The following is a 55793-nucleotide window of genomic DNA, read 5'->3' on the forward strand; positions in this document are numbered from 1 at the left end:
GTTTGTGAAGATTGCGGCGGCGGATTGTGAAGTTTGTTTACGTTGTGCCGCGCCGCACCCCGCCAGGCTTCAGGCGGTCTTCCAGGTAACCACGAAACGCGCGCCGCCCAAGGGGCTGTCGCTTGCCTGCACGGTCCCGTTGTGCCAGCGAGCCACCCGGCTCACGATGGCCAGGCCCAACCCCGCCCCACCCGTCCCGCGGTCGCGGCTTTCGTCCAGACGGATGAAAGGTTCGAAGATCCGCTCGCGGTCGGCAGGCGGGATGCCGGGGCCGTCGTCGTCCACGATCAGCACGTACTCGCGCGCGCCCGGGCTGATCAAGCTGACCTGGACCTGCCGGCCGGCGTGCCGGATGGCGTTCTGCAGCAGGTTGAGCAAGGCGCGCGTCATGTAGCGTTGGTGCAAGTGCACCTCGGGCACCTGGCACAGTGCCACTTCGCAGCGCACGCCCGACACGCCGGCCTCGAAGCCGGCATGCTGCACCACCGAATCCAGCCAGCCGCGCGCGTCCTGCGACTGCAGCGCCACGCCGTCGCCCTTGTGTTCCAGGCGCGCGTACATCAGCAATTCCGAGGCCATGGCGTCCAGTTCGGCCACGTCGCTCTTCATTTCCTCGACCAGGCGCTTGCGTGCGGCTGGGTCGTCCTCGCGGTCCATCATGTCCAGTTCGAACGACAGGCGCGCGATCGGCGTGCGCAGCTCGTGCGACACGGCATTGGTCAGGTCGCGCTGGTTGCCCACCAGCGCGCTGATGCGGTCTGACATCTGGTTGAAGGTGTCGCCCAGGTTGCGGATGCTGGAATGGCGCGACAGGCGCGCCCGGGCTTGCAGGTCGCCCTGGCCCATGCGCAGGGCGGCGGTCTTCAGGGCCTCCAGGTCGCGCCAGATGGGCAGCGCCCACACCAGCATGAAGGCGCACAGCAACAGGCCCAGGGCGGAATACACCGCGGCCATCAGCCAGGGGCCGATGTCCGGCTCGGGCGGCAGCTTGACCTCCAGCCATTGCCTGCCCGGACCGGGAATCGCCGCCACAAAGGTCTGCTGCTTGTCGCGCACGAAGAAACTGCCGGACTCCACCATGGCGCGCTCGTCCTCGGTGGCGCCGTAGCTTTCGGCGTCGACCACCTTGAGCGCCAGGCCGTAGTACGGCGCCAGCGCGTCGCGCACGTGCGCCTCGCGCTCGGATGGCGGCACGCGGCTCAGTTCCTGCACCAGGCTGTGGATCTGGCCCCGCACCGCTTCGCGCGCGTAGGCGTCGCTGACGGGTTCGAAGAAGTAGTTGGCGGATCGGTCCACGACTTCGTTGGAAATGACGAAGCCCACCGCCAGCACCACGAACAGCCGCAGGACAAACTTAAGCATCACCGCCCTCGTGCGCCTTGGGCGAGAACAGATAGCCCTTGCCCCACACGGTCTTGATGCGCGCCGGATCGCGCGGGTCGTCATCCAGCTTGCGCCGCAGCTTGCTGACGCAGACGTCGACGCTGCGGTCCAGTCCGTTGAATTCGATGCCGCGCACCGCATTGAGCAAGTCGTCGCGGGTCAGCACCTGGCCGGCCTGGCTGGCCAGCGCCCAGAGCATCTCGAACTCCATTGTGGTCAGGTCCACTTCGGAACCGGCATGCACCACGGCGCGCGTACGCCGGTCTATGACCAGCGGACCGAACTCCAGGCGCTCCGGCGGCTCGTCCAGCTGGCTGTGCCGGCGCAGCAGCGCCCGCACCCGCGCCAGCAGCACGCGCGGCTCCACGGGCTTGATGACGTAGTCGTCCGCGCCCGACTCCAGGCCCAGGATCTGGTCCAGGTCGTCCTCGCGGGCCGTCAGCATGAGGATGGGGGCTGATGAAAACGCGCGCAGATCACGGCAGACCTGCAGGCCGTCACGGCCGGGCAGCATCAGGTCCAGAATGGTAATGGCCGGGTCATGCCTGCGGAATGCCTCCACCGCGTGATCGCCGCGGTAGGCCTGGGCAACATGGAAACCGTGCTGCTCCAGGAACTGCGCGATCAGGCGCGATAGTTTCGGATCGTCTTCGACTAACAAGGCCTTGGTCATGGTGTCCAGACAGAAAAAGTGAGGTCGATGGCGCCGCATTCTACGCAAATGCGGCGGGCGCGCGTTCGACCGGAACGCGCCGAGCCGGTTCCCGGGCCGTCGGAAGAACAAAAAAACCGGGCCGGAAGACTGTCGCTTCCGGCCCGGTTTCCTGCGGAACCGCCAGGGGGGCCGCCGGTCTCGCGGGCCGGCGGCCCGCGCCTGGACTTACTTGTAGACGGTCTTGGAACCGTCCTTGTGCCAGGTGAACACGTCGAACTGGAAGTTCGTCAGGTCACCCTGCTTGTTCCAGGACACCTTGCCGATCGGCGTATCGAAGGAATTGGCGTGCAGGTACTTGGCGACCTTGGTCGGGTCGTCGCTGCCAGCGCCCTTGATGCCGTCCGCGATGACCTGGGTGGCCGTGTAGGCGGTCATCTGGAAGGCGCCGCTGGCGTTGCGCTTCTTGGCTTCGAAGGCCTTGACGATGTCGGCGTTGGCGGCGTTCTGGGTGAAGTCGGCCGGCAGCGTCAACAGCATGCCTTCGACGGCGTCGCCGGCGATGGCGTTGATGTCGGGGTTGCCCGTGCCTTCCGGGCCCATCCACTTGGCCTTCACGCCCTGTTCAGCCGCCTGGCGCAGCAGCAGGCCCATTTCAGGGTGGTAGCCGCCGTAATAGACAAAGTCCACGCCCTGGCTCTTCAGCTTGGTGATGACGGCCGAGTAGTCGCTGTCGCCGGCGTTGATGCCTTCGAACACGGCGACGGCCACGCCGCCCTTCTCCAGGTCGTTCTTGACCGCGGTGGCGATGCCCTGGCCGTAGGACTGCTTGTCATGCAGCACGGCGACCTTCTTGGGCTTGATCTTGTCCAGGATGAACTTGGCGGCGGCAGGACCTTGCTGGTCGTCGCGGCCGATGGTGCGGAAGATGAACTCGTAGTTCTTGCCGTCGGTCAGGGCCGGCGACGTGGCGGACGGCGTGACCATGACCACGCCTTCATTGTTGTAGACGTCGGCGGCGGCGATGGTGGCGCCCGAGCAGACGTGGCCGACGACGAAACCGATCTTGCTGTTGACCACGCGGTTGGCGGCGACCGGGCCTTGCTTGGGTTCGCAGCCGTCGTCGATCACGACGGTTTCCAGCTTCTTGCCGTTGATGCCGCCGGCGGCGTTGATGCGCTCGACTGCGGTATCGACCCCTTCACGGACCATATCGCCATACTGCGTGACCGCGCCGGTGGTGGGGCCGACGACGCCGATCTTGATGGTTTGCGCTTGCGCTCCCGAGGCAAACGCCAGACCGGCTGCGACGCCCAGCGCTGCAATGACCGGGGTCAGACGAAATACTGGCTTCATGTGTGGACTCCTCTAATGATTTGTAATCGTTAGTTTTTGCACCGGGTCGGACGCCGGATCATCTCCAGGCCAAGCATGCCTGCTGGACTGCCCTTTGCAGGGGTTTCGGCCCTGGTCACGCCCGGTTGCATTGCGATTGCACGGCAAGCATACACTGAAAAATTGCCCTTCTAAGACCAGTTTTCGACCACTTTGATACCCGTCCGATTATTGCGCTGCGGCATTGTTCGGGGTGCGCCCTTATGCCCGCTGGCGTATATGCAAAAGACGATTTATTCGTTTGCGTTACTAAGGCCGCGCGGCATCATGGCCGCCATGAGACTCCAACCGATCATCGTCCCCGGATGGAAAAACTCCGGACCGCAACACTGGCAATCGCGCTGGATGGCCCTGCTGCCGCATGCGCGCCGCGTCGAGCAACGCGACTGGGAACATCCGGCTCCCGGCGAATGGATCGCGGCGCTGGCGACCGAGGTGAACGAGGCCCGCAGCCCCGTGCTCCTGATCGCGCACAGCCTGGGTTGCCTGATCAGCGCCGCCCTGCCGGTGCCGCTGCGCGCCAAGGTCGCGGGCGCGCTGCTGGTGGCGCCTGCCGACGTGGAACGCGAAAATGCTCCCGCCTGTTTGAGAAGCTTCGGACCTGTGCCACGGCATTCCCTGCCCTTCCAAAGCGTGGTGGTGGCGAGCGACGACGATCCCTATTGCCAGCTGGAACGCGCCCGCGCGTTTGCGCGCGATTGGGGCAGCCGGCTGGTGGTCGTGCCGGGCGCTGGCCACATCAACGCCGAGAGCGGCCTGGACGACTGGCCGCAGGGCCTGAAGCTCCTGGGCGCGCTGCGCCGGCGCGCGGTGTGGCGGGTGACGCCGCCGCCCGAGCGGATCGCGCCCATACCGGCACGGCCGCTGTCGCATCAGGCCTGACTCATTTCCGATGCTGAAAAAAACGGAGCCGCGAGGCTCCGTTTTTCATGTGGCGTCGGCCGCTATCACTGCAGCAGGCTGCGCAGCATCCAGGCGTTCTTTTCGTGCACGTCCAGGCGCTGCGTCAGCAGGTCGGCCGTGGGCTGGTCGTTGGCGGCATCGGCCTTCTCGAAAGCGGCGCGCGCCGTCTTGGCGACGGATTCGTTGGCGGTCACCAGCAGACGCACCATTTCCAGGGCTTCCGGCACCGAGTCCGGCTCGGCGATCGAGGACAGCTTGCTGAATTCGCGGTAGGTGCCCGGCGCGTAGTGGCCCAGCGCGCGAATGCGCTCGGCGATGCTGTCCAGCGCGTTCCACTCTTCCGTGTACTGGGTCATGAACATCAGGTGCAGCGTGTTGAACATCGGCCCCGTGACGTTCCAGTGGAAATTGTGCGTCATCAGGTACAGCGTGTACGAGTCGGCCAGCAGCTTGGACAGTTCGCCGGCGACTGCGGCGCGGTCCTTGTCCGAGATACCGATGTTGATGCGCGGAACGCTGGAGGTCTTCTTGGGGGACTTGGCCATTGCTAGCTCCTAGGGATGAATGTGCGAAACAAGGATAACACTGCAAATACGGCGAAATGCCGCAATATCCGCCGCTTTTATCAATCAGTCCTGCGACCTTTTGACGCGGCGCAAACCGCGCGCGCGAAGCCGCCTGAAAGCGGCCCGGGAATCAATCCTGCACTGCCGCGACCTCGTCGGTCAGCATCTTCACGCCGGGCAGCTCGCAGGCATAGACCGCTTGCGCCAGCGCCTCGATGGCGGCCAGCCGCGGGAAACTGCGGCGCCAGGCCAACACCACGCGGCGCTCCGGCACGTGGCCATCAAATGGCAGATAGCGCAGCAGGCTGTTGGAAGGCGGCTGCTCCGGCACCGCGGTCACGGGCAGCACGGTCACGCCGATGCCGGCCGCGACCATGTGGCGGATGGTCTCGAGCGAGGAGCCTTCGAAGGTGCGCTGGATGCCGTCGCTGGCCGCCGAAAAGCGCGACAGCTCGGGACAGACTTCGAGCACCTGGTCGCGGAAGCAGTGGCCGCTGCCCAGCAGCAGCATGGTCTGCTGCTTCAGGTCCTGCGCGTCGATCGCCTGGCGCCGGGCGAGCTCGTGGTCATTGGGCACGGCCACCACAAAGGGCTCGTCGTACAAGGGTTGCATGACCAGGCCGGCCTCCGGCAGCGGCAAAGCCATGATGGCGCAATCGATCTCGCCCTGGCGCAGCAGCTCGACCAGGCGCACCGTGAAATTCTCCTGCAGCAGCAGCGGCATCTGCGGGGTGCGGCGGATCTGCTCCGGCACCAGCCGCGGCAACAGGTACGGACCTATGGTGTGGATGACGCCGACGCGCAAGGGGCCGGCCAACGGGTCGTGCCCCTGGCGCGCGATCTCCTTGATGCTGGCGCTTTCTTCCAGCACCTTCTGCGCCTGCGCCACGATGCGCTGGCCGATGGGGGTGACGCCGACCTCGGCGCCGCCACGCTCGAACAGCGTCACGCCCAATTCGTCCTCGAGCTTGCGTATCGCTACCGAGAGCGTGGGCTGGCTGACGAAACAGGCCTCGGCCGCCCGGCCGAAATGCCGTTCGCGCGCAACGGCGACGATGTACTTGAGTTCGGTGAGAGTCATGGTGGACTACGCCCCCGGGGGTTATGCCCCAGCCTTGCGGCTGGCGCTTGCTAGATTAAGGTTGGCGGCTGGCTGCATGGTCAGGTGCGCAGGAAATCCTCGCGCCCGCGCATCCAGCGCGCCAGGTGCGCCTCGACCGCGGCCGGATGTTCGGCGCGCAGCCAGACCGCGGCATCGCGCGCGTCTTCGGCAATGGCCGCGTCCGTTTCCAGGTCGGCGAAGCGCAGCAGCGCCATGCCGGACTGGCGCGTACCCAGGAACTCTCCCGGACCGCGCTGTTCCAGGTCACGGCGGGCGATTTCAAAACCGTCCGAGGTCTCGAACATGGCCCGCAGGCGTTCGCGCGCCACTTGCGACAGCGGCGTCTGATAGAGCAGCACGCAGACCGATTCGGCGGTGCCGCGCCCTACCCGGCCGCGCAGCTGATGCAGTTGCGCCAGTCCGAAACGCTCGGCGTGTTCGATCACCATGAGCGAGGCGTTCGGCACGTCCACGCCCACTTCGATCACAGTGGTGGCGACCAGCAGGTCGACTTCGCCATCGCGGAAGGCCTGCATCACGGCGGCCTTTTCGGCTTGCGGCAGCCGGCCGTGCACCAGCCCGATGCGCAGGTCCGGCAGGTCGACCCGCATGCCTTCGTAGGTGTCCACGGCGGTCTGGAGTTCCAGGGCCTCGCTTTCCTCGACCAGCGGACAGACCCAGTAGGCCTGCTGCCCGCCGCGCGCGGCCTGGGCAATGTGGGCGATGACTTCCTCGCGCCTTGCGTCCGACACCAGCTTGGTCAGCACGGGACTGCGCCCCGGCGGCAGCTCGTCGATGACGGACACGTCCAGATCGGCGAAGAAGGTCATGGCCAGCGTGCGCGGGATCGGCGTCGCGCTCATGTTGAGCTGGTGCGGCACATTGCGCCCGCGCACGGTTTCGCCCTTGCGCGTCAGCGCCAGGCGCTGTCCGACGCCGAAGCGGTGCTGCTCGTCCACGATGGACAAGCCCAGGCGATGGAATTCGACGTGATCCTGGATCAGCGCCTGCGTGCCCACGACCAACTGCACGCTGCCGTCAGCGGCGGCGGCCGCCGCTTCACGGCGCGCCTTGGCGGGCAGGCTGCCGCTCAGCCAGGCCACATTCACGCCCAATGGCTGCAGCCACGACACCAGTTTGCGGAAGTGTTGCTCGGCCAGAATTTCGGTGGGCGCCATCAGCGCCACCTGCGCGCCGCTGGCGATGGCCTGGGCGGCGGCGATGGCCGCCACGACCGTCTTGCCGCTGCCCACATCGCCCTGCAACAAGCGATGCATGGGATACGGCTTGGCCAGATCGGCGGAGATTTCCTGAACCACGCGCTCCTGCGCGCCAGTCAGTTTGAACGGCAAGGTTTCGTACAGCCTGGCGACCAGGCCGCCGGCCTCGTTGCGCACGGGCAGCGACTCGGCTTCCTTTATGCGGCGCGCGGCCCGCGCGGCCGCCAGCGACAATTGCTGCGCGAGCAGCTCATCGAACTTGATGCGCCGCCAGGCGGGATGCACGCGGTCCAGCAAGGCCTGCTCGGACTCGCCCTGCGCAGGCGTATGCAGCGCGCGGATGGCTGGCTCGAACGGCGGCAGGTCATAGCGCGCCCGCGCCTCGTCGGGCAAGGTGTCGGACAGGTCGGCGCGGTCCAGCGCCTGCGCGATGGCGCGGCGCAACGTCAGTTGCGGCAGCCCTTCGGTGCTGGGATAGACCGGCGTGAGCGCCGTGGGCAGCGGCGCATCGGCATTGGTCATGCGCGGATGCACCATCTCGCGCCCGAACAGGCCCCCGCGGACCTCGCCGCGCGCACGCAGGCGCTTGCCCACGGTGACTTGCTTCTGCTGGCTGGGGTAGAAGTTCAGCCAGCGCAATTGCAGTTCGCCGCTGTCGTCCGCCAGCGTAGCGGTCAGCTGGCGCCGGGGCCGGTAGAGGACCTCGGATTTGGTGATCTCGCCCTCGACCTGCCCGGCAAAACCGGGCCGCAGGGCGCTGATCGGCATGATGCGGGTTTCGTCCTCGTAGCGCAGCGGCAGGTGCAGCACGAAGTCCTCGGGCAGCACCAGACCCAGGTTACGGAGCTTGCGCTCCGTATCCGTCATTGCACGGCCGGCGCCTTTGTTGTCGGCGCCGGATCGCTTGGAAGCCGCGGCTGCGGCCGGCATGAAGAAACGAACCCCTGGATCGAAAAGTCCGGACGGGCCTTACAGGACCAGGATGGCTTCGACTTCGAACTGCGCGCCCTTGGGCAGGCTGGCCACGCCGATGGTCGAGCGCGCCGGGAACGGCTGGGGAATGATCTCGGCCATGATGGCGTTGGCGGCCGTGAACTTGCCCAGGTCGGTCAGGAACAGTGTCAGCTTGACCACATTGTCCAACGTGCCGCCGGCAGCCTTGATGACTTCCTGCATGTTGGCGAAAGCCTGACGCACCTGCGCATCGAAGTTCTCGGAGACCAGATCGCCAGTGCCCGGCTCCAGGCCGATCTGGCCCGAGAGGTAGACAGTCTTGGTGCCGCTTACGGCAACCGCTTGCGAGTAAGGGCCTACCGCGGCGGGCGCGGTGTCGGTATGGATGATTTGCTTGCTCATGGGCGGAATCCTTCGAAAGTCGGATAGAAACTACAACTATCGAAGTTTATCCAGCAATAGACATTTGCGAAAGTGGCTGAATGCCCTAGGGTGGCTGCACGACGGAACCAGAAGTACTTGCCGCAGGGCCGGACAAGCCAAGCCCAGTGCAGCTTCGTTATAATCATCAAGCTATCCCGCAGCATTTCAAACGAGGCGTTTCCCTTGAAGAACACCAGCCTGCAAGCCAAGTTGGATTACTGGGCAAAGGTGCGCCGCTCCAACTACGCGGCCAGCATGCGCCTGGAAGGCTACCCGGCCACGCCCGCCGACGCCAAGCGCGAACTGCCCTCGCGCGAAACGGTGTTGCGCGCCTATCGCAAGCCCGCCTGACATTGGACAAGTACGGCACCGGACAGGATCCGTACTGCTACCCCGGCAGCTTCACGCTGCGCAACCGGCTGGACATCCGGGACGATGCGCTGCTCGCGCAGGCTGAGCAAGATCTTTCCGAGATCGCCGCCAGCCAGATCGATTTTTCCCTGCCTCCCTACGACCTCGCGTACCTGAAGCGACTCCATCGCACGCTCTTTCAGGATCTCTACGACTGGGCGGGCGAGTTGCGCACCATCGATATCTCAAAAGGCGGCACGCGCTTCTGCAATACAAGCAGGATCGAACCCGAGGCCGACAAGATTTTCGCGGCCCTGGCGCGGGCCAACTGGTTCAAGGAGCTGCCGCGCTCCGCGCTGATCGCCGAGGCAGCCGTCGCCTACGGCGACTTGAACATGATCCACCCCTTCCGTGAAGGCAACGGGCGCGCTCAACGTCTCCTGTTCGAACACCTCATCATCAATGCCGGCTACGAGATCAGTTGGTGGTCAGTGGAGCAACGGGAATGGGTCGACGCCAACGTCGCCGCCGTGATCTGCGACTACGCGCCGCTGGAAGCGGTGTTCCAACGCTGCGTCGGCCAGCCGATAGCCGGCTAATCCAAACCAGGCAATCCCGGGCTATCGATATCCCCCCGATGCTCCCGCAACAGGTCGTACAGGGCCTGCGCTGCGACCGATAGCGTGCGGCCCTTGCGCCGCACCAGGTAGAGCGGACGGGTCAGGGCCTTGCCGGCCAGCGGCATGATGCGCAGGTCGGCGCCGCCGAAATGGAACAGCGTCATCGCCGGCACCACCGAGATGCCCAGCCCCGCGCGCACCAACCCCGTTGCCGTGGCCAGGTGCTCGACCTCGAACACCGGCGCCGGTGCGTCGGCCCCCAAGGCCGCGTCCAGATGCTTGCGCACGCTGCTGCCGCGCGCAAGCTGGATCATGGGATAGCGCAGGATGTCGCGCAGCCGGGCGCGGCCCGCGCCTGCCAGCGGATGATCGGCGCGACAGACCAGAAAATAACGGTCCGCATGCAGGAACTCGCTTTCCAGGTCGTTCATGTCCGGCCGTCGCGAGGCCACCGCAAAATCCACCTGCCCTGCCTGCACCAGGTCCAGGCAGGGATCCAGCAGGGCATCGCGCAGGTCCACCGTGATGCCTGGATAGGACTCGCGAAAACGCGCCAGCAGCCCCGGCAGCCAGCCGGCGGCAAGCGAGGGCAAAGCCGCGAGCGCCACCCGTCCGCGACGCCTGGCGGCGTGGTCGCGCAGATCCTCCATGACCAGGTCCATGTCGGCCAGCAGCCTGCGCGCCGTCGCGTCCAGCACTTGCCCCTCGACCGTCAGCTCCACATGGCGCGTGTTGCGGTCGAACAGGCGCATGCCCGCGCTGTCCTCCAGTTGGCGGATCAGGGCGCTGAAGGCCGGCTGCGTCAGGTGGCAGCGTTGGGCCGCCCGGGTGAAGTGTTTTTCGTCGGCCAGGGCCACGAACGCGCGCAATTGCCGGGCAGACAGATTCATGGCTTTTCTCTATGAATTGATCCGATCTTTCTATTTTACTGATGAGCCGAGCGTGCCTATAGTGGGCCTCAGACACCTAGACCCCTGCCCTGATTCCGTATGTCCCTAGCCCCCCTCCACATAGGCTGCGCCTCCGGGTTCTCCGGCGACCGCAGCGACGGCGCCGCCGCCGTCGTGCGCACGCTGATCGCCCGCGGCGGCGGCGTGCTGATTTACGAAACGCTGGCCGAGCGCACGCTGGCGCTGGCCCAGTTGGCCCGCAACGAAGACCCGGAGCGCGGCTACGAGCCCTTGCTGGACGAACTGGTCGGCCCGGTGCTGGCCGACTGTCTGCACCACGGGATCCGCATCGTCGGCAACTTCGGCGCGGCCAACCCTGCCGCCGCGGCCCGGCGCGTTGCCGCGCTGGCCCGGCAGCAAGGCCTGCCCGCGCCGCGCATCGCAGTGGTATATGGCGACGCGCTTTCCAGCGATGCGCAACGCGAACTGCTGCGCCAGCGCCTTGGCGGCGCGCTGGATGGGCGCGACGTGGTCAGTGCCACCGCCTACCTCGGCGCCGCCGAGATCGCAGAGGCGCTGCGGGCCGGCGCGCAGATAGTGGTCGCGGGCCGCGTGTCGGACCCGTCGCTCACGCTGGGCCCGGCGCTGGCCCATTTCGGCTGGGCCATGGACGATTGGCAGCGGCTGGGCCGTGCCACCATGGCCGGCCATATGCTGGAGTGCGGTCTGCAGGTCACCGGCGGCTACTTCTGCGTGCCCGGCTTGAAGGATGTGCCAGACGTGCACGCCGCCGGCTTTCCCATCGCCGAGATCGATGCGGATGGCGAATTCGTGATCGGCAAGGCCGACGGTACCGGCGGCATGGTCGATGCGCGCACAGTCAAGGAACAGCTGCTGTACGAAGTGCACGATCCCGCGCGCTACCTGACGCCGGACGTCGTCGCCGACCTGAGCCGTGCCGAGGTGGCCGAACTGGGCGGCGATCGGGTGGCGGTGCGCGGCATCACCGGCCACGCGCGTCCCGCCGAACTCAAGGTCAACGTCTGCTACCGCGGCGGCTGGCTGGCCGAAGCCGAGATCTCCTATGCCGGGGTGCAGGCCGAAGCACGCGCCCGTCTGGCCGCCGATATCGTGCGCAAGCGTCTGGACCCGGCTCTGCGCCTGCGCGCCGACCTCATCGGCGCCATCAGCATCCTGGGCGATGACGCCGGCAACATGCTGTCCGCCCTGCCCGACGGCCATGCGCGCGACGTGCGCCTGCGCGTCGCGGCCGAACACATGGACCGCAAGCTTGCCGAAAGCGTGCTGCGCGAAGTGACTGCCCTGTATACCTGCGGCCCGGCCGGCGGCGGCGGCGTGCGCACCGCGTTGCGCCCGCGCCTGAACATGCTGTCCTGCACCCTGCCGCGCGACGCCGTGCCCAGCGGTTGGACCTTCCTGGAGGAAGCCCCGCAATGAATCCGCCGCTGATCTCGGTCCCCCTGTACCGCCTGGCGCACAGCCGTTCCGGCGACAAGGGCGACATCTCCAACCTGAGCCTGATCGCCTGGGATCCGGAATGCTACGACGTGCTGGATGCACAGGTCACCGAAGCCCGCGTCGCCGACTGGTTCGCGTACCGCCGCCCCAGCCGCGTCACCCGCTACGCGCTGCCCACGCTGCATGCGATGAACTTTGTGCTTGAAGGCGTGCTGGACGGCGGCGTCAACGATGCCCTCAACCTGGACACGCACGGCAAGAGCCTCTCTTTCAGATTGCTGGACATGACGGTCGAGGTCAGCCCCGCGCTGGCCAGCCGCCTGCCCGACATACCCGGCGACCGTCCCGCGGACGCCTGATTTCGATTCCTATAAAAATCCACAGGAGACACACATGCGCATTGCTTCCAAAGGCCGGCTGGCCTTGCTGCTGGCCGCCGCCCTGCCCTTGAGCGCCATGGCCCAGTTCCCCGCCAAGCCCATCACCTTCATCGTGCCGTTCGCGGCCGGCAGCGCCACCGACCAGATCGGCCGCGCCATCGGCCAGGGCGTCACCGAACAGACCGGCCAGGCCGTGGTGATCGAAAACAAGCCCGGCGCCAGCGCGATGATAGGCGCCGCGGCCGGCGCCCGCGCGGCCCCCGACGGCTACACCGTGCTGATCACCACAAACACCACGCATGCCGCCAACGAGCACCTCTACAAGACGCTGACCTACGATCCGGTCAAGGACTACGCGCCGCTGACCCTGCTGGGCAAAGGCGGCCAGATCATGGTGGTCAATCCCAATTCGCCGGCCAAGACGGTTGGCGACTTCCTGGCCCAGGCCAGGCAAGCGCCCGGCAAGCTGAGCTTCGGCAGCGGCAGCTCCAGCAGCCGCATCGCCGGCGAACTGCTGCAACAGATGGCGGGCGTGCAACTGCTGCACGTCCCATATAAGAGCAATCCGCTGGCGGTCACGGACCTGCTGGGCGGCCAGATCGACATGATGATCACCGACACCGCCACCGGCCTGCCGCAAGTCAAGTCGGGCAAGCTGCGCGCGTTGGGCGTGACCGGCCAGGCGCGCTCGCCGCTGGCGCCGGACGTACCCACCATCGCCGAGGCTGGCGTGCCAGGCTATGAAATGGGCTACTGGTTTGCCGCGTATGCGCCCGCCGGCACGCCGCCTGATGTGGTCAAGCGCTTGAACGAATTGCTGGTCAAGGCCACTTCAAGCGCGCCTGCCAAGCAGTTCTATGCGCAAACGGGCACGGACGCGGCAAGCTCCACGCCGGCAGAACTGGCGCAGTTCCAGCAAGCCGAGTCGAAGAAGTGGGGCGAGATCATCAAAAAGGCCGGCATCCAGCCCGAGTAGACCGCCCCCGGGGCGGTGGCGCGCCGCCCGTCAGAGCAGATCGCTGCTCGCCAGCATCGGCGTGCCGGCAATGCGCTGGCTGATCGCACGGCAGGCCTCCAGCAGCGGCGCCACATAGGCCGCTTCCGGATCTGGTTTCTGGCGGAATCGCAGCGTGCTCACGCTGATGGCCGCCACCGGCACGCCGTTCTGCCCGAAAATCGGCGCGCCGAAGCAATAAATGCCGGCCTCGTTCTCTTCATCATCCACGGCCCAGCCGCGCTGGCGCACCTGTTCGAGCTGCCGCCGCAGCGCGGCCGTATCCTTGACGGTATTGGGCGTATGGCAGGCGAACGGCTGCGGCAGCATGTCCAGCGCGGCCTGCAGAGCCGCCTCGTCCAACATCGCCAGATACGCCTTGCCCACCGCCGTCGAGTACATGGAGACGTTGGTGCCGATGCGCGAATTCATCTGCACCACGCTGGGGCTTTCCAGCTTCTCGATGTAGACCATGTGCTGGCCGTTGGGCACGGCCAGGTGCACGGTCTCGCCGGTGACGTCACGCAACTGCTTCAGGTTCTCGACGGCCGCCAGCCGCATTTCCGAACGGCCCCAGCTGCGGCTGGCCAGCTGGATCAGGCGCGGCCCCAGGCTCAGCTTGCCGGTGACCGGATGTTCGGCCAGCAGGCGTTCGGCCACCAGCGCGGCCACCGTACGGTACACGGTCGGCCGCGGATAGCCGCTGCGCTTGCTGAGTTCGGCCACCGTCATGGATTCCGGCGTATCGGCCACGACTTGCAGCACATGCATGAACTTCGAGAAGGCGGCTGTGCCCGCCACCTGTGCGGCGGGAGGGTTGGCGACTTGCGGCAGTTCTGGCATGGCGGAAAACGTGGCGTTGGCGGTAACGAGGCCGCCCCTGCGGCGCGGCCCCGCCATTATCCCTGCAAACGCCTGCGCGCGTACACGGTGGCGGCCAACGCTCAAGCCACGAGGTAGCCGCCGTCCACGGGCAGGATCACGCCCGTCATGAACGAGGCCGCCGGCGTGCAAAGAAACGTCACGCCCTCGGCCACGTCTTCCGGCTTGCCCCAGCGCCCCAGCGGGGTACGCTGCAGAATCGGCCCCGAACGCTCGGGGTCGTCCTGCAAGGCGCGGGTCAGCGGCGTGGCGATCCAGCCCGGCGCGACGGCGTTGACGCGGATGCCGTCCGCCGCGTAGGCCAGCGCCAGCGACTTCGTCAGCTGCGCCACCCCGCCCTTGCTCGCCGCATACGCCGGCACCAGCGCCCCGCCGAAGAAACTGAGCATGGACGCGGTGTTCACGATGCAGCCGCCGCGCCGCGCAAGCTTCTCGCGCGCGGCGCCGCATACGCGCATGGTGCCGGTCAGGTTGATCGCCAGCACCTGCTCGAACACGGCGGGATCATGCTCCGCGCCGCGGCGGATGATGCCGGCGCAGTTGACCACGATGTCCAGCTCGTCCAACCCTTGCAGCAGGCGTTCGACGTCGCCCGCGTCGCTGACGTCGCCCAGGCGCACCTCGATACCCGGCGCCAGTTCGCCGGCGTCGGATTGCAACCCGGCAGCTATGGTCCGCGCGCCCAGCGACGCCAGCCGGTTGGCAACCGCCGCCCCGATGCCTTGCGTGGCGCCAGTCACCAGCGCCGTCTTGCCTGCAAACAGATCCGCTTGATACGTCATTGCCGTCCGCTCAGAAAGTGCCGGGATAGGCGCCGCCGTCAGCCAGCACGTTCTGGCCGGTGACGTAGCCCGCATGGACGCTGCACAGGAAAGCGCAGATGGCGCCGAACTCCTCGGCGTTGCCGAAGCGTCCTGCCGGTATCGCCGCCTGGCGTTGGGCGCGCACGGCTTGCGCGTCCTGGCCGGTCTTGGCCGCGGAAGCCGCCAGCGCCGAGCTCAGCCGGTCCGTGGCGAACGCGCCGGGCAGCAGGTTGTTGATCGTGACGCCGCGCGCCGCGATGTCGCTGCGCGCCACGCCCGCCACGAAACCGGTCAGGCCGCTGCGCGCGCCGTTGGAAAGGCCAAGGATGTCGATCGGCGCCTTGACCGCGCTGGACGTGATGTTGACGATGCGCCCGAAGCCGCGTTCAGCCATGCCGTCGACCGTGGCCTTGATCAACTCGATCGGCGTGAGCATGTTGGCGTCGACTGCATTCAACCACTGTTCCCTGCCCCAATCGCGGAAATCCCCGGGCGGCGGCCCGCCCGCGTTCGTGACCACGATGTCGTAGTCGCGATGCGCGGCGAACACGGCCTCGCGGCCCTGCGCGGTCGTAATGTCGGCCGCCACGGCCTTGACGAAAGACTTGTCGTCCGTCCGCGCCTGCAGCAGTTGCTGCCGCGCGGTCTCGAGAGCCTCTGCCCCGCGCGCCACGATCACCACGTTGACGCCTTCGCGCACCAGGGCCAGCGCGCAGCCGTAGCCCAGGCCTTTGCTTGCGCCGCCCACCAGCGCGGTCCTGCCGGTAATGCCCAGATCCATGTCCTGCTCCTTGTCGTTGCCTGCAGTCTATTGGCGCATGCCGAACTTTTCGATCAGCGCCTTGAACGTCGTATTGTCGCGCTCCATCAGCGCCGTGAACGTCTGTTGATCCGCGACCGCATAGCCCAGGTTCTGCTCCGCCATGAAGCGCTTCAGGCTGTTTTCGGCGGCTGCCTGCCGGAACGCGGCGCCCAGCACGTCCAGTACCGGCTGCGGCGTGCCCTTGGGCGCGGCGATGCCGCGCCAGGTGCCGATCGACAGATCGATGTTGCGCTCCTTCAGCGTGGGCACGTTCTCGAAACCGGGCACGCGCGCGTCGGCCATGACCGCCAGCGGCTTGAGCTTGCCGGCCTTGACGTACTGCATGACCTCTGCCGGGCTCACCGCCACCGCATCGATGTGTCCGCCCAGCAAGGCCAGCACTGCCGGATTGCCGCCATTGAAGGGGATGTGGTTGAACTTGGCGCCCGTCTTGTCCTCCAGCGCGGCGGCTGCCAGATGCCAGATCGAGCCGATGCCCGCGTTCCCCACCTGCATGCTCTCAGGCTTGGCGCGGGCCGCCTCCAGGAACGCTTCGATGGTGTTGTACGGCGAATCGGCGGCCACCGTGATGGCCGAAGGATCGGCATTGAGCTGGATGATGGGCGTGAACTTCTCGTAGGTGGTCTTGGTCAGGCCCAGGTGGGGAATGATCACCATGTCGGCCGTCACCAGCGCCAGCTTGTAGCCGTCGGGCTTGGCGTTGGCCACTTCCGTCAGGCCGATCCCGCCCGCCGCGCCCGGCTTGTTCAGCACCACGATGGGCTGCGTCAGATGGGTGCGCGAGGCGTCGCCCATGGCCCGCGCCATGGCGTCCGTGCCGCCTCCCGCGGCAAACGGCACCACGATCTCGATGGCCCGGTTGGGGAAATTCTGCGCCAGCGCCACTGGCCCCGCGGCCAGCGCGGCGCTGCCCAGCAGCGCGGAAAGAATGCAGCGATTGAACGCACGACGTTTCATGGTGTCTCCGGATTATGTTTATGTGCTGCGGGTGGGAATGCGGAATTTCAGCGTATGAACTGCTTTACGTAGTCTTCGCCCAGGCCGACGTCCGCGAAGTGCTTGCGGCACATGTCGATCTTGGTGAACACGTCTTCGTAACCCATGCCCTTGCCCCAGGGGTCGGTGTAGTACATGACGCCGTTGACCTGGAAGTACGTGATCATTTCCTCGACGTCGGGCGGCACGTAGAGCGTGTGCGTCTCCCCTGGCGGCTCGAACACGTAGCTGCCTTCAGTCGCCTCCCAGTCGTGTTCCAGATAGCGCCAGCGGCCCTTCAGGACGAAGCCATGCACGGCCTGCGGATGGCGATGGCGGCTGAGCACGCCTGACTTGCGCACGCGCAGCAGGTTCATCCAGTAGCCCTGGCTGGCGTTCAGACAGAGCGGGCGGAACCAGACGTTCTCGGCCTGCGGTACCCACAGCCTCTCGTCGGTCGGGATCGCGTGCGGAATCACGATTTCTGGCAGGGCCTCGGGCGGATTCGGGTACTGGTATGGGGTCAGGGGCTCGGTGTCACTCTGTTCCAATGGCATTTCTTTAATCCTTCCATATTATGGACAATATGTTTACTTTATGGACGAATTATAAGAACTGCCCTGCTGGCGGCTACAGCGGGCTAACCCTTAGGGGCGCCGCAGCATCACGTCGCGCCGCGCCAAAAAACAAAAAACCCATCGCATCGCTGCGATGGGTTTTTGGCTTGGCGCCGTCGCCGGGACTTATTTGTCCACGAATGCACGCTCGACAACGTAGTCGCCCGGCTGGCCCACGCCCGGCGACACCGTGAAGCCGCGCTTGTCCAGCATGGCGCTGATGTCGGCCAACATATGCGGGCTGCCGCAGATCATGGCGCGGTCGGTTTCCGGATTGATCTGCGGAATGCCGATGTCGGCGCACAGCTTGCCGTTTTCCATCAGCTCGGTGATGCGGCCTTGGTTGCGGAACGGTTCGCGCGTGACCGTCGGGTAGTACACGAGTTTGTCGCGCACGACGTCGCCGAAGAATTCGTTGTTCGGCAGTTCCTTTTCGATGAAGTCGGCGTAGGCCAGTTCGCTGACCCAACGCACGCCATGCACCAGGATGACCTTGTCGAAGCGTTCGTAGACGTCCGGATCCTTGATGATGCTCATGAACGGCGCCAGGCCCGTGCCCGTGCCGAACAGGAACAGGTGCTTGCCCGGCTTCAGGTCGTCCACGACCAGGGTGCCCACGGGCTTGCGGCTGACCAGGATGGTGTCGCCTTCTTTCAGATGCTGCAGGCGCGACGTGAGCGGGCCGTTCTGCACCTTGATGCTGAGGAACTCGAGGTTCTCTTCATAGTTGGCGCTGGCGATGCTGTAGGCTCGCAACAGAGGCTTGCCTTCAACTTCCAGTCCGATCATCACGAAGTGGCCATTGTGGAACCGCAAGGCCGAGTCACGCGTCGTGGTAAAGGAAAACAGGGTGTCGTTCCAGTGGTGCACGCTTAGTACGCGCTCAGTGTTGAAAGCAGCCATGTCGTATCAAATTAGGGGCGACCGCCCCGGGCCATGAGCCCGGCTTGTGCCGCTGGGTCATTCCGTGCCGCACAAAAGACGCGGCCGGCATTAGGGTTGACCCTATTCTACAGGGTCTTGATGATAACTGCTCTCATTATTCCGTAATACCCTTATGCCGTATTGATGGGGATCAAGCCTGAAGCCTGCCTGACTTACGACTAGTTGAACGCCGCTTTGCTTCCTGTTATCGTCGCGTTCTCATTTGATAATCATTTTCGTTAGCAGACTGTTTTGAGCAGCGGAAAGGCCTGAAGCCTCGGGAATTCCTCTGCAGCCCTAGCCGGAGCACCTCGTCATGACCAAGCGTCCCCAATTGAATTCGCTGCTGCGCGCCCTGGCGCTGGCCGGCGCCGCCGCCTTCACCGTGTCGGCCAACGCCGCCGAGGAAGTCAGCCTCTACACCACCCGGGAACCCAAGCTGATCCAGCCGCTGCTGGACGCCTTCACCAAGGAAAGCGGCATCAAGGTCAATACGGTCTTCGTCAAGGACGGCCTGCTGGAGCGCGTCAAGGCCGAAGGCGCCAAGTCGCCCGCCGACGTGCTGATGACCGTGGACATCGGCAACCTGCTGGATCTGGTCGACGGCGGCGTGACCCAGTCGATCAAGTCGCAAACCCTGGAATCCGTCATTCCCGCCAACCTGCGCGGCGCCGACGGCAAGTGGTACGCCCTGTCGCTGCGCGACCGCGTGCTGTACGTGGAAAAGGACCTGAAGCTGGAAGCCTTCCGCTACGAGGACCTGGCCGATCCGAAGTGGAAGGGCAAGGTCTGCATCCGTTCGGGCCAACACCCCTACAACACCGCGCTGGTCGCCTCCATGATCGCGCATGACGGCGCCGAAGCCACCGAAAAATGGCTGCGCGGCGTCAAGGCCAACCTGGCCCGCAAGGCTGCCGGCGGCGACCGCGACGTGGCCCGCGACATCCTGGGCGGCATCTGCGACATCGGCCTGGCCAATGCTTATTACGTCGGCCACATGAAGAACGCCGAACCCGGCACCGACGCCCGCAAGTGGGGCGACGCCATCAAGGTGATCCGCCCGACCTTCGCCAACGCCAAGAGCGGCGGCACGCACGTGAACGTCAGCGGCGCCGCCGTTGCCGCCCATGCGCCGAACAAGGCCAACGCGGTCAAGCTGCTGGACTTCCTGGTGTCCGAGCCCGCCCAGGCCCTGTACGCCCAGGCCAACTATGAATACCCCGTCCGCAAGGGCGTGAAGCTGGACCCCGTGATCGCCAGCTTTGGCGAACTGAAGGTGGACCCGCTGCCGCTGACCGAGATCGCCAAGCATCGCAAGCAAGCCAGCGAACTGGTGGACAAAGTCGGTTTCGACAACTGATAGGCCTGTGGACCGCCACGCCCGCCGGCTTGGCGAAACCATGCGGCAGTGACAAACGCGCGGGCTGCGCATAAGCTCACGCGTAGGGCCTGCTCCCTTCTTTTCGGGGGAGCAGGCCTTGCCATTGATGCAATCGACTTTGAAGCATGCACACAGATTCTTTGCCCCGGCCGCTGCGTCTGCGCTGGACTGAACGCGGGGCCGGCTGGCTGGCCGGCGCCGCCCTGATCGCGCTGGCCGTATTGGCGCCCGTCCTGACGCTGGGCTGGTGGGCGCTGGGCGGCGAACTCTCGCATTGGCAGCATCTGGCCAATTACGTATTGCCCCAGGCGCTGGCCAATACCGCCATGCTGCTGGCCGGCGTGGGCGTGCTGGTGACGCTGCTGGGTACCGGCGCGGCATGGCTGGTGACCGCTTACGACTTCCCTACGCGCCGCGTGCTGACCTGGGCGCTGCTGCTGCCGCTGGCGGTGCCGACCTACATCATCGCCTTCGCCTATCTGGACCTGCTGCATCCCATCGGTCCGATACAGTCGGCGATCCGCGCGCTGCTGGGCTATGACAGTCCGCGCCAGTTCCGCCTGCCGGATCTGCGCTCGATCTACGGCGCCATCTTCGTGCTGGGCTTTGTGCTCTATCCCTATGTGTACCTGAGCACCCGGGTCATGTTCATGACGCAGGCAGCCAGCCTGCTGGAAGCGGCCCGCACGCTCGGCGCCGGCCGCATCGCCGTGTTCTTCCGGGTCGCCCTGCCCCTGGCCCGGCCCGCCATCGTGGTGGGCGTGAGCCTGGCGTTGCTGGAAACGCTGAACGATATCGGCGCCTCCGAATTCCTGGGCGTGCAGACGCTGACCGTGTCGGTCTACACCACCTGGGTCACGCGTTCGGACCTGGCGGGCGCGGCGCAGATCGCGCTGACCATGCTGGCCATCGTGATCGGGCTGATCCTGCTGGAACGCCATGGCCGCAAGCGCCAGCGCTACGCCAACACGCAGCGCATGCGCCCGATGCAGCCGCGCCGCCTGCGCGGTCCGGCGGCGGCCGTTGCCGCGGCGCTGGGCTGGATACCGGTACTGATCGGGTTTGTCGCGCCGGCGCTCTATCTGGTCGTGGAGACCTACAAGCGCCTGCATCTGGTTGGCGGCGTTTCCCACCAGCTGTTGAACGGCTTGAGCAACACCCTGATCGTCGCCTTCAGCGCCACCATCGTCACCCTGCTTTGCGGGCTGATCGTGGCCTGGGCCGGACGCACGCTGCGCGAAAGCTCGGGCTTCAACCCGGGCCGCGCCTGCGCGCGCATCGCCAGCCTGGGCTATGCCGTGCCCGGCACGGTGCTGGCCATCGGCCTGCTGACGCCCTTCGTCTGGATAGATACCGCGGTCGCCAAGGTCTTCGGCGGCACGGGCCTGTTCCTGATGGGCTCGATGGGCGCGCTGGTCTGCGCCTATGCGATCCGTTTCCTGGCGATTTCCACTGGCGCACTGGAAGCCGGCCTGGCCCGCATTCCGCCGTCGCTGGAGCAAGCCTCGCGCCTGCTGGGCGAAAGCTCGGCCGGCACCCTGCGCCGCGTACACCTGCCGCTCTTGCGCCCGGCGCTGGCCGCCAGCGCCCTGCTGGTGTTCGTGGACGCCATGAAGGAACTGCCCGCGACACTGCTGCTGCGGCCCATGAATTTCGACACGCTGGCAACCTGGCTATACGCCGAAGCGGCCCGCGGCACCTATGAAGAAGGCGCCGTCGCCGCGCTGGCCATCGTGCTGGCCGGCCTGTTCCCCGTCATCCTGCTGGCGCGCACCAATCTGAAAATGGGACATTGATCATCGTGCCCGATCTGTTAGAACTCGATCACCTTTCCCTCGCCTACGAGACCCCGGCGGGACTCAAGCCCGTGGTGCAGGACCTGACGCTGGGCCTGCCCGTGGGCCATATCGGTTGCCTGCTGGGCGAATCCGGCTGCGGCAAGACCACGGTGCTCCGGGCCATCGCCGGTTTTGAGCCAGTGCGGGCCGGACGCATCCTGCTGGATGGCGCCGTCATTTCCTCGCCCACCGTGCAGGTGGCGCCCGAACATCGCCGGGTGGGCATGATGTTCCAGGACTACGCGCTGTTCCCGCACCTGACGGTGGCGCTGAACGTGGCCTTCGGCCTGCGCAAGATGGCGCGCCCGGAACGCGCGCGCCGCGTCGAAGAGATGCTGGAACTGGTGGGCCTGGCGCATGCCGCCAACAGCTATCCGCACGAGATCTCCGGCGGCCAGCAGCAGCGCGTGGCGCTGGCTCGCGCGCTGGCGCCCTCGCCCGACCTGCTGCTGCTGGACGAGCCGTTCTCGAACCTGGACGTGGACACGCGCGAACGCCTGGCCTTTGAAGTGCGCGACATCCTCAAGACCACCGGCCACACGGCCATCCTGGTCACGCACAACCAGGCCGAAGCCTTCGCCATCGCCGACCGCATCGGCGTCATGTCCAAGGGCAGCATCGCGCAGTGGGACACGCCCTACAACCTGCACCATCATCCCGCCAGCGACTTCGTGCGCGACTTCATCCGCCGCGAAGCGCTGGAAGAGCGGCGCGAGCAAGCCTACGCCCGCGGCCGCTGAAGTCGTCCCGGCCGCTCAGTCGGCCGACAGCTTCACTTTCTGCGACAAGGCCTTGAAGGCCTCGTGCTGGCTCTGGGTCAGGCGTTCCACTTCCTGCGGCGTGGAGCCGTAGGGCATGAAACCGGCCTGCTCCAGCTTGCCTTTCACTTCCGGCAAGGCCAGCGCCCATTGGAAGGCTTCGCTCAGCGCCTTGGTCGCTTCAGGCGACATCTTCGCAGGCCCATAGACCGCGAACCACGGATCGACCACGGCTGCTTCATAGCCCAGCTCGGCCAGCGTCGGCACGTCCGGCAAGGCGGGCGCCCGCTTGCTGCCCGTCACGGCCAGCGCATGCACTTTGCCCGCCTTGATGTGCGGCAGCGACGCCGGCAGATTGTCGAACATCACCGGCAAGTGCCCTCCCAGCAGGTCGTTCAGCCCCTGCGCGCTGCCCTTGTAAGGAATGTGCTGCATGCCGGCGCCGGTCAGCTGGTCGAACATCACGCCAGCCAGATGCATGGACGTGCCAGTGCCCGGCGTGCCGAACGAGGTGCCCGGATGCTGCTTGGCATAAGCGACCAGGTCCTTGACGCTGTCGACCTTTAGCGCAGGACCGACTTCCAGCACCACGGTGGAAGCGCCCAGCATGCTGACGCCCGTGAAATCCTTGGTGGGATCGAAAGGCATGGAGGGGTAGACGAAAGGATTCAGCGCGTTGGTGGAGATGGCGCCGAAGCCGATGGTGTAGCCGTCGGGCGCGGCCTTGGCCACGGCGTCCATGCCGATATTGCCGCCCGCGCCGGGACGGTTTTCGACTATGACGGGCTGGCCCAATTTTTCCGCGACCTTCTGGCCCGCGGTGCGCGCCACCAGGTCGGTGGTGCCGCCTGCGGTGTAAGGCACGATGAAGGTGATGGGCTTGGCCGGATAGCCGGCAGCGAGCGCCGCCGAAGCGCCCTGGATCAGCGCCAGCGCGGCCAGGCCGCGCAGCGCGTTGAATGTGTAGCGATGCATGATGTCTCCATCCCGTTTTGTTGTGAGGGTCGGAGGCGCATCATACCGCCGGCCGCGTGGCGATTGCGTGCGGCCGGTTCGAGCGCTGACTCAGGCGCGCGGCTCGGGCAGCGGGATGTACTCGGTCTCGTCGCCCGGCACGATCTGGTCGAAGCGGCTGCGCTGCCAATCCTGCTTGGCCTGTTCGATGCGGTCCTTGCTGCTGGAGACGAAGTTCCACCACACGAAGCGCGGCCCGTCCAGCGGCTCTCCGCCGATCACCGCAAAGCGCGCCGCAGTCTTGGCGCGGATCTGCACGGGGCGGCCCGGCGCAAACACGACCAGGCGGCCGCTTTCGAACTCCTGCCCGTCGATCTCGACCGTGCCCTGCGCCAGATAGGCGGCGCGCTCTTCATGCTCGGCCGGCAGCACCGTGGTCGCGCCCGCCTGCAGTTGCAGATCGCCATAGAACAGCGGCGACAGCGTCTTCACCGAGGACGTCTTGCCGAACAACGAACCCGCCACCACCTGGGCGCGCACGCCCTCGCCTTCGATGACCGGTTGCGCGTCCAGGCCGTAGTGGGTGAAGCCCGGATCGGTTTCCTCGTGTTCCTTGGGCAGCCCCACCCAGATCTGCAGGCCACAGAGACGCTGCGCGGCCTGGCGGCTTTCGGGCGAGGAGCGTTCCGAATGCACGATGCCGCGGCCCGCCGTCATCCAGTTGACCTCGCCCGGCAAAATGGTCTGGGTGTGGCCCGCGCCATCGCGATGCACCATGGAGCCTTCGTAAAGATAGGTCACCGTGGACAGGCCGATATGCGGATGCGGGCGCACGTCTATGCCCGTACCGGCGGCAAACTCGACCGGACCCATGTGGTCCAGGAACACGAACGGCCCGACAGTGCGGCGCTGTGCGGACGGGATGGCGCGGCGCACGGAAAAGCCGCCCAGGTCGCTGGTGCGCGGCACGACGACGGCTTCAATCTGGCTTTCGCCGGCTTCGGACAAGGTGGACATATCGGACTCTCCGGGTTGTGGGGACTAGGACCATCTTAAGGCCTGCCGCCTGCATGGAAAAAACAGCGGCGGGCGGACTGATCCAGCCCGCCCGCCTTGACGCATCACGCCAGGTCGAACACCAGGACTTCGGCCTGCTTGCCGCCCGACAGCTCGACGCGAGGCTCGCCGGTGATGGCGAGCGCGTCGCCAGCCGACAGCTCAACGCCGTTGACTGTCAGGCTGCCGCGGGCCACGTGCACCCAGGCGCGGCGGCCGGCGGCCAGTTCCAGCGCGGCGGACTCGTCGCCGTCGAACAGCCCGCCATACAGGCGCGCATCCTGATGGATCTTCATCGAACCGTCAGCGCCATCCGGCGACACCAGCGCTTGCAGCCGGCCGCGCTTCTGCTCGTCGCTGAAGCTGCGCTCTTCGTACTCGGGCGCAATGCCAGTGACGTCGGGCTCGATCCAGATCTGCAGCATGTGCGTTTCGCGGTCCGCCAGCGGGTTGAACTCCGAGTGCATGACCCCGCGGCCGGCGCTCATGCGCTGCACGTTGCCGGGCTGGATGGTCGAGCCGCTGCCCATGCTGTCCTTGTGGGCGATCGCGCCGTCCAGCACGTAGGTGATGATTTCCATGTCGCGATGGCCATGCGTGCCGAAGCCGCGGCCGGCCGCGATGCGGTCGTCATTGATCACGCGCAGGGCGCCAAAGCCCATGTGGGCCGGGTCGTAGTAATTGGCGAAGGAAAACGTGTGGAACGAGTCCAGCCATCCGTGGTTGGCGTGACCCCGTTCAGCAGCGCGGCGAGTGGTAAGCATTGCGGACTCCTGTTTCAATAATGTGAATGGTTGTGCAGCCTGGCCTTCATTTCCCGAGAAGCCGCTGCACCACCGGCATGAGTGATATTGTGCGCGTGCAGCCCGGCCTGTTTGGCGCTATATTTTGACGAAACCATTCAAATTTTTTGAATATTTGTGCCAAGCCCCCGACCATGCAAGCCATCACCCCCGAACTTCTGATCCTGGTAGACGCCATCGCCCGCCACGGCAGCTTTGCCAAGGCCGCCCGCGAACTGGGCAAGGTGCCTTCGGCCGTCACCTACTCCATCCGCAAGCTGGAAGACGGCCTGGACGTGCTGTTGTTCGACCGATCCGGACACCGCGCGCTGCTGACGCCAGCGGGCGAAACGCTGCTGAAGGAGGGCCGCCACGTCTTGCAATCGCTGGACGACCTGGCCTGCCGCGTCAAGCGCATTGCCACGGGCTGGGAGGTGGAGTTGCGCATCGCGGTCAGCGCGGTGCTGCCGTGGCGGCCGCTGTACGACCTCATCGAGGAGTTCCAGGCGCTGGGTAGCGCCACCACGCTGCGCTTTTCCAGCGAGGTATTGAGCGGCAACTGGGACGCCCTGACCTCAGGACGGGCCGACCTGGTCATCGGCGCTGGCTCGGCGGGCGAGCCGACCGGCCCCTATCGCTCGCAAGCCATGGGCCAATCCCAATTCGGCTTCTGCGTGGCCTCGCACCATCCGCTTGCTTCGCTGCCGCAGCCCTTGAGCCGCGCCGACATCACGCGTTATTGCGCGGTGGTGGTGGCGGACACGTCGCGTAATCTGGCGCCGCAGACGCGCGGCATCCTGGCCGAGCAGCCCACCCTGGTCATGCCTACCATGCAGGCCAAGATAGATGCCCAGGTGCGCGGCCTGGGCTGCGGCTACTTGCCGCTGACCCTGGCCGCGCCGTATCTGGCGCAAGGCTTGCTGGTGGTGTGCGAAACGGACGAAGGCATGTCCCTGACGGAACACCTGACGTACGCCTGGCGCTCGGAGCCGCCGGGCGAAGCCCTGAAATGGTGGCTGCAGAAGCTGAAATCGCCGCGCCTCTGCGAGAGCCTGTTGGGGATGGGATAAGGCGCGCGGCCGCGCGCCTTATTCGTCCTCGATGCCCAACTCGCGCAGCTTGCGCGTGATGGTGTTGCGGCCAATGCCCAGGCGGCTGGCGGCCTCGACCCGGCGGCCGCGGCTGGCATCCAGCGCGCTTTGCAGCAGGATCTTCTCGAACTGGCGCGTGAGCGTGGCCATGACCGCCGGTTCGCCACGTTCCAGCCGGTACTGCGCGTCGCGCAGCAGGGAGTCCTGCCAGTTGCGTGGAGAGCCCGCTTCCATGGGCGCCGAGGTCGGAACCACGGTGCCCACGCCGGCCATGGACACGGCCGGACGCAACGGCGCGGGACTCGGCTGCGGCTGGTGCTCCATGGCGCGGATTTCCGGCGGCAGGTCCGCCGGCTCGACCGTCTGGCCGGGCGCCATCACGGTCAGCCAATGGCAGAAGTTCTCCAGCTGGCGCACGTTGCCCGGAAAATCGAACTTGGACAGCACGGCAAGCGCCTCCGGCGTCAGGCGCTTGACCGGCACTCCCAGCGCACGGGCGCTGGCGGTCAGGAAGTGGCCGGCCAGCGCCGGAATGTCCTCCACCCGTTCGCGCAATGGCGGCAGGCGCAGACGGATCACGTTCAGGCGGTGGAACAAGTCCTCGCGGAACAGGCCCTGCTCCACGCGCTGTTCCAGCGGTTGATGGGTGGCGGCGACGATGCGTACGTCGACGCGCACCGGCTGCGCGCCGCCGACGCGGTAGAAGCTGCCTTCTGCCAGCACGCGCAACAGGCGCGTCTGCAACTCGATCGGCATGTCGCCGATTTCGTCCAGGAACAGCGTGCCGCCATGCGCTTCCTCGAAGCGGCCGCGACGCAGGTTGTTGGCGCCCGTGAACGCGCCACGTTCGTGGCCGAACAGCTCGGCCTCCAGCAGATCGCGCGGAATGGCCGCCGCGTTCAGCGCCACGAAGGGCCCGCCGGCGCGCACGCCATGGCCGTGCAAAGCGCGCGCCACGAGCTCCTTGCCGGTGCCGGATTCGCCGGTGATCAGCACGGTGACCTTGGACTGCGCCAGCCGGCCGATCGCGCGGAACACTTCCTGCATGGCGGTGGACGAGGACTGCGTCATCATCCACCGCTCGTTGTTCTGCGCCGATTCGCCCTGCCCTTCGGGGCTTTCAGGCTCGGCGGATTCCTGCAGGGCGCGCTGGATCAGCGCCACCGCCTCGTTCACGTCGAACGGCTTGGCCAGGTAGTCGAATGCCCCGCCCTGAAAGGCGGAAACGGTGCTGTCCAGGTCGGCGAACGCGGTCATGACGATGACCGGCAGGCCGGGGTTGCGTTCCTTCAACTGGCGCAGCAGCTCCAGGCCGTTGCCGCCTGGCATGCGGATGTCGGACACCAGCGCGGCGGGCGCTTCGTGCGACAGCGCTTCCAGCACGTCGGCCGATTGCGAAAAACTGCGGGTGGGCACACCGGCGCGCGCCAGGGCTTTTTCCAGGACCCAGCGGATGGCCTGGTCATCATCGACGATCCATACGGGTTTCATCAGTGTGCAGGCTCCATCGGTAGGACCAGGCGGAATTCGGTGCGGCCGGGCCGGGATTCAAATTCGATGATGCCGCCGTGCTGCTGCACGAAGTCCTGCGCCAGGCTCAAGCCCAGGCCGGTGCCTCCCGCCCGCGCCGTGACCAGCGGATGGAAGATGCGGTCGCGGATCTGATCCGGCACGCCGGGACCGTTGTCAGTAATGGACAGCACCAGCGCCAGACGATGCTGGCGGTGGGCCAGCATCACCTGCCGCGCGACGCGCGTGCGCAGCGTGACCACGCCGGGTTCGGTCTGCGGTCCCTGGGGCCGCGCCACCAGTTCCTGCGCGGCGTTGCGCGCCACATTCAGGACGGCCTGCATCAGACGGGCGGCGTCGCCCTTCAGGTCCGGCACCGAGGCGTCGTAGTCGCGCAGCAGCGTGACGTCATTGCGGAATTCGGCCTGGATCAGCGCGCAGACGCGTTCGCAGATCTCATGGATGTTCACCGGCCGCGCGTTCAGCGGCACACGTTGCGGGCCGCTCAGGCGGTCCACCAGCGCCTGCAGGCGGTCGGCTTCGGAAATGATGACCTGGGTGTACTCGGCCAGCGCCGCGCTGGGCAGTTCGGCTTCGAGCAATTGCGCGGCGCCGCGCAGGCCGCCCAGGGGATTCTTGACTTCATGCGCCAGATTGCGCAGCAGTTCGCGGTGGGCTTCGATCTCGTCAACCAGGCGGTGGTTGCGGTCGGCCAGCACGCGCTGCTCGATCTCGCGGGTTTCTATCAGCACGGGCCAGCGCTGGCCCGTCAGTCCGACCGTCGTCACGGAAACTTCCACGGATTCCGCGGCGCGGCGCAACGAGGCCAGTTGCCTGACGTCGGCATAGCGCCCTGCGGCTGCGCGGTCGATGGAGGATTGGATGTTTTCCGGACTGTCGAACAGCGTGGCGGCGGATTGCCCGCCCAGTTGCTTGCGCGAGCGGCCAAAGAGATCTTCAGCGGCCGCATTGGCGTATTCGATATGACCGCGCTCGTTGACCAGGAAAACGGACGTGGCTAGCAAATCGAGAGCTTCTACATTCATTTTTCTACATACCCGAATGTGAGGGGACGGCGGAACGCGACGGCCGCGCCGGAAGCCGGCGCCCTGTCCACCAGGCGTAAGGCCTGGCGGACAGCACGTCGAACCGCGATCTGGCGGTGCGCGTGCTGCCGGCCCTGGTTTCTGCCTGCATCATCGCGCCACCTCCAGCTACTGCCTCAGGACATTAGAGGCTGTAGTACATGTCGAACTCGACCGGGTGCGGCGTCATGCGCAGACGGTTCACATCGGCCATCTTCAGGTCGATGTAGGCCGTGAGCATGTCGTTGCTGAACACGCCGCCGCGGGTCAGGAACTCGCGGTCGTTGTCCAGCGCTTCCAGAGCCTGTTCCAGCGAGGCGCAGACCGTCGGGATCTTGGCGTCTTCTTCCGGCGGCAGGTCGTACAGGTTCTTGTCGGCGGGATCGCCGGGGTGAATCTTGTTCTGCACGCCGTCCAGGCCGGCCATCATCAGGGCCGAGAAAGCCAGGTACGGGTTGGCCAGGGGGTCCGGGAAGCGCGCTTCGACGCGGCGGCCCTTCGGGTTGCCGACGTACGGAATACGGATCGAGGCCGAACGGTTGCGGGCCGAGTAAGCCAGCTTCACGGGCGCTTCGTAGTGCGGAACCAGGCGCTTGTACGAGTTGGTACCGGGGTTGGTGATGGCGTTCAGCGCGCGGGCGTGCTTGATGATGCCGCCGATGTAGTACAGCGCGAATTCCGACAGGCCGGCGTAGCCGTTGCCCGCGAACAGGTTCTGGCCGTCCTTCCAAATGGACTGGTGGACGTGCATGCCGGAGCCGTTGTCGCCGACGATGGGCTTGGGCATGAACGTGGCGGTCTTGCCGTAGGCGTGGGCCACGTTGTGGATCACGTACTTGACGATCTGCGTCCAGTCGGCGCGCTGCACCAGCGTGCTGAACTTGGTGCCGATTTCGAGCTGGCCGGCGCCGGCCACTTCATGGTGGTGCACTTCGACCGGCACGCCCATCTGTTCCATCAGCAGGCACATTTCCGAACGCATGTCCTGGAACGAGTCGACCGGGGGCACGGGGAAGTAGCCGCCCTTGACGGTGGGACGGTGGCCGGTGTTGCCGCCTTCGAATTCCAGGCCCGAGGACCAGGGGGCTTCTTCGGACTTGATCTTGACGAACGTGCCGGACATGTCGCTGTTCCAGGTCACGCCGTCGAAGACGAAGAATTCGGGTTCCGGACCAAAGTAGGCGGTGTCGCCCAGGCCGGAGGACTTGAGGTAGGCTTCGGCGCGCTTGGCCAGCGAGCGCGGGTCGCGGTCGTAGCCCTTCAGGTCGGAAGGTTCGACCACGTCGCACGACAGGATCATGGTCGGCTCTTCGCGGAACGGATCCAGGTTGGCGGTGGACAGGTCGGGGATGAGCAGCATGTCGGAGGCTTCGATGCCCTTCCAGCCCGGGATCGACGAACCGTCGAAGGCCTGCCCGCTTTCCAGCTTGTCTTCGTCGATCTGGCTGATCGGCACCGAAATGTGGTGCTCACGGCCAATCGTATCGGTAAAGCGGAAATCCACGAATTTGACTTCGTTGTCGGCGATCTGTTTCAGGACATCTTTCGGGCTTGCCATGTCATCTCCATTAGATAAAAAGGTCGAGGGCTTTGCCCGTCGACTGGCATAAAAGAGGGAAGCAATAAGCGTGCCAGGTTTCCTCTCCGGGATTCCCCGGGGAAATCGGCTCGATCATGGGAAAATGTAGCACCATCATGGTGCAAATAGTGGAGCATGATTGCCCCACTATGGTGCATGAACGCTACAGGAACATTTCCTGCAGGTCGTTGAGGAATCTCCAGCCCAATGGAGTCGCCCGCAGCCGGGTCGGATCGGCGTCCAACAGCCCGCGCTTGGAGGCCGCCTCCAATTGGTGCGCAATGGCGGCCAGCGACAGGCCGGTGCGCTCGTTGAACGCGGTGGCGGCTACGCCCTCCTTCAGGCGCAGGGCGTTCAGCATGAACTCGAACGGCAGTTCGTCCGGCCCGACCTGGCGGCTTTCGGCGATGTGGCTGCCGTCGCGGGCCATGGCGGCCTGCATCCACGAGTCGGGCCCGCGCAGCCGCACTTCGCGCACGATGCGGTCATGGAAGGACAGCTTGCCGTGCGCCCCCGGGCCCAGGCCCAGGTAATCGCCAAATTCCCAGTAATTCAGATTGTGGCGGCACCGCGCGCCGGGCTTCGCGTAGGCGGAAACCTCATAGCGGGCAAGGCCGGCCGCCGCCAGCTCGGCCTCCACCGCGTCCTGCATGGCGGCGCTGGTGTCGTCGTCGGGCAGGTCCTGGGGGGGGAACTTGGCGAAGACGGTATTGGGCTCCATCGTCAGGTGATAGAGCGACAGGTGCTCGGTGCCAAAAGCCACGGCCTGCCGCAGATCGGCCGCACAGGCCTCCAGAGTCTGGCCGGGCAAGGCGAACATCATGTCCAGGTTGACGCGCGAGACCGCACGCTGCGCCATCTCGATCGCCGCCCTCGCCTGCGCGCTGTCATGGATGCGGCCCAGCTTCTTCAGCTGCGCATCGTCGAAACTCTGGATCCCCAGCGAAAACCGCGTTACGCCGCTGGCGGCGTAGTCGCGGAAACGCCCGGCCTCGGCCGTGCCGGGATTGGCTTCCATGGTGATTTCGGCGTCGGGCCACAGGTTCAGACAGGCGCGCAGCATCGCCAGCAGTTCGTCCAGTCCTTCGGACGACAGCAGGCTGGGCGTGCCTCCGCCGATGAAGACGGATACCACCTGCCGCCCCCAGATCGAAGGCAGCGCCTGCTCCAGATCGCTGCGCAGGGCATCCAGATAGGCGCGTTCCGGGATTTCGCCCGGCGCCGCGTGGGAATTGAAGTCGCAATAGGGACATTTGCGCACGCACCACGGCACGTGCACATAGACGGACAGCGGCGGCAGGCTGGTCAGCGTGGCGCCGGCCGGCAGCTTCAGGCGCGACGGTTGCGCGCCCATGTCGTTGCGGATGGGAATGATGATGGACATGCGTAATTCCTGAACCGGGCGCCGCGCGGCGCCCTAGTCAAGCCTGGCTCAGCTTGCTCAACAGTTCGCGCAGGGCGCGGGCGCGATGGCTCAGCCGGTTCTTTTCCTCGGGCTCCAGGGCGGCGGCGGTCAGGGCCTGGTCGGGCAGGTAGAAATGCGGATCGTAGCCAAAGCCGTTGGCGCCTTCGGGCTGGTCGATGATCTCGCCATGCCACAGGCCTTCGCCTATCAGCGGCCGCGGGTCGTTCTCGGAACGCACCAGCGCCAGCACCGCCACGTACCAGGCGCTGCGGTCGGCCACGCCGGCCAGATTGCGCACCAGCAGTTCGTTATTGGCCTGATCGGATTTTTCGCCGCCCAGCATCTTGGCATAGCGCGCCGAATACACGCCAGGCGCGCCATCCAGCGCCGCGACGCACAGGCCGGAATCGTCGGCCAGGGCCGGCAGTCCCGTCAGGCGGCTGGCATGGCGGGCCTTGGCCAGCGCGTTCTCGACGAACGTCACGTGCGGCTCTTCGGCCTCGGGCACGCCCAGTTCGCCCTGGGGCACAAGCTCGATGCCCAGGGGCGCGAACAGGGCGGAAAACTCGCGCAGCTTGCCGGCATTGTTGGAGGCGAGCACCACGCGGCGCAGGGAATCGGGAATCTTGGGAGCAGTCATGGGGCAAATTGTATAGGGCGCAGGCCCCATCCGCCGCCCGCGGGCGGCATGCCCCCGCGAGGCGAAAGGATATACCTTGCGCCAGGGTTGACAGTGATACTGACCCTAATTGAATATGGCGCGCCTGCCATCGACGAAACAACGCGGACATATTTTGTTGTCAACATGATCAAACTTGTCACTGATAGTATCTGAACGCACCGGCGATGGACCCCATTCACGCTTTGCCCCGGCCGGTAGCGGCCCGCGCGCCCTCATCCCCCCTGGACAGCGCGTCAGCGCACGTGAGCCTGGCTGGCATCCTGCGGGAACGGCTGCTGCGCCCACGCTTCCAGCCCGTGGTCGATCTTTCGCACAGCCGCATCTACGGCCATGAAAGCCTGATCCGCGGCCCCGTCGACACCGCCCTGCACTTTCCCGACGCCTTGTTCGCCGAGGCCCGCCGCCAGGGCCTGCATCCGCAGCTGGAGCTGGCGAGCTTCCGCGCCGGCGCGCAGGGCTTTCACCAGCACGACGCCTCCGGCATGCTGTTCCTGAACCTGTCCGGTTCGGCGCTGCTGCACTACTGGACCCTGTGGGGCGAGGAAATGCCCGAGCGCCTGCTCAAGAATTGCTCGCTCGCGCCTTCCAGCATCATCGTCGAACTCACCGAGCAGGATCCGCTGTCCGAGCACATGGCGGAGCTGTCCAGCGCATTTGCCTGCCTGCGGGCGCATGGCATGCGTGTCGCGCTGGACGACTACGGCGTGGGCAACTCCAATCTGCAGCTCTGGGCCGAGATGCAGCCGGACCTGGTCAAGATCGACCGCTATTTCTTCGACGGCATCGGCCAGGACGAGCGCAAGCAGAACATGGTGCGCGCCATCCTGAAAGTGGCGCAGCACCTGGGCACCACCATCGTTGCCGAAGGCATCGAGACCGCCGAGGACCTGGCCGTGGTGCGCGAGCTGGACATCCGCTACGCGCAAGGCTGGCTGCTGGGCCGGCCGGAGGAAATGCTGCTGACCGAGCTGGCGCCGCCGCTGCGCGATTCGCTGCGCCAACGCGCGCCGGCCGCAACGCCCGCCCGCGGCGTCGGCGGCACCGCGGCCAGCCTGCGCGTCGAAGCGCCGGCGGTACGGCTGACCGGACACACCAATGACGACGTGCACCGGCTGTTCATCGAGCACAAGGAAATGCACGCGGTGGCGGTGATCGACGACGACAACCGGCCGGTCGGCATCATCAACCGGCGCGATTTCTCGGAACATTACGCCCAGCGCTACACGCGCGAGCTGTTCGGGCGGGACGCCTGCTCCACCTTCATGAATGCCGAACCGGTGCTGGTGGACCTGAACGTATCCATCGACCAGTTGAGCCACGTGCTGATCTCGGAAGACCAGCGCTATCTGATGGACGGCCTGATCATCACGCGCGAAGGTCGCTACGACGGCCTGGCCACCGGCGAAACCTTGGTGCGCTCGGTCACCGAGATGCGCATCGAGGCGGCGCGCTACGCCAATCCGCTGACCTCGCTGCCTGGCAACATCCCCATCAGCCGCCACATCGCCACGCTGCTCGAAGACGCCGACGACTTCACCATCTGCTATGGCGACCTGAACAACTTCAAGCCCTTCAACGACGTCTATGGCTATTGGCGCGGCGACGACATGATCATGTTGACCGCCGAAGTCATCAAGCGCCACTGCGATCCGCAGCGCGACTTCGTCGGCCATGTGGGCGGCGATGACTTCGTGGTGCTGTTGCGCAGCCCCGACTGGATGGCGCGCGCCCAGCGCATCATCGCGGAATTCAACGACCGCGCCATGGACCTGTATGACGACGAGGGCCGCCGCAACGGCGGGATCGAGGCCGAGGACCGCTACGGCGTGCCGCGCTTCTTTCCCTTCGTGACGCTGGGCGTGGGCGCCCTCACCGTCACGCCATCGCTATGCGAGCGCATCCGCCCTGAGGACATCGCGTCGGCCGCCGCTCACGTCAAGCACAAGGTCAAGCACGGGAACCTGTCGCTGGTGGCCGAGCGCTACACCGGCGGCATCCTGCCGCAGCTGGATAGCTGAACCCTGCCCGGCCGGGCCATCGGCCGGCTGGGCGATCTGGAACACCGCCACGGCCCGGCGCAGACCTTGCGCCTGGGCTTCCAGCGCGGCGGCAGCGGCCGCGGTCTGCTCCACCATGGCGGCGTTCTCCTGCGTCGAGCGTTCGATGTCCGCCACCGCATGGTTCACCGAGGCGATGCCCGCCGCCTGCTCGGCCGTCGCGCTGGAAATCTCGGCCACGATCTGCGTGACCCGGTCCACCGATTGCATCATGTCGCGCATGGTGTCGCCGGCCACGCTGACCTGACGCACGCCCGCCTGCACGCGCGCCGCGGAGTCCTCGATCAGGCCCTTGATTTCCTTGGCGGCCTGCGCGCTGCGCTGGGCGAGCGAGCGCACCTCGCCCGCCACCACGGCAAAGCCCTTTCCCTGCTCTCCCGCGCGCGCCGCTTCCACCGCGGCATTGAGCGCCAGGATATTGGTCTGGAACGCGATGCTGTCGACCACGCCCACGATCTCGCCGATGCGGCGGGCGCTTTCGGCGATGCCCTGCATGCTCTGCACCACTTCCTCCACCGCCGCGCCGCCGCGCTGCGCCAGCTGGGTCGCGCCCAGCGCCTGGCGGCTGGCCAGGTCGGCGTTGCCGGCGGTCAGCTGCACCGTTTGCGCCAGCTGCATCATGTTGGCCGACGCTTCCTGCAGCGAGCCCGCCTGACGCGCGGTACGGTCCGACATGTCCGCCCCGCCCGCGGCGATCTCGCCGGAACCGGTATGGATTTCCTCGACGCCATGGCGCACCGAGGCCACTGCCGCCGACAGCCCTTTCTGCATGCGCCGCATGGCGCTGTACAGGACGCCGATCTCGTTGTCGCCGCGCATGGCGATCGCACCCGTGAGGTCGCCGTCGGCGATACGGTCGAAATGCGCCCCTGCTTCATTCAGCGGCCGCAGGATGCTGCGGCGGAACGCCAGGCGGATCAGCACAGCCAACAGCAGCACCAGCGCCAGCACCCCGGCCGCCACCGCGATCACCCGCTGCAGCGTGAGGCTGGCGCTGGCCACGGCCGCCTGCCCCTGATCGCGGGCGTAGGTCTGGTAGGCGTCGGCCTGCTTGACGTAGGCAGCGCCGCTGGCCGGCAGCGCCTTGTCCACCAGGCGGTTCACCTCGATCCCGTTCCAGCCCTTGATCGCCGCATGCATGGGCGCCAGCGTCTTGTCCGCGAAGGCGGCGTAGGCCGCCAATACGCCATCGAACAACGGCGCGCCCTCGGCGCTGATGTCGGGATTGGCGCGCAAGCGTCCCAGGCTTTCCCCGGCCTGCTTGAGCAGCGCCTCGGCGTGCGCCAGCGACTCGTTGCGCGCCTCTTCCAGCCCGCCTTCCATCGCCGTCTTGGCATCCGTCAGCGCCGCGCGCGCCTGGAACAGCCGGCTGGTCATGTCCGCCAGGTCGCCAGCCCGTTCGATGCTGCCCCGGCCCAGCGCTTCGATGTCCGCCCGGTTTTCCCGCAGCACCGTGATTGCCCCCGCCGCCGCCAGCGCGAACAGCACCACGAACAACGCAAGAATGGCCGACAACGCCGTCGTGACCCTGATGTTTTTCCGCATATCAGTCCATACAAAACCTGCCGCCAGCGGCGGCGTTCGCATGGATTATGGACACCCAGTTTGGCAATTTCTTGACACAACCCCGGCGCCAGGATGACAAACTCCCGTCATGAAACCGAACCCCGTATTAAGCAATTGTGAATTGGCAGGGGCGGCGGCATGCGGCACATTCCACGGTGTACCGATCCATTACTCATACAGAAAACAGCATCATGACCAACGCCTCCCACGCCTATCAGGACATCCGCGAAGCCGTGCGCGATCTCTGCGCCCAGTTCCCCTCCGAATACTTCCGCAAGGTCGATGAAGAACGCGGCTATCCCGAAGCCTTCGTCCGCGCGCTGACCGAAGCCGGCTGGCTGGCCGCGCTGATCCCGCAGGAATACGGCGGCTCCGGCCTGGGCCTGACCGAAGCGTCTGTCATCATGGAAGAAATCAACCGCAGCGGCGGCAATTCCGGCGCCTGCCACGGCCAGATGTACAACATGGGCACGCTGCTGCGCCACGGCTCCGAAGCCCAGAAGCGCGAGTACCTGCCGCGCATCGCCGCCGGCGAACTGCGCCTGCAGTCCATGGGCGTCACCGAACCCACCACCGGCACCGACACGACCAAGATCAAGACCACCGCGGTCAAGCGCGGCGACCGCTACGTCATCAACGGCCAGAAGGTCTGGATCTCGCGCGTGCAGCACTCCGACCTGATGATCCTGCTGGCGCGCACCACGCCGCTGGACCAGGTCACGCGCAAGTCCGAAGGCATGTCCATCTTCCTGGTGGACCTGCATCACGCGGTGAAGCACGGCATGTCGATCCGCCCGATCCCCAACATGGTCAACCACGAGACCAACGAGCTGTTCTTCGACAACCTCGAAATCCCCGAGGAGAACCTGATCGGCGAGGAAGGAAAGGGCTTCAAGTACATCCTGGACGGCCTGAACGCCGAACGCACCCTGATCGCCGCCGAATGCATTGGCGACGGCTACTGGTTCGTGGACAAGGTCACAGCCTACGCCAAGGAGCGCATGGTGTTCGGCCGCCCCATCGGCCAGAACCAGGGCGTGCAGTTCCCCATCGCCCGCGCCCACATCAACGTTGAAGCGGCCAGCCTGATGCGCTACGAGGCCTGCCGCCTGTTCGACGCCCACGAGCCCTGCGGCGCACAAGCCAACATGGCCAAGCTGCTGGCTGCCGACGCGTCCTGGGAAGCCGCCAATGCCTGCCTGCAATTCCACGGCGGCTTCGGCTTCGCCACGGAATACGATGTGGAGCGCAAGTTCCGCGAAACCCGCCTGTATCAGGTCGCGCCGATCTCGACCAACCTGATCCTGTCCTACGTGGCCGAACACATCCTGGGCCTGCCCCGCTCCTTCTGACCGGACCCCGACATCAATGACCGCTGCCAAAGATATCCCGCACCTGAGCGCCGAACTCGCGGCCTTCGCCGCCAACCTGCGCTATGAAGACATCCCGGCGCCGGTGCTGCGCCGCGCCGAGGACCTGTTGCTGGACTGCCTGGCGTCCATTCTGGCGGGCGCTTCGGCGCGCGCCGTGCAGGCCATCGACCGCTATGCCGCCGCCATGGGTCCGGCCGACGGCCCCAGCGAAGTCCTGATCACCCGCCGCCGCACCACGCCGCTGTTCGCCGCCATGGTCAACGCGGCGGCCGCCCACGTGGTCGAGCAGGACGACGTGCACAACGGTTCCGTGTTCCACCCCGCCGCCGTGGTGTTCCCGCCTGCGCTGGCCGTGGCGCAAGCGCTGGGCCGCTCGGGCCGCGACCTGCTGGTCGCCTCTGTTGCGGGCTACGAAGTGGGAATCCGCGTCGGCGAATTCCTGGGCCGTTCGCACTACAAGATCTTCCACACCACCGGCACCGCAGGCACGCTGGCCGCCGCCGTCACCGCCGGCCGGCTGCTGAACCTGTCCCCCGAGGAAATGCTGCACGCGCTGGGCTCGGCCGGCACGCAGGCTGCGGGCCTCTGGGAGTTCCTGCGCGACGCCGCCGACTCCAAGCAACTGCACACCGCCAAGGCCGCGGCCGACGGCATCACCGCCGCCTATCTGGCGCGCGAAGGTTTCACCGGCGCGCGCCACATCCTGGAAGGTCCGCAGGGCATGGCGGCCGGCATGTCCACCGACGCCGACCCGAGTCGCCTGTGCGACCGCTTGGGCGAACGCTGGGCGCTGGCCGAGACCTCGTTCAAGTTCCACGCTTCCTGCCGCCACACCCACCCCGCTGCCGACGCGCTACAGCAAGCGCTGCGCGACAACAAGCTGACCGAAGCCGACATCGAGCGCGTCGTGGCCCACGTGCACCAGGGCGCCATCGACGTGCTGGGGCCGGTAGTCAATCCGCAGACCGTGCACCAGTCCAAGTTCTCGATGGGCACTGTCCTGGCCCTGATCGCCCGCCAGGGCCGCGCAGGCCTGGCGGAATTCGATGCCGGCCTGGACGATCCGGGCGTGGCCACGTTCCGCGGCAAGGTCGAAATGGAACTCGACCCGGAGGTCGACGGCGCCTACCCTCAGCGCTGGATCGGCAAGGTCACGGTCTACACCCGCGACGGCCGCAAGCTGCATGGCCGCGTGGATGAACCCAAGGGCGATCCGGGCAATACCCTGAGCCGGGTGGAAATCGAGGACAAGACGCTAAGCCTGGGCCGCTACGCGGACGCCGCTACCGAGCAAGAGCTGCGCGGGCTGATCGCCGCGATCTGGAATCTGGAAAAGGCGGAAAAAATGGGAATGCTGCTGGCGTCGAAGTAAAGCCTGCAGACGAATCTACGGGTTGGCCGCGGGGTGCGCGTCCAACCCGTTTCTTTTGGCGCCGATCAGGCCAGCGCCGCGCGCTGCGCCCGCACCAGGCCGGCGATGCCGCTTTCGGCCAACACCAGCATCGTGTCCAGTTCCGCGCGGGTGAAGGTGGCGCCCTCGCCCGTGCCCTGCACTTCCACGAATGCGCCGCTGCCGGTCATGATCACGTTCACGTCGGCGTCGCAGGCCGAGTCTTCCTCGTAATCCAGGTCCAGCACCGCGCGACCTTGTACCAAGCCGACCGACACCGCTGCCACCGCATCGCGGATCGGGTTCGCGGCGAGGTCGCCGCGCTGCATCAGCAACGCGACGGCGTCGGCCGCGGCCACCCAGGCGCCGGTAATGCTGGCGCAGCGCGTGCCACCGTCGGCCTGCAGCACGTCGCAGTCCAGGTGCAGCGTGCGTTCGCCCAGCGCCTTCATGTCGAACACGGCCCGCAGGCTGCGGCCGATCAGGCGCTGGATTTCCTGGGTGCGGCCGCTCTGCTTGCCGCGCGCGGCCTCGCGGTCGCCGCGCGTATGGGTGGCGCGCGGCAACATGCCGTATTCAGCCGTTACCCAGCCTTCCCCCTTGCCCTTCAGAAAAGGCGGTACCTTCTCAAGTACGCTGGCCGTGCACAGCACATGGGTGTTGCCGGCCTTCACCAGCACCGAACCTTCGGCGTAGCGCGTGAACCCGCGCTCCAGGCTGAACGGCCGCAGTTCGTCGACGGCGCGGCCCGAAGGACGGGCGATGGCGGGGGTAGTGGTCACAGGCAAACTCCAGACGTGGCTTAGATCCGCCGCATTGTACGGGGTGGCGCCGCAGGAAAACGCCGCTTGGAGTATCCTGCCGCGATATAACCGGTACAAATGAAAGGGTCCGCGCCGAAAAACCGGCTGGCGCGCACACCCGCCGGTTCCCAATAAAAAGCATTACCAGGACACGCACATCATGATTCGCAGCATGACCGCCTTCGGCAACGCCCGCGCAGATCTCGAGCAAGGCACGCTTGCGCTCGAATTCCGCAGCGTCAACAGCCGCTTCCTTGACCTTTACTTCCGCCTGCCCGACGAATTGCGCCACGTGGAAACGCCGCTGCGCGAATTGCTGACCGCCAATCTGGCGCGCGGCAAGGTCGAAATCCGCGTTTCCTACACGCGCAACGCCAGCACCGACCTGTCCAAACTGGAACCGGCCTGGCTCGAAAGCCTGGCCGAACAGTTGCAGGCCGCGCGCCGCATCCTCCCCGACATCGCCGCCCCGCGCCTGGTGGAACTGTTCAATTGGCCCGGCCAGCGCGCCAACGACGCGCTCGACCCGCAAGTCTGGGGCGCCGCCTGCATGCAGGCCGCCCAGCAGGCCCTGACCCAGCTGCAGGAAGGCCGCGCGCGCGAAGGCGAACGCCTGGCCGGCATGATGCGCGAATGCGCCGACGGCGTCGCGCGCATCGTCGAGCTGGTGCAGGCGCACCTGCCCCAACTGCTGGCGGACCACCGCGACAAGCTGGCTTCCAAGCTGCGCGAAAGCGTGGAATCCGCCTTCCCCGGCGGCTTCACCCACATTTCCGGCGCGGAACTGTCCGAACGCCTGTCCCAGGAAGCCAACCTGTTCGCCCTGCGCATCGACGTGGCCGAAGAACTCTCCCGCCTGCGCTCGCACCTGGAAGAACTGCGCCACCTGCTGGGCGACGGCGGCGGCAAACCCGCCTCCGGCAAAAAGAACGCCGGCAGCGCGGGCAAGCGCCTGGACTTCCTGTTCCAGGAAATGAACCGCGAAGCCAACACCCTGGGCTCCAAGGCCGGCAGCATGGAAGTCACCCGCGCCGCCATGGACCTGAAGCTGCTGATCGAGCAGATGCGGGAACAGGCGCAGAACATCGAATAGCGGGATACGCGATGGCGCCTCTGAATGGGCGCCGGATCCTGGCGTAAAAAAAGCAGCCCTTACCTGCTGGATGGATGATCCAGTACGTAAGGGCTGCTTTTCGTCTGGTTTTAAGGGCTCGCCCGCCCCGCATTGGCCTGTAGCTGTTGATATACGTGCTTGCGTCCTGGCCTCGATGCCGGAAGTCTGACCTTGCCGAACTAATCCAATGGATTAGAATTAACTTTGCGACAAACCATGCATGGCATTGCGGAACTGCCCTATTACATTCGTCTTGCCGACAGACTATTGCTGCCAAACGAGCGTCAAGACCTGGTTGACTACCTGGCCGGGCATCCGAAGGCGGGAGACATCATGGAGGGCACCGGTGGAGTCCGCAAATTGCGCTGGCGTCGTAGCGGGCAAGGCAAGAGCGGCGGCGCGCGCATCATCTATTACTACCACGATGATCTTATGCCGCTATATTTGCTGACGCTTTTTGCGAAAAACGATAAAGCCAATCTGACTAAGGCCCAACGCAACGAGCTAGCCGGCATGGTGACTTTGCTGGTGAATATCTGGAAAGGACAAACAAGATCATGAGCACTGCATTCGACGGCATCAAGCAAGGCTTGCAAGAAGCGATTGCCCACGCGCAGGGAGATACACGCGGCGTTCGCCTGCATCGCCCCCGCGAGGTTGACGTCAAAGCCGTACGCGCCAAAGTCGGAATGACCCAGGAACAATTCGCAGCCCGATTCGGCTTTTCGACTGCCACGCTGCGACATTGGGAACGCGGTGATCGCTCACCGCGCGGCCCTGCCCTGGTACTACTTAACGTCATCGAACGGAACCCTGAGGCCGTCATCGAAGCGTTGGCTTGACCAGCCCTCACCTCGCCTCGCCCGCCGCAGGCTCGCCCCGCAGCGCTGAATCCAGATAAGCACTACGCGCCCGCGCATCCGGGAAATGCATGTCCCGGTAGTTCACGAAGCGCGAGCCGCGCGCCAGCCGGTAGCCGGCCCAGATCAGCAGGAACAGCGGAATCCCGATGTAGGTCGCGACCACGCCGCCCCAATCGATCTTGTCCTGCAGGAACGCCTGGTAGTTCTGCCCCAGGGTGATGATCAGGCAGAGCACGAAAGCGAAGATCGGCCCGAACGGGAAGAACGGCGACACATACGGCAGATCGGCCAGGTTATGGCCCTGCTTCACGTAGCCGCGGCGGAACCGGTAGTGGCTGATGGCGATGCCCAGCCAGGCGATGAAGCCCGTCATCCCGGAGGTGTTCAGCAGCCAGATGTAGACGGCGTTGGGGCTGAAAATGAAGGTGAAAAAACACAGCGCCGCCACGACCGTCGTCGCCAGCAGCGCCCACAGCGGCACGCCGCTGCGCGAGATGCGGCCGAAGATGCGCGGCGCCTTGCCTTCGCGGGCCAGGCTGTAAAGCATGCGTGTAGCCGCGTACATGCCGGAATTGCCCGCCGACAATACCGACGTCAGCACCACCGCGTTCATGACCGAAGCCGCCCCCAGGAGGCCGGCCCGCTCGAAGATCAGCGCGAAGGGACTGACGCTGATGTCCTCGACCTCGTTGCGCAACAGGTGCGGGTCGGTATAGGGAATCAAGAGGCCGATGACCAGGATGGCCGCCACGTAGAACAGCAGGATGCGCCAGAAGACCTGGCGCACCGCGCGCGGCAGGTTGCGCGCCGGGTCCTTGGATTCGCCGGCGGCGATGCCGATGAGCTCGGTACCCTGGAACGAAAAGCCCACCACCATGGCCACGCCGATCAGCGCCGCGAAGCCGCCTGAGAACGGCGCATCGCCCACGGTCCAGTTGGCCAGGCCGCCCGTTTCTCCGCCCCGGATGATGCCCAGCAGCATCATCACGCCCATGGCCACGAACGCCAGCACCGCGATCACCTTGATCAGCGCGAACCAGAACTCTGCCTCGCCGAAGCCGCGCGCCGACATGGCGTTCAGGCCGAAGGTGATCGCCAGGAACAGGGCGCTCCAATAGAAACCCGGCACGTCGGGAAACCAGTAGGCCATGACCAGTTGCGCCGCCACCAGGTCCACCGCCACGGTCACCGCCCAGTTGTACCAATAGTTCCAGCCCAGGGCGAAGCCGAAGCCGTCCTCGACATAGCGCGCGCCGTAGGTGGAAAAGGAACCGGAAACCGGCATCGCGGCGGCCAGTTCGCCCAGGCTGGTCATCAGGAAATAGACCATGATGCCGATCAGCACGTAGCCCAGCAGCGCCCCGCCGGGGCCGGCCTTGGCGATGGTCGCGCCGGAGGCCACGAACAGGCCGGTGCCGATGGACCCGCCCACCGCAATCATGGTCAGGTGGCGCGCGGACAGCGTGCGGCGCAGTTCGGAAGGCGGGTTCGCCTTCGCCTCGCGCGTGCCGCCTGAGCGACGTTCATCGTGTTCCGATGGTGCCAAAATGCATTTCCTTCAGGTCATGAAGGCACCTGTGCGCAACGCCAGGTGCCTGGGAATTTCCAAGCAACCGGCGAGAATAGCGCAAGAGGCCCCATCCGGTGAAATCGGACGGCCTCGGGGACGGATCGATGAACCTACTGGAACGCCGTTTCCATGAAGGTGCGCAGCTTGCGCGAATGCAGGCGTTCCGGCGGCATGTCGCGCAGCCGCTCCAGGGCGCGGATGCCGATTTCCAGATGTTGATTCACCTGGCGGCGGTAGAAGGCGCTGGCCATGCCGGGCAGCTTCAGTTCGCCATGCAAAGGCTTGTCCGACACGCACAGCAAGGTGCCGTACGGCACGCGGAAGCGGAAGCCGTTGGCCGCGATGGTGGCGGATTCCATGTCCAGCGCAATCGCGCGGGACTGCGCAAAACGCTCCACCAGTTCCAGATGATCGCGCAGTTCCCAATTGCGATTGTCGATGGTGGCGACCGTGCCCGTGCGCATGATGCGCTTCAGATCCCAGCCCGACAGCCCGGCCACTTCTTCGACCGCCTGCTCCAGCGCCACCTGCACCTCGGCCAGCGCCGGCACCGGCACCCAGGTTGGCAGGTCGGCGTCCAGCACGTGGTCCTCGCGCACATAGCCATGAGCCAAGACGTAGTCGCCCAGGCGCTGCGAATCGCGCAGGCCCGCGCAGTGGCCCAGCATCAGCCAGGCGTGCGGGCGCAGTACGGCGATGTGGTCGGTAATGGTCTTGGCGTTGGACGGTCCCACGCCGATGTTCACCAGCGTGATGCCCGAATGGTCGCCGCGCACCAGGTGGTAGGCCGGCATCTGCGGCAGGCGGACCGCCTGGTCCTCGTCGCCCGGGCCGCTTTCGCCCCGGCGCGTGATGCGGTTGCCCGGCTCCACCAGCATTTCGTAGTCTTCGTTGCCGCTGGCCATGAGCGCGCGGGCGCGGGCGCAGAACTCGTCCACGTAGAACTGGTAGTTGGTGAACAGCACGAAATTCTGGAAATGCGCGGGCGCGGTCGAGGTGTAGTGCTGCAAGCGGTGCAGCGAATAGTCCACGCGCTGGGCCGTAAAAGGCGCCAGCGGCTTGGGCTCGCCCTCCTTGCCGCGCCAGGAACCGTTGACGATGGCATCGTCCGTCACCGCCAGGTCGGGCACGTCGAACAGGTCGCGCAGGGGCCGCTTGAGTGCCTCCAGGTGCTCGCCCTCGACGTAGGCGCCCTCGGGGAAGGCGAAATGCAGCGGAATGGGCGAATCGGACTCGCCGACTTCGACCGCCACGCGGTGGTTCTGCAGCAGCTGGCTGACCTGCTCGATCAGGTAGTCGCGAAACAGCGCGGGCTGGGTGATGGTGGTCTGGTAAATGCCCGGTTCGGCGACGTGGCCGTAGGACAGCCGGGTATCGATCGGATCGTAGGTTTCCACCACGATGCGGATGGCCGGGTAGTAGGCTCGGGCGCGCTCGCGGCCGTTGGTCGAGCCTTTCAGCACTTCACGGAAGGCGGCGCGCAGGAATGCGGTATTGCGCGCATAGATTTCGATCAGGCGCTCCACTGCCGCCACCGCATCCTGGAACGGCTCGAAGGGCAAGGCTTCTGGCCGGCTCATGGAAGACAAAGGGTGCACTGCGTTCATCATCGAGCTTTACTCCGCTTCTCATCTTATCTGTAACCGCGGCCGCTGCCGGCTTGCCGGGCCGCAGGGCCGATTGCGACGATTATGCCCGAGCCCGCGCCAGATGAAATGTCATATTCGACGGCCCGGGAAGCTGCGCGCGCCGTAACTTCCACCGACAAGAATGCTGCATTGCACTACAAATGTAATGAAACATTATTCCATTACAATCACATGGCAGTCCGGGGTTTTACGTCCCGGTGTTGCCCCCCTTTCCGCCGGCTTGCCTGTCCAGGCAAAGCCATGCCGCCCACTCCGATTCTTGAAGTGACGTAATGACGCCGCCCACGCGAAAAGCCCGAATTGCCCAACTACGCATTCCCGTATTCCTGTCAGCGCCCATCATCGCCCTGACCCTTTCCTGGATTCCCGACGCCGCTCAGGCGTCCGTCCGCTCCGAGCAGGCCCGCCCCTCGCTTACCGGCCTGCGCCTGGCCCAGGAACCCACCGTCCCCACCCTGCGCGACCGTGTCGTGCAAGCCGGCCTGGATGCCATCGGCACCCCCTATAGCTGGGGCGGCGACGATGCCGACGGTTTCGATTGCAGCGGACTGGTCCTGCACGTCTTCCGTGAAATCGCCGGCCTGGAGCTGCCTCGCACGGCGCGCGCTCAACGCACCGCTGGCGAATCCGTCGCCAACAAGCAGGATCTGCGCCCCGGCGACCTGGTGTTCTTCGCCACGCGCGGCCGCGGCGTGACCTCGCACGTCGGCATCTACATCGGCCAGAACAAGTTTGTCCACGCTCCGCGCCGCGGCACCAAGGTGCGTGTGGACGAAATGAAGAATTCGTACTGGACCAAGCGCTACGTCGGCGCCCGGCGCTATCTGGATATGCAACCGGGCCAGATGCTGGCCCAGGCTTCCGCCCGCTGACGGAAAAAATCGGGGCGTCGCTGCCGACGCCCCTTGGGGGAGGCACCACAGCCTGCCGCGGCCAGTCCAGCAAGGACGCGCCGCCGCAGGCTTGCCGCGTTTCAGCCCCGGCCCACGAAGGGCATGTTGGTCGCCATGATGGTCATGAACTGCACGTTGGCCTCCAGCGGCAGGCGCGCCATGGCGGCCACCGCCTGCGCCACGTGCGCCACGTCCATGCGCGGCTCCACCTTGGTGCTGCCGTCCGCCTGCAGGATGCCTGCGGCCATGCGTTCGGTCATATCGGTGGCGGCATTGCCGATGTCGATCTGGCCGCAGGCGATGCTGTAGGGCCGGCAATCCAGCGAAATGGACTTGGTCAGCCCGGTCACCGCGTGCTTGGTGGCGGTGTAGGCGATGGAGAACGGACGCGGCGCATGCGCCGAGATCGAACCGTTGTTGATGATGCGCCCGCCACGCGGATTCTGCGCCTTCATCACGCGAATGGCGGCTTGCGCGCACAGGAACATGCCGGTCAGGTTGGTGTCCACCACCTCGCGCCACAGCGATACGGGCAACTCCTCGATCGGCATCGCGGGCGCGCCGCGGCCGGCATTGTTGAACAGCACGTCCAGCCGGCCATATTCGCGCTGCGCCGCATCGAATAGTTCGCGCACGGCCTGCTCGTCGGATACATCCGTGGGCACCACCAGCGCCCTCACGCCGTCCTCGCCCGCCGCGGTGCGGGTGGCTTCCAGCGGTTCGCGGCGACGGCCGGCCAACACGACCCGATAGCCTTGCGCCAGGAATTCCAGCGCCACCGCGCGGCCTATGCCGGTACCGGCGCCGGTGACCAGCGCCACGCGCGGGTGTTCGATCTCGTTCGCTTGCATCGGATTCTCCTTGTTATCGATCGGCGGAATGCTACCCCAATCATTCTGGGCATGCTGCAAGCGAAGGTTCCAGCCGTGACACATTCGAACGCGTCACACGCAAGCAAAAATTACCCGGCATGGACAAGCTGCCGAATGCGCCGGAAGACCTGTTTTTCCTGAAGCGATCGCGACCGGCGGATCCGCGCCCGCTCAGCTATTCCGCGCAGAAAAAATCCGCGCAACGCATGCCACAGGGTCGACAATCCCGTGTTGATCCGTCACAAGTCTTTATATAATTCCTGGAAATTAGCTTATTACCAAAAATCCAATAACACCCACGGAGCAGGTTCTATGACCCCACGGTCCCTACCCGCCGCACTGGTCCTGAGCGCGTTGTACGCCGCCTCGGCCGGTGCGCAAAGCGCGCCCGACGGCAAGCAGATCAGCACCCAGGGCGCCAACGGCGCGCCCGCCTGTATCACCTGCCACGGCGCCCGTGGCGAGGGCAATCCCGCCGCCGGCTTTCCGCAACTGGCCGGCATGGGCAGTGCGTACCTGGACGAACAGCTCGAAGCCATGGCCAATGGCTCGCGCGTCAGCCCGGTCATGGCCGCCACCGCCAAGGCGCTGGACCCAGCGCAGCGCAAGGCTGTAGCGCAGTACTACGCCTCGCTGCCTTCCGCGCTGGACATCGACAAACTGGCCGCCACCGCCATGCATCCGGCCAAGCCGGCCGACACCGGCGCCTGGCTGGCCACCCGCGGCGCCTGGGACAAGAACGTGCCCGCCTGCAACCAGTGCCACGGGCCGGGCGGCATCGGCGTCGGCGCGAATTTCCCCGCCTTGGCGGGCCAGCCCGCTGCCTACATCGCGGGCCAACTGCGCGCCTGGCAGCAAGGCCAGCGCCCTCCGGGTCCGCTGGGCCTGATGCCGGCCGTGGCCACGCGCCTGTCCAGCGCCGAGATCGACGCCGTCTCCGCCTACTATGCAGGCCTGCCCAAGGCCGCCGACCAGCTTGCCGCGCAAGCCAACACCGCCGCGGGAGCCCAGCAATGACCGCCACCAGCCTGCGCCTGCTGTCCGCCGCCTGCCTGTTCGCGTCCGCCGCCACGTTTGCGGCCGAACCCCGCCCGTCCTTCACGCCGCCGTCGGCCGCGTCCATCCCCGACAACGATTTCGGCAAAGCCGTGCGCGAAGGCGAACAGATCTTCCTGCACACCCCGCAGAACGCCGCCAAGTTTGTCGGCAACAACCTGAACTGCGTCAGCTGCCACCTGGACGCCGGCCGCCGGCCGGACTCAGCGCCTATGTGGGCTGCCTACGTGCTCTACCCCGCCTATCGCGCCAAGAACGGCCACGTCAACACCCTGGCCGAACGCCTGCAAGGGTGTTTCCGCTTCAGCATGAATGGCAAGGCGCCCGCCGCGGACGATCCCACCCTGACCGCGCTGCAGACCTATATGTTCTGGCTGGCCAGCAAGGCGCCCACCGGCGTGGTGCTGGAGGGCCAGGGCTACCGCAAGCTGCCCGCGCCAGCCAAGAAGGCCGACTACCTGCGCGGCAGCGAGGTCTATGCGCAATACTGCGCGGTCTGCCACGGGGCCGAGGGCCAAGGCCAGAAGAACGGCAAGCACTGGGTGTTCCCCGCCCTGTGGGGCGCGGACTCCTTCAACTGGGGCGCGGGCATGCACCAGATCGGCAATGCCGCCGGCTTCATCAAGGCCAACATGCCGCTCGGACAGGCCGGCATGCTGAGCGACCAGGAAGCCTGGGACGTCGCCTACTTCATGAATGCGCACGAGCGTCCGCAGGATCCGCGCTATACAGAGTCTGTCGCCGCGACCCGGGCCAAGTACCACGACTCCGACGACTCGCTTTACGGTATCGAGGTCAACGGCCATTTGCTGGGCAGCGACTCGCCGCCAGCCGGCGGCAAGCTGACCCAGGCCGCCGCCAAGGCTGGCGGCTGAGTCCGGCAGGCGCAGATCACGCGGCCGGCTTGCGGGTTCCCCCCTGCCCGGCCGCGTGATTTGTTATTCTTCGTGTCTTAGCATCACACGCCTGCCACATTCATGTCCGCCAATCCCGGAAACGTCTTCATGGTCGTCGCCCCCAGCGGCGCCGGCAAGTCCAGCCTGGTCAAGGCCTTGCTCCAGCAAGACCCCTCCATCCTGCTCTCCATTTCCTGCACCACCCGCGCGCCCCGCCCCGGCGAGGAAGACGGCCGCGAATACCGCTTCGTGTCCACGGAGGAATTCAAGCTCCTGCGCGAGGGCAACAACCTGCTGGAATGGGCGGAAGTGCATGGCAACTTTTACGGCACGCCGCGAGACCGCATCGACGAAGCCACGCGCGCCGGCCGCGACGTGCTGCTGGAGATCGACTGGCAAGGCGCGCGCCAGGTGAAGCAGCGCTTCCCCGGCGCGATCGGCGTATTCGTGCTGCCGCCGTCCATCGATGAACTCGAAAGCCGGCTCAAGGCGCGCGGCCAGGACGCGCCCCAGGTGATCGCGCGCCGCCTGATGGCCGCGGGCGGCGAAATCGCCCACGCGCCTGAATGCGAATATGTTATTATTAATCAAGAATTTAGCGTGGCCTTGTCGGAATTGACTCAAATAGTCAGCGCCGCACGGCTGCGCTTTTCGTCTCAGGCCGCCCGCCACAGCCAGTTGTTCTCGCAGCTGGGCATCCCGGCCGAGCACTGAGCCGAACGCATTCTCCCTATCCTCCATCAGCACCAGGTGTCCTAATGGCTCGCATTACCGTCGAAGACTGTCTGAATCAAATCCCCAATCGTTTCAAGCTCACGCTGGCCGCGACCTACCGCGCCCGCGAGTTGGCGCAAGGCCATGCCCCGCGCCTGGACAGCAAAGACAAGCCCACGGTCACTGCCCTGCGCGAAATCGCGGGCGGCCTCACCGGCGTGGAAATGCTGCGTAAAGTACCCACCTGATAATCTCCGGGGGCGGCAAGCATGGCTTTTCCCGGGCTGAAGTACGCTTCATCAGGTCTGCTTGCCGCACTGCGTGCCGGCTCCCGTCTTGGGCGCCGCACCGGCAAGAAAGACAAGACTCCCCCCACGCCACCGTCCGTCGCCGCGCAAGAAGCGGCGGACGCGACCGCCTCGCCGGTCGCTTCGCTGGCGCCGCTGACCGAAATCATCGGCAGCTATCTCGACAAGAAAGACGTAGAGCGCGTGCGCGAAGCCTATCGCTTCGCGGACCAGGCGCATCTGGGCCAGTTCCGCGCCAGCGGTTCGCCCTACATCTCTCACCCCATCGCCGTCACCGAAATCTGCGCAGGCTGGAAGCTCGACGTCAACGCGTTGTCCGCCGCCCTGCTGCACGACGTGATGGAAGACCAGGGCATCGCCAAGCACGAGCTGGCCGAGAAATTCGGCCCTGAAGTCGCAGAACTGGTCGACGGCCTGTCCAAGCTGGACCGCCTGGACTTCGCCACCAAGGCCGAACAACAGGCCGAGAGCTTCCGCAAGATGCTGCTGGCGATGGCGCGCGACGTGCGCGTCATCCTCATCAAGCTGGCCGACCGCCTGCACAATATGCGCACGCTGGACGCGGTCAATCCGGAAAAGCGCCGCCGCATTGCGCGCGAAACACTGGACATCTACGCGCCTATCGCGCATCGCCTGGGCCTGAACCTGCTGTTCCGCGAACTGCAGGACCTGTGCTTTGCGGCCATGTACCCGAACCGCTATCAGGTGCTGTACAAGGCCGTGCTGGCCGCACGCGGCAACCGCCGCGAGGTCATCACCAAGATCGCCGATTCGGTGCGGGCTTCGCTGCCCGCCGCCGGCATCGAAGCCGAGGTCACCGGCCGCGAGAAGACGCTCTACGGCATCTACCGCAAGATGGTCGACCAGAAGAAGTCGTTCTCCGACGTCCTGGACATCTACGGTTTCCGCGTCATCGTGCACACCCTGCCCGAGTGCTACCTGGCGCTGGGCACGCTGCATCAGCTCTACCGGCCCGTGCCCGGCAAGTTCAAGGACTACATCGCCATCCCCAAGGTGAACGGCTACCAGTCCCTGCACACGACCCTCGTCGGCCCCTACGGCACACCGGTAGAGTTCCAGTTCCGCACCCGCGACATGCATCACGTTGCGGAAGAAGGCGTGGCCTCGCACTGGCTCTACAAGGGCGCGGACCTGACCCTCAACGACCTGCAGAAGCGCACCCACCAGTGGCTGCAATCGCTGCTGGACATCCAGAGCCAGACCGGCGATTCCGGCGAATTCCTGGAGCACGTCAAGGTCGATCTGTTCCCCGACGCGGTCTACGTGTTCACGCCGCGCGGCAAGATCATTTCGCTGCCCCGCGGCGCCACGCCGGTGGACTTCGCCTACGCGATCCACACCGACATCGGCAACCAGGCGGTGGCCGCCAAGGTCAACGGCGAGTTCGTGCCGTTGCGCACCGAACTCAACAGCGGCGACACGGTGGAAATCGTCACCTCCCCCGCCTCCCGTCCGAACGCGCAATGGCTGAACTACGTGCGCACCGGCCGCGCGCGCTCTGAAATCCGCCACTACCTGCGCACCGTCAAGTACGAAGAATCGGTGGCCTTTGGCGAACGCCTGCTGGGCCAGGCGCTGCAAGAGCTGCACATGCCCCTGCCCGCCACCGACGACCCGGCGTGGCAGAAGCTGGCGCGCAGCACCGGCGCCAGCTCGCGCGAGGAAATCCTGGCCGACATCGGCCTGGGCAAGCGCCTGGCGGCCGTGGTGGCGCGCCGCTTCGCGCCCGAACACCAGTTGGTCGCAACCACGGCCGCTGCCGTGGACGAACTGACCTCGGCGCGCAGCGCCCCCATCCTGATCCAGGGCAATGAGGGCCAGGCGGTGCAATTGGCGCCTTGCTGCGGCCCGCTGCCGGGCGACCCCATCATCGCCGGCATGCGCATGGGACACGGACTGGTGGTGCACACCGCCGATTGCCCGGTGGCCATGCGCCAGCGCCTGCGCGAACCGGAACGCTGGATCAACGTCGCCTGGGACCCCAACAACACCGCCAAGCACCTGGCCACGCGCCTGGACATCGTCACGCGCAACGAACGCGGCGTGCTGGGCCGGCTGGCGGCGGAAGTCACGGCGGCCGACGCCAACATCGTGCACGTCACCATGCACGACGACGCGGTCGCCACGGTGTCGCTGCATCTGACGATCCAGGTCGACAGCCGCAAGCACCTGGCGCAGGTGATCCGCGCCATCCGGCACGTGCCGCAAGTGCAGAAGATCGTGCGCGTGAAGGGTTGAGCAGTTCTTCAGTGCAGGGCTGAATCGCCAGCCCTGCACTGCTCTGCTCAGGTCACGTGCTGCAGAAAATCCTTGAGCCGCTGACTGGGCGGATTGCTCAGCAATTCGCCAGGCGGCCCGTCATGCGCGATCTTGCCCGCGTCGATGAAGATCAGGCGGCTGCCCACCTTGCGCGCGAACTCCATCTCATGCGTGACCACGACCATGGTCATGCCCTCCTCGGCCAGGTCGCGCATGACTTTGAGCACCTCGTGGCGCAGCTCCGGATCCAGCGCCGACGTGGGCTCGTCGAACAGCATCAGCTTGGGCTTGATGGCCAGCGCCCGCGCAATCGCCACGCGCTGCTGCTGGCCGCCTGAAAGCTCGGACGGATAGTGGTCCATGCGCTCGGCCAGGCCGACCTTGGCCAGCAGGCTTTCGGCCAGCTCACGCGCCTCGGCGCGGCTTTGCCCACGGGTATGGATCGGGCCGAACATGACGTTTTCCAGCGCCGTCATCTGCGGGAACAGATTGAACTGCTGAAACACCATGCCCGCCTCGCGCCGGATTTCGCGCACTTGCGCGGCCCCGCCGTTCACGCTCAGGCCATCGACCAGCAGATCGCCATCGTTGATGGTTTCAAGCACGTTGATGCAACGCAGGAAGGTGGACTTGCCCGAACCCGAGGGCCCAACCACCACCACGACCTCGCCCGCGTCGATGTTCAGCGAGATCCCGTTGAGCACCACGGACTCGCCGAAAGTCTTGGTGACGTTGTGGAATTCAACCATGCTCATAGTATGCGCATCCTTCTTTCAATCAGATGCAGGCCCAACGCCATCAGGCCGGTCAGGATCAGGTAGACGATCGCCACCGCCGACCAGATCTCGACGGCGCGAAAGTTGCTGGCCATGATTTCCTGGCCCTGCCGGGTCAGTTCGGCCACGCCGATCACGATGAAGAGCGAAGAATCCTTCAGGCTGATGATGCACTGGTTGCCCAGCGGCGGAATCATGCGGCGGAACGCTACCGGCCCGATGATGTGGAAGAGGATCTTGTGGAACGGCAGTCCCATGGCCTGTCCGGCTTCCTTCAGGCCCTTGTGCACCGATAGCAGCGCGCCGCGCACGATCTCGGAAATGTAGGCCCCGGAATTGATGATGAGCGTGACGATGGCCGCCCACTCCGCGTCCACCCGGATGTTCGCCAGCAGGGGCAAGGCGAAATAGATGAACATCACCTGCACCACGATCGGCGTGCCGCGGATGACCGCGACGTAGACCTGTGCGATGGCCGACAGGATGGGATGCCCGTAAGCCCTTGTCACGCCGGACAGCGCGCCCAGCAAAAAACCGCCGAACAAGCCCCAGAACGTGATCTTGATGGTCATCAGCGTACCCTCGAGCAGATTGGGTAGCGCGTCCCTGATTACAGTCCAGTCAAACTCCACGATATTCCCCCTATGGCGCGGCGCCGCGCCGTAGCGCGGCGGGAGCGGCGCGGGACGATACGCCCGACTGCGGCGTAGCTGCCGGCATCAGCCGGCGCAGGCCGATGCCGGGCGGTCCCGGAATGCAATGCGGACCCGGATGCTCAGGGCTTCTTGCCGAACCATTTGGTATAGATGGCGTCGTACTGGCCGTTGGCCTTCAGCGTGGCCAGCGCCTTGTTCACCTGCGGCACCAGATCGCTGCCCTTGGGGAAGGCGATGCCGTAGAAGTCGCCGCTCTTGACCGAGCCGACCACCTTCACGCGGCCCTTGCCGGCGGTGTTGGCGTAGTACTGGACATTGGGCGTGTCGTGCACCGCGGCGTCGACGCGGCCGGTGGCCAGTTCCAGATAGGCGTTGTCGATGTTCGGGAACAGCTTGAGCTTCGCATCCGGCACCTGCGCCTTCAGGAAGTCCACGGTGGCGGTTCCGGTCTTGACCGCGACGGTCTTGCCGGCCAGGGACTTGGCGTCCTTGATGTCCGTGTTCTTTTCGCCGACCAGGATGGCCAGGCCGCTTTCGTAGTAGGGATCGGAGAAGTCGATGACCTTCTTGCGGTCGTCGCGGATCGTGATGCCGGCCAGCGCCGCGTCGATGTTCTTGGTTTGCAGGCCCGGGATGATGCCCGCGAAGTCCATGGGCTGCAGCTTGTACTTGAGGTTGAGTTCCTTGGCGATGGCCGCCCACAGATCCACGTCGAAGCCCACGTAGGTATTACCCTGCTTGAACTCGAACGGCACGAAAGCGGTATCGGTGGCCACCACCAATTCCTTGCCTTGGGCATGCGCGCCTGAGACGGCACCGAACATGGCCACGGACAGGCCGACCAGTGCGGCGGCGACTTTGCGTTTGATCATGAAACTCTCCTCTTGGGGACCAGTCGGCACCCCGGGGTTGTTGTAGGGGCATGATTCCTGGGCTGCGCCGGGGTCTCCGGCACGGCTTACCGCCGATCTTAACGCATACGTCCCCACCCGGCAGCGGCCGGAAAATTTACAATCCGCATGACACCCGGAGGATTCCCATGGCCTACAAACATGTACGCATTGCCGGAAACCGGCGTCAGACGGGCCTCGCGCTGGGCAAGCTGGCGCGGCCCCTGATGGCGACCTACCTGGACCAAAGCCGCACCTGGGACGCGCTGCGGCCATGGCGCGGCCACGCCTTCCTCGACGAGCTGGCGCAACAGGCGCAAGCTGCGCTGCCGGCAATCTGGGAAGAACTGGAAGGCATGGCCGAGGGCCTGCACATGCCGATCGAGGACGTGCTGCTGTGGAACTGCCGCGGCGACCTGCTGCACAGCACCACCGACGGCTGCACGTCCGTCGCGCTGAAAGCGGCCGACGGCACGCGCTGGATCGCACACAACGAGGACGGCGATCCCTATCTGCGCGGGCGCTGCCATCTGGTCGACGTGGCGCTGGAAGACGCGCCTGGCTACCTCAGCTTCTACTATCCGGGCTCGCTGCCCGGCCATACCTTCGGCGCCAACCGCGCCGGACTGGTGCAGACCATCAACAACCTGCGCATCCGGCAGCGGCATCCCGGCGTGCCGCGCATGCTGATGGCGCGCGCGGTGCTGGATTGCACGACGCTGGACGAGGCGCTCGGCCTGTTGCGGGACCTACCGCACTCCGGCGGCTTTCACCACACCCTGGGCGCGGCCGGCGACGCCCGCCTGCTCAGCGCGGAAGTGGCGCCGGGCGAGGTTTCCATCCTGGAGATCGGCACGCGCTACGGCCATGCCAATCACATGGTGCATGCCGACATGGGCGGCATCGCGCAGATCGTCACCGACTCGTCGCGGGCGCGACAGAACCGCATCGAGGGCATCGTGGACGGCTGGTCCAGCGCGACCGCCAGCGCGGATCTGCTCGCCGCGCTGCACGACACCGAAGGCGAACTGCCTATCCTGCGGACCTCGCCGGATGATCCCGATGACGAGAACACGCTGGCGACGGCGGTCTTTGAAATTGGGGAAAGCGAAGTGACCTTGCGGGTGTATGACCGGAAGGCGAGAGCGGAGATCGTGCTGGATGTGATGTCAGATACGGAGTGAGATTGCCGCCTGACCCATCAACACAACGGCCGCGTCATCACTGACGCGGCCGTTGTCTTTCGGTGCAGACGGATTACACCGCCCCGTACCCGCCGCCTCCCGGGGTTTCGACGACGAAGATATCGCCCGGACGCAGCTGTGCGCTGTCTTGCGGACCCAGTTCCTGGACCGAACCGTCGGCGCGTTCGACCGAGTTGCGTCCCATGGCGCCGGGTTGCCCTCCCGCCAGGCCGAACGGCGCATACAGGCGGTTGTTCGACAGGATGGCGGCGGTCATGTCCTCCAGGAAACGGATGCGGCGCACACCGCCGTCACCGCCCGGGTAGCGGCCGGCGCCGCCCGAGCCCTTGCGGATTTCGTAGGATTCCAGACGCACCGGGAAACGGAACTCCAGCACTTCGGGGTCTGTCAGCCGCGAGTTGGTCAT

Annotated in this window: 53 protein-coding genes and 1 pseudogene (1 of these 54 running past the window's edge); 23 read left to right on the forward strand and 31 right to left on the reverse strand. The window is 66.1% G+C overall.

All coding sequences use genetic code 11. The features are described 5' to 3' along the window. Positions 1-69: 69 nt before the first annotated feature. From DXK93_RS25775 to DXK93_RS25785, 3 genes are all read right to left on the reverse strand, one after another. The gene (locus DXK93_RS25775; RefSeq protein WP_119451575.1) at positions 70-1362 is read right to left on the reverse strand and encodes an ATP-binding protein; all 1293 of its coding nucleotides are present in this window, start codon (positions 1360-1362) and stop codon (positions 70-72) included. Then, complete coding sequence (locus tag DXK93_RS25780) at positions 1355-2056, reverse strand: response regulator (protein ID WP_082400978.1); 702 nt, start codon at positions 2054-2056, stop codon at positions 1355-1357. Before DXK93_RS25780 ends, DXK93_RS25775 begins: the two co-directional genes overlap by 8 nt. 207 nt (positions 2057-2263) lie before the next feature. Next, the gene (locus DXK93_RS25785) at positions 2264-3391 is read right to left on the reverse strand and encodes a branched-chain amino acid ABC transporter substrate-binding protein (protein ID WP_054454141.1); all 1128 of its coding nucleotides are present in this window, start codon (positions 3389-3391) and stop codon (positions 2264-2266) included. Between the two features lie 315 nt (positions 3392-3706). Between DXK93_RS25785 and DXK93_RS25790 the strand changes: the two genes are divergently transcribed. Continuing rightward, positions 3707-4312 (forward strand): alpha/beta hydrolase, encoded by a 606-nt coding sequence (locus DXK93_RS25790; RefSeq protein WP_054454834.1) that lies wholly within the window; start codon positions 3707-3709, stop codon positions 4310-4312. A 65-nt stretch (positions 4313-4377) separates the two neighbouring features. On the opposite strand, the gene DXK93_RS25795 is transcribed toward DXK93_RS25790, so the two are convergent. From DXK93_RS25795 to DXK93_RS25810, 4 genes are all read right to left on the reverse strand, one after another. Beyond that, on the reverse strand, positions 4378-4878 hold the full coding sequence (locus DXK93_RS25795) for a Dps family protein (protein ID WP_054454138.1): 501 nt from the start codon (positions 4876-4878) through the stop codon (positions 4378-4380). A 151-nt stretch (positions 4879-5029) separates the two neighbouring features. Next, positions 5030-5980 carry a LysR substrate-binding domain-containing protein gene (locus DXK93_RS25800; RefSeq protein WP_054454135.1) on the reverse strand — a complete coding sequence of 317 codons (951 nt, stop codon included), beginning with the start codon at positions 5978-5980 and terminating at the stop codon, positions 5030-5032. Between the two features lie 80 nt (positions 5981-6060). After that, positions 6061-8151: an ATP-dependent DNA helicase RecG gene (gene recG, locus DXK93_RS25805; protein ID WP_119451576.1), complete on the reverse strand. Its 2091-nt coding sequence runs from the start codon at positions 8149-8151 to the stop codon at positions 6061-6063. 39 nt (positions 8152-8190) lie between these two features. Next, entirely contained in the window at positions 8191-8577 is a 387-nt protein-coding gene (locus DXK93_RS25810) for a Rid family detoxifying hydrolase (RefSeq protein WP_013393965.1), read from the reverse strand. 204 nt (positions 8578-8781) lie between these two features. Here DXK93_RS25810 and DXK93_RS25815 point away from each other — a divergent pair, with 204 nt between their 5' ends. Both DXK93_RS25815 and DXK93_RS25820 read left to right on the forward strand, forming a co-directional pair. After that, on the forward strand, positions 8782-8949 hold the full coding sequence (locus DXK93_RS25815; protein WP_119451577.1) for a YhfG family protein: 168 nt from the start codon (positions 8782-8784) through the stop codon (positions 8947-8949). Positions 8950-8951: 2 nt separating this feature from the next. After that, positions 8952-9548: a putative adenosine monophosphate-protein transferase Fic gene (locus tag DXK93_RS25820; protein WP_119451578.1), complete on the forward strand. Its 597-nt coding sequence runs from the start codon at positions 8952-8954 to the stop codon at positions 9546-9548. On the opposite strand, the gene DXK93_RS25825 is transcribed toward DXK93_RS25820, so the two are convergent. Further along, on the reverse strand, positions 9545-10459 hold the full coding sequence (locus DXK93_RS25825; protein ID WP_119451579.1) for a LysR family transcriptional regulator: 915 nt from the start codon (positions 10457-10459) through the stop codon (positions 9545-9547). The genes DXK93_RS25820 and DXK93_RS25825 overlap by 4 nt on opposite strands. A gap of 99 nt (positions 10460-10558) precedes the next feature. Here DXK93_RS25825 and DXK93_RS25830 point away from each other — a divergent pair, with 99 nt between their 5' ends. Genes DXK93_RS25830 through DXK93_RS25840 form a run of 3 tightly spaced genes read left to right on the forward strand, consistent with a single transcriptional unit; the run spans position 10559 to position 13294 of the window. Beyond that, positions 10559-11917, forward strand: a complete 1359-nt coding sequence (locus DXK93_RS25830) for an acyclic terpene utilization AtuA family protein (protein WP_119451580.1) — start codon at positions 10559-10561, stop codon at positions 11915-11917. Next, positions 11914-12297 carry a hypothetical protein gene (locus DXK93_RS25835; RefSeq protein WP_054454127.1) on the forward strand — a complete coding sequence of 128 codons (384 nt, stop codon included), beginning with the start codon at positions 11914-11916 and terminating at the stop codon, positions 12295-12297. Before DXK93_RS25830 ends, DXK93_RS25835 begins: the two co-directional genes overlap by 4 nt. Positions 12298-12331: 34 nt before the next feature. Beyond that, positions 12332-13294, forward strand: a complete 963-nt coding sequence (locus DXK93_RS25840) for a tripartite tricarboxylate transporter substrate binding protein (protein WP_119451581.1) — start codon at positions 12332-12334, stop codon at positions 13292-13294. A 30-nt stretch (positions 13295-13324) separates the two neighbouring features. Here DXK93_RS25840 and DXK93_RS25845 read toward each other — a convergent pair whose 3' ends face one another. From DXK93_RS25845 to DXK93_RS25870, 6 genes are all read right to left on the reverse strand, one after another. After that, positions 13325-14155: an IclR family transcriptional regulator gene (locus DXK93_RS25845; RefSeq protein ID WP_054454832.1), complete on the reverse strand. Its 831-nt coding sequence runs from the start codon at positions 14153-14155 to the stop codon at positions 13325-13327. Between the two features lie 101 nt (positions 14156-14256). Further along, positions 14257-14976, reverse strand: a complete 720-nt coding sequence (locus DXK93_RS25850; RefSeq protein ID WP_054454123.1) for an SDR family NAD(P)-dependent oxidoreductase — start codon at positions 14974-14976, stop codon at positions 14257-14259. Positions 14977-14986: 10 nt separating this feature from the next. Then, entirely contained in the window at positions 14987-15778 is a 792-nt protein-coding gene (locus DXK93_RS25855) for an SDR family oxidoreductase (protein WP_119451582.1), read from the reverse strand. Between the two features lie 27 nt (positions 15779-15805). Beyond that, positions 15806-16777 carry a tripartite tricarboxylate transporter substrate binding protein gene (locus DXK93_RS25860; RefSeq protein WP_054454119.1) on the reverse strand — a complete coding sequence of 324 codons (972 nt, stop codon included), beginning with the start codon at positions 16775-16777 and terminating at the stop codon, positions 15806-15808. A gap of 47 nt (positions 16778-16824) precedes the next feature. Continuing rightward, complete coding sequence (locus tag DXK93_RS25865) at positions 16825-17352, reverse strand: 2,4'-dihydroxyacetophenone dioxygenase family protein (protein ID WP_054454118.1); 528 nt, start codon at positions 17350-17352, stop codon at positions 16825-16827. Between the two features lie 186 nt (positions 17353-17538). Next, positions 17539-18315, reverse strand: a complete 777-nt coding sequence (locus DXK93_RS25870; RefSeq protein ID WP_054454116.1) for a ferredoxin--NADP reductase — start codon at positions 18313-18315, stop codon at positions 17539-17541. 337 nt (positions 18316-18652) lie between these two features. Between DXK93_RS25870 and DXK93_RS25875 the strand changes: the two genes are divergently transcribed. The 3 genes from DXK93_RS25875 to DXK93_RS25885 all read left to right on the forward strand — a co-directional run bounded on the left by DXK93_RS25875 (position 18653) and on the right by DXK93_RS25885 (position 22295). After that, entirely contained in the window at positions 18653-19696 is a 1044-nt protein-coding gene (locus DXK93_RS25875; protein ID WP_054454115.1) for a Fe(3+) ABC transporter substrate-binding protein, read from the forward strand. Positions 19697-19842: 146 nt separating this feature from the next. Continuing rightward, on the forward strand, positions 19843-21513 hold the full coding sequence (locus DXK93_RS25880) for an iron ABC transporter permease (RefSeq protein WP_054454113.1): 1671 nt from the start codon (positions 19843-19845) through the stop codon (positions 21511-21513). Between the two features lie 5 nt (positions 21514-21518). After that, entirely contained in the window at positions 21519-22295 is a 777-nt protein-coding gene (locus tag DXK93_RS25885) for an ABC transporter ATP-binding protein (protein ID WP_054454830.1), read from the forward strand. A 15-nt stretch (positions 22296-22310) separates the two neighbouring features. Here DXK93_RS25885 and DXK93_RS25890 read toward each other — a convergent pair whose 3' ends face one another. The 3 genes from DXK93_RS25890 to DXK93_RS25900 form a co-directional block, all read right to left on the reverse strand. Further along, the gene (locus DXK93_RS25890) at positions 22311-23288 is read right to left on the reverse strand and encodes a tripartite tricarboxylate transporter substrate binding protein (RefSeq protein WP_119451583.1); all 978 of its coding nucleotides are present in this window, start codon (positions 23286-23288) and stop codon (positions 22311-22313) included. Positions 23289-23378: 90 nt separating this feature from the next. Further along, the gene (locus DXK93_RS25895; protein WP_054454108.1) at positions 23379-24284 is read right to left on the reverse strand and encodes a pirin family protein; all 906 of its coding nucleotides are present in this window, start codon (positions 24282-24284) and stop codon (positions 23379-23381) included. A gap of 104 nt (positions 24285-24388) precedes the next feature. After that, positions 24389-25087, reverse strand: coding sequence for a pirin family protein (locus DXK93_RS25900; protein ID WP_054454106.1), 699 nt, complete (start codon positions 25085-25087; stop codon positions 24389-24391). Positions 25088-25260: 173 nt separating this feature from the next. On the opposite strand from DXK93_RS25900, the gene DXK93_RS25905 reads away from it, so the two are divergent. Then, the gene (locus DXK93_RS25905) at positions 25261-26175 is read left to right on the forward strand and encodes a LysR family transcriptional regulator (RefSeq protein ID WP_119451584.1); all 915 of its coding nucleotides are present in this window, start codon (positions 25261-25263) and stop codon (positions 26173-26175) included. 18 nt (positions 26176-26193) lie between these two features. On the opposite strand, the gene ntrC is transcribed toward DXK93_RS25905, so the two are convergent. The 5 genes from ntrC to rdgB form a co-directional block, all read right to left on the reverse strand. After that, positions 26194-27687: a nitrogen regulation protein NR(I) gene (gene ntrC, locus DXK93_RS25910; RefSeq protein WP_119451585.1), complete on the reverse strand. Its 1494-nt coding sequence runs from the start codon at positions 27685-27687 to the stop codon at positions 26194-26196. Next, the gene (glnL, locus tag DXK93_RS25915) at positions 27687-28751 is read right to left on the reverse strand and encodes a nitrogen regulation protein NR(II) (RefSeq protein ID WP_054454100.1); all 1065 of its coding nucleotides are present in this window, start codon (positions 28749-28751) and stop codon (positions 27687-27689) included. Before glnL ends, ntrC begins: the two co-directional genes overlap by 1 nt. 184 nt (positions 28752-28935) lie before the next feature. After that, positions 28936-30348, reverse strand: coding sequence for a type I glutamate--ammonia ligase (glnA, locus tag DXK93_RS25920; RefSeq protein ID WP_054454097.1), 1413 nt, complete (start codon positions 30346-30348; stop codon positions 28936-28938). Between the two features lie 184 nt (positions 30349-30532). Beyond that, complete coding sequence (gene hemW / locus DXK93_RS25925) at positions 30533-31753, reverse strand: radical SAM family heme chaperone HemW (RefSeq protein WP_119451586.1); 1221 nt, start codon at positions 31751-31753, stop codon at positions 30533-30535. A 37-nt stretch (positions 31754-31790) separates the two neighbouring features. Continuing rightward, complete coding sequence (gene rdgB / locus DXK93_RS25930) at positions 31791-32414, reverse strand: RdgB/HAM1 family non-canonical purine NTP pyrophosphatase (RefSeq protein ID WP_054454093.1); 624 nt, start codon at positions 32412-32414, stop codon at positions 31791-31793. Between the two features lie 206 nt (positions 32415-32620). Between rdgB and DXK93_RS25935 the strand changes: the two genes are divergently transcribed. After that, positions 32621-34474, forward strand: coding sequence for an EAL domain-containing protein (locus tag DXK93_RS25935; RefSeq protein ID WP_054454091.1), 1854 nt, complete (start codon positions 32621-32623; stop codon positions 34472-34474). 150 nt (positions 34475-34624) lie between these two features. On the opposite strand, the pseudogene DXK93_RS25940 reads toward DXK93_RS25935, so the two are convergent. Next, positions 34625-36100, reverse strand: a pseudogene (locus DXK93_RS25940) (methyl-accepting chemotaxis protein); the annotation flags it as partial. A gap of 170 nt (positions 36101-36270) precedes the next feature. On the opposite strand from DXK93_RS25940, the gene DXK93_RS25945 reads away from it, so the two are divergent. After that, complete coding sequence (locus DXK93_RS25945) at positions 36271-37431, forward strand: acyl-CoA dehydrogenase family protein (RefSeq protein WP_054454089.1); 1161 nt, start codon at positions 36271-36273, stop codon at positions 37429-37431. 16 nt (positions 37432-37447) lie between these two features. Then, complete coding sequence (locus tag DXK93_RS25950; protein WP_119451587.1) at positions 37448-38824, forward strand: MmgE/PrpD family protein; 1377 nt, start codon at positions 37448-37450, stop codon at positions 38822-38824. A 65-nt stretch (positions 38825-38889) separates the two neighbouring features. On the opposite strand, the gene rph is transcribed toward DXK93_RS25950, so the two are convergent. Beyond that, positions 38890-39624 carry a ribonuclease PH gene (gene rph, locus DXK93_RS25955; protein ID WP_054454085.1) on the reverse strand — a complete coding sequence of 245 codons (735 nt, stop codon included), beginning with the start codon at positions 39622-39624 and terminating at the stop codon, positions 38890-38892. 181 nt (positions 39625-39805) lie between these two features. On the opposite strand from rph, the gene DXK93_RS25960 reads away from it, so the two are divergent. From DXK93_RS25960 to DXK93_RS25970, 3 genes are all read left to right on the forward strand, one after another. Next, positions 39806-40738, forward strand: a complete 933-nt coding sequence (locus DXK93_RS25960; RefSeq protein WP_119451588.1) for a YicC/YloC family endoribonuclease — start codon at positions 39806-39808, stop codon at positions 40736-40738. A gap of 237 nt (positions 40739-40975) precedes the next feature. Next, positions 40976-41320, forward strand: a complete 345-nt coding sequence (locus DXK93_RS25965) for a type II toxin-antitoxin system RelE/ParE family toxin (protein WP_119451589.1) — start codon at positions 40976-40978, stop codon at positions 41318-41320. Further along, positions 41317-41601: a DNA-binding transcriptional regulator gene (locus DXK93_RS25970; RefSeq protein WP_082400972.1), complete on the forward strand. Its 285-nt coding sequence runs from the start codon at positions 41317-41319 to the stop codon at positions 41599-41601. The genes DXK93_RS25965 and DXK93_RS25970 overlap by 4 nt, the downstream gene beginning before the upstream one ends. 7 nt (positions 41602-41608) lie before the next feature. Here DXK93_RS25970 and DXK93_RS25975 read toward each other — a convergent pair whose 3' ends face one another. Together DXK93_RS25975 and DXK93_RS25980 are read right to left on the reverse strand one after the other, a co-directional pair. Beyond that, positions 41609-43168 (reverse strand): amino acid permease, encoded by a 1560-nt coding sequence (locus DXK93_RS25975; protein WP_054454080.1) that lies wholly within the window; start codon positions 43166-43168, stop codon positions 41609-41611. Between the two features lie 134 nt (positions 43169-43302). Next, on the reverse strand, positions 43303-44802 hold the full coding sequence (locus DXK93_RS25980; protein WP_370127645.1) for an AMP nucleosidase: 1500 nt from the start codon (positions 44800-44802) through the stop codon (positions 43303-43305). A gap of 311 nt (positions 44803-45113) precedes the next feature. On the opposite strand from DXK93_RS25980, the gene DXK93_RS25985 reads away from it, so the two are divergent. Continuing rightward, positions 45114-45713, forward strand: a complete 600-nt coding sequence (locus DXK93_RS25985) for a C40 family peptidase (RefSeq protein ID WP_054454079.1) — start codon at positions 45114-45116, stop codon at positions 45711-45713. A gap of 101 nt (positions 45714-45814) precedes the next feature. On the opposite strand, the gene DXK93_RS25990 is transcribed toward DXK93_RS25985, so the two are convergent. Then, positions 45815-46585, reverse strand: a complete 771-nt coding sequence (locus DXK93_RS25990) for an SDR family oxidoreductase (RefSeq protein WP_119451590.1) — start codon at positions 46583-46585, stop codon at positions 45815-45817. A 333-nt stretch (positions 46586-46918) separates the two neighbouring features. Between DXK93_RS25990 and DXK93_RS25995 the strand changes: the two genes are divergently transcribed. From DXK93_RS25995 to DXK93_RS26015, 5 genes are all read left to right on the forward strand, one after another. Further along, on the forward strand, positions 46919-47623 hold the full coding sequence (locus DXK93_RS25995) for a c-type cytochrome (protein WP_054454075.1): 705 nt from the start codon (positions 46919-46921) through the stop codon (positions 47621-47623). Continuing rightward, positions 47620-48537 (forward strand): c-type cytochrome, encoded by a 918-nt coding sequence (locus DXK93_RS26000; RefSeq protein WP_054454073.1) that lies wholly within the window; start codon positions 47620-47622, stop codon positions 48535-48537. The genes DXK93_RS25995 and DXK93_RS26000 overlap by 4 nt, the downstream gene beginning before the upstream one ends. Before the next feature lie 102 nt (positions 48538-48639). Then, entirely contained in the window at positions 48640-49272 is a 633-nt protein-coding gene (gmk, locus tag DXK93_RS26005; protein ID WP_119451591.1) for a guanylate kinase, read from the forward strand. 44 nt (positions 49273-49316) lie between these two features. Continuing rightward, on the forward strand, positions 49317-49520 hold the full coding sequence (gene rpoZ / locus DXK93_RS26010) for a DNA-directed RNA polymerase subunit omega (protein WP_006219679.1): 204 nt from the start codon (positions 49317-49319) through the stop codon (positions 49518-49520). Between the two features lie 21 nt (positions 49521-49541). Then, positions 49542-51839 carry a bifunctional (p)ppGpp synthetase/guanosine-3',5'-bis(diphosphate) 3'-pyrophosphohydrolase gene (locus DXK93_RS26015; RefSeq protein WP_054454071.1) on the forward strand — a complete coding sequence of 766 codons (2298 nt, stop codon included), beginning with the start codon at positions 49542-49544 and terminating at the stop codon, positions 51837-51839. A 47-nt stretch (positions 51840-51886) separates the two neighbouring features. On the opposite strand, the gene glnQ is transcribed toward DXK93_RS26015, so the two are convergent. The 3 genes from glnQ to glnH form a co-directional block, all read right to left on the reverse strand. Continuing rightward, the gene (gene glnQ / locus DXK93_RS26020) at positions 51887-52615 is read right to left on the reverse strand and encodes a glutamine ABC transporter ATP-binding protein GlnQ (RefSeq protein WP_054454067.1); all 729 of its coding nucleotides are present in this window, start codon (positions 52613-52615) and stop codon (positions 51887-51889) included. Continuing rightward, positions 52612-53268 carry a glutamine ABC transporter permease GlnP gene (gene glnP / locus DXK93_RS26025; RefSeq protein ID WP_054454065.1) on the reverse strand — a complete coding sequence of 219 codons (657 nt, stop codon included), beginning with the start codon at positions 53266-53268 and terminating at the stop codon, positions 52612-52614. Before glnP ends, glnQ begins: the two co-directional genes overlap by 4 nt. Positions 53269-53411: 143 nt before the next feature. Further along, complete coding sequence (gene glnH / locus DXK93_RS26030; RefSeq protein WP_054454063.1) at positions 53412-54164, reverse strand: glutamine ABC transporter substrate-binding protein GlnH; 753 nt, start codon at positions 54162-54164, stop codon at positions 53412-53414. 167 nt (positions 54165-54331) lie between these two features. Here glnH and DXK93_RS26035 point away from each other — a divergent pair, with 167 nt between their 5' ends. Then, positions 54332-55366: a C45 family peptidase gene (locus DXK93_RS26035; RefSeq protein WP_119451592.1), complete on the forward strand. Its 1035-nt coding sequence runs from the start codon at positions 54332-54334 to the stop codon at positions 55364-55366. Positions 55367-55439: 73 nt separating this feature from the next. Here DXK93_RS26035 and DXK93_RS26040 read toward each other — a convergent pair whose 3' ends face one another. Then, positions 55440-55793: the end of a hydantoinase B/oxoprolinase family protein gene (locus tag DXK93_RS26040; RefSeq protein ID WP_119451593.1), read on the reverse strand. Its footprint extends 3270 nt past the window's final position; the window shows 354 of its 3624 coding nt (coding positions 3271-3624); its start codon lies off the right edge, out of view; it ends in the stop codon at positions 55440-55442.

This window comes from Achromobacter sp. K91 (genome assembly GCF_003576205.1).
In the GTDB taxonomy this organism is placed as follows: Bacteria; Pseudomonadota; Gammaproteobacteria; order Burkholderiales; family Burkholderiaceae_B; genus Achromobacter; species Achromobacter aegrifaciens.

Bases quoted from the DNA above. Each gene is read 5' to 3' on its own strand.
- DXK93_RS25775 (WP_119451575.1), bottom strand. From the start codon at position 1,362: ATGCTTAAGTTTGTCCTGCGGCTGTTCGTGGTGCTGGCGGTGGGCTTC.
- DXK93_RS25780 (WP_082400978.1), bottom strand. From the start codon at position 2,056: ATGACCAAGGCCTTGTTAGTCGAAGACGATCCGAAACTATCGCGCCTG.
- DXK93_RS25785 (WP_054454141.1), bottom strand. From the start codon at position 3,391: ATGAAGCCAGTATTTCGTCTGACCCCGGTCATTGCAGCGCTGGGCGTC.
- DXK93_RS25790 (WP_054454834.1), top strand. From the start codon at position 3,707: ATGAGACTCCAACCGATCATCGTCCCCGGATGGAAAAACTCCGGACCG.
- DXK93_RS25795 (WP_054454138.1), bottom strand. From the start codon at position 4,878: ATGGCCAAGTCCCCCAAGAAGACCTCCAGCGTTCCGCGCATCAACATC.
- DXK93_RS25800 (WP_054454135.1), bottom strand. From the start codon at position 5,980: ATGACTCTCACCGAACTCAAGTACATCGTCGCCGTTGCGCGCGAACGG.
- recG (WP_119451576.1), bottom strand. From the start codon at position 8,151: ATGCCGGCCGCAGCCGCGGCTTCCAAGCGATCCGGCGCCGACAACAAA.
- DXK93_RS25810 (WP_013393965.1), bottom strand. From the start codon at position 8,577: ATGAGCAAGCAAATCATCCATACCGACACCGCGCCCGCCGCGGTAGGC.
- DXK93_RS25825 (WP_119451579.1), bottom strand. From the start codon at position 10,459: ATGAATCTGTCTGCCCGGCAATTGCGCGCGTTCGTGGCCCTGGCCGAC.
- DXK93_RS25830 (WP_119451580.1), top strand. From the start codon at position 10,559: ATGTCCCTAGCCCCCCTCCACATAGGCTGCGCCTCCGGGTTCTCCGGC.
- DXK93_RS25835 (WP_054454127.1), top strand. From the start codon at position 11,914: ATGAATCCGCCGCTGATCTCGGTCCCCCTGTACCGCCTGGCGCACAGC.
- DXK93_RS25840 (WP_119451581.1), top strand. From the start codon at position 12,332: ATGCGCATTGCTTCCAAAGGCCGGCTGGCCTTGCTGCTGGCCGCCGCC.
- DXK93_RS25845 (WP_054454832.1), bottom strand. From the start codon at position 14,155: ATGCCAGAACTGCCGCAAGTCGCCAACCCTCCCGCCGCACAGGTGGCG.
- DXK93_RS25850 (WP_054454123.1), bottom strand. From the start codon at position 14,976: ATGACGTATCAAGCGGATCTGTTTGCAGGCAAGACGGCGCTGGTGACT.
- DXK93_RS25855 (WP_119451582.1), bottom strand. From the start codon at position 15,778: ATGGATCTGGGCATTACCGGCAGGACCGCGCTGGTGGGCGGCGCAAGC.
- DXK93_RS25860 (WP_054454119.1), bottom strand. From the start codon at position 16,777: ATGAAACGTCGTGCGTTCAATCGCTGCATTCTTTCCGCGCTGCTGGGC.
- DXK93_RS25865 (WP_054454118.1), bottom strand. From the start codon at position 17,352: ATGCCATTGGAACAGAGTGACACCGAGCCCCTGACCCCATACCAGTAC.
- DXK93_RS25870 (WP_054454116.1), bottom strand. From the start codon at position 18,315: ATGGCTGCTTTCAACACTGAGCGCGTACTAAGCGTGCACCACTGGAAC.
- DXK93_RS25875 (WP_054454115.1), top strand. From the start codon at position 18,653: ATGACCAAGCGTCCCCAATTGAATTCGCTGCTGCGCGCCCTGGCGCTG.
- DXK93_RS25880 (WP_054454113.1), top strand. From the start codon at position 19,843: ATGCACACAGATTCTTTGCCCCGGCCGCTGCGTCTGCGCTGGACTGAA.
- DXK93_RS25890 (WP_119451583.1), bottom strand. From the start codon at position 23,288: ATGCATCGCTACACATTCAACGCGCTGCGCGGCCTGGCCGCGCTGGCG.
- DXK93_RS25895 (WP_054454108.1), bottom strand. From the start codon at position 24,284: ATGTCCACCTTGTCCGAAGCCGGCGAAAGCCAGATTGAAGCCGTCGTC.
- DXK93_RS25900 (WP_054454106.1), bottom strand. From the start codon at position 25,087: ATGCTTACCACTCGCCGCGCTGCTGAACGGGGTCACGCCAACCACGGA.
- DXK93_RS25905 (WP_119451584.1), top strand. From the start codon at position 25,261: ATGCAAGCCATCACCCCCGAACTTCTGATCCTGGTAGACGCCATCGCC.
- ntrC (WP_119451585.1), bottom strand. From the start codon at position 27,687: ATGAAACCCGTATGGATCGTCGATGATGACCAGGCCATCCGCTGGGTC.
- glnL (WP_054454100.1), bottom strand. From the start codon at position 28,751: ATGAATGTAGAAGCTCTCGATTTGCTAGCCACGTCCGTTTTCCTGGTC.
- glnA (WP_054454097.1), bottom strand. From the start codon at position 30,348: ATGGCAAGCCCGAAAGATGTCCTGAAACAGATCGCCGACAACGAAGTC.
- hemW (WP_119451586.1), bottom strand. From the start codon at position 31,753: ATGTCCATCATCATTCCCATCCGCAACGACATGGGCGCGCAACCGTCG.
- rdgB (WP_054454093.1), bottom strand. From the start codon at position 32,414: ATGACTGCTCCCAAGATTCCCGATTCCCTGCGCCGCGTGGTGCTCGCC.
- DXK93_RS25935 (WP_054454091.1), top strand. From the start codon at position 32,621: ATGGACCCCATTCACGCTTTGCCCCGGCCGGTAGCGGCCCGCGCGCCC.
- DXK93_RS25945 (WP_054454089.1), top strand. From the start codon at position 36,271: ATGACCAACGCCTCCCACGCCTATCAGGACATCCGCGAAGCCGTGCGC.
- DXK93_RS25950 (WP_119451587.1), top strand. From the start codon at position 37,448: ATGACCGCTGCCAAAGATATCCCGCACCTGAGCGCCGAACTCGCGGCC.
- DXK93_RS25960 (WP_119451588.1), top strand. From the start codon at position 39,806: ATGATTCGCAGCATGACCGCCTTCGGCAACGCCCGCGCAGATCTCGAG.
- DXK93_RS25965 (WP_119451589.1), top strand. From the start codon at position 40,976: ATGCATGGCATTGCGGAACTGCCCTATTACATTCGTCTTGCCGACAGA.
- DXK93_RS25970 (WP_082400972.1), top strand. From the start codon at position 41,317: ATGAGCACTGCATTCGACGGCATCAAGCAAGGCTTGCAAGAAGCGATT.
- DXK93_RS25980 (WP_370127645.1), bottom strand. From the start codon at position 44,802: ATGATGAACGCAGTGCACCCTTTGTCTTCCATGAGCCGGCCAGAAGCC.
- DXK93_RS25985 (WP_054454079.1), top strand. From the start codon at position 45,114: ATGACGCCGCCCACGCGAAAAGCCCGAATTGCCCAACTACGCATTCCC.
- DXK93_RS25990 (WP_119451590.1), bottom strand. From the start codon at position 46,585: ATGCAAGCGAACGAGATCGAACACCCGCGCGTGGCGCTGGTCACCGGC.
- DXK93_RS25995 (WP_054454075.1), top strand. From the start codon at position 46,919: ATGACCCCACGGTCCCTACCCGCCGCACTGGTCCTGAGCGCGTTGTAC.
- DXK93_RS26000 (WP_054454073.1), top strand. From the start codon at position 47,620: ATGACCGCCACCAGCCTGCGCCTGCTGTCCGCCGCCTGCCTGTTCGCG.
- gmk (WP_119451591.1), top strand. From the start codon at position 48,640: ATGTCCGCCAATCCCGGAAACGTCTTCATGGTCGTCGCCCCCAGCGGC.
- rpoZ (WP_006219679.1), top strand. From the start codon at position 49,317: ATGGCTCGCATTACCGTCGAAGACTGTCTGAATCAAATCCCCAATCGT.
- DXK93_RS26015 (WP_054454071.1), top strand. From the start codon at position 49,542: ATGGCTTTTCCCGGGCTGAAGTACGCTTCATCAGGTCTGCTTGCCGCA.
- glnQ (WP_054454067.1), bottom strand. From the start codon at position 52,615: ATGAGCATGGTTGAATTCCACAACGTCACCAAGACTTTCGGCGAGTCC.
- glnH (WP_054454063.1), bottom strand. From the start codon at position 54,164: ATGATCAAACGCAAAGTCGCCGCCGCACTGGTCGGCCTGTCCGTGGCC.
- DXK93_RS26035 (WP_119451592.1), top strand. From the start codon at position 54,332: ATGGCCTACAAACATGTACGCATTGCCGGAAACCGGCGTCAGACGGGC.